This window comes from Paenibacillus sp. GbtcB18 (assembly GCF_019091125.1).
Taxonomy (GTDB): domain Bacteria; phylum Bacillota; class Bacilli; order Paenibacillales; family NBRC-103111; genus Paenibacillus_F; species Paenibacillus_F chitinolyticus.
The window spans coordinates 1-57671 of record NZ_JAGXJX010000011.1 but is presented as its reverse complement, the minus strand read 5'-3'; the positions used below and the strand labels follow the sequence as shown (position 1 = coordinate 57671).

The following is a 57671-nucleotide window of genomic DNA, read 5'->3' as shown; positions in this document are numbered from 1 at the left end:
GCGACGGCGCCATCCGTGTAGGCTCTGATCAGCCCTCCGGCTCCCAGCATAATACCGCCGAAATACCGGGTGACGACTACGGCCACGTTCTTGAGATCCATATTGCGGATCACTTCGAGAATCGGCTTGCCGGCTGTGCCGCTCGGCTCCCCGTCGTCCGACTGTTTCTGAATCTCGTTGCGTTCCCCGATCATGTAAGCGGAGCAGTTGTGAGTCGCCATCGAGTGTTCTTTCTTCACGCCGGCGATAAAAGCAAGCGCTTCCTCTTCGGACGAAACCGGCAACGCCTGACCGATAAACCGGGAACGTTTGATAATAATTTCATCGGCTCCATGCTTTTGTACCGTTCTGTAGGATGCTATCATGCCGCTTCTTCATTCCATTTCCTGACGAATGCGCCTTCTGTTTCATATCATTTTACACAAATCAGAATATTAGTACAATAGTTAATTTAGTTCTACTATTATTTCCAACAAAAAACAGACCTATTCCCGCAGGAAAAGGCCTGTTTTCGTTCAAAACCCGCTCACAGAGCCCGATACGGGTTCTGTCTAGACGAAACTAGTCGTTAAGGCGGGCTTCCAATTTCGCTTTGTCTTCTTCGTAACCGGGCTTGCCCAGCAGGGCAAACATGTTTTTCTTATAGGCTTCCACGCCCGGCTGGTCGAACGGATTCACTCCCAGGAGGTAGCCGCTGATGCCGCAGGCTTTTTCGAAGAAGTAAACCATGTAACCGAACGTGTGAGCCGAAGTATCCGGCAGTGTCACGATCAGGTTAGGCACGCCTCCGTCCGAGTGAGCCAGCATCGTACCCTGGAACGCTTTTTTGTTCACGAAATCCATCGTTTTGCCGCTCAGGAAGTTAAGCCCGTCCAGGTTCTCTTCATCGGTTCCGATGACGATCTCCTCTGCGGACTGGTCTACGAACAGAACCGTTTCAAACAGGTTGCGTGTGCCTTCCTGGATGAATTGGCCCATGGAGTGAAGGTCTGTCGTGAAATCGACGGCAGCCGGGAAGATCCCTTTGTTGTCTTTACCTTCGCTCTCGCCGTAAAGCTGCTTCCACCACTCCGATACATAATGCAGGGAAGGCTCGTAGTTCACGAGAATCTCCGTCGTTTTGCCTTTGCGGTAGAGCGCGTTGCGGACAGCCGCGTACTGGTAGCTCGCGTTCTCGCTCAGCTCGGGATTGGAGAAAGCTTCGCGCGCATCGGCCGCGCCCTGCATCATTTCTTCGATGTCGATGCCGGCAACGGCGATCGGAAGCAGGCCTACGGCCGTCAGCACGGAGTAGCGTCCGCCCACGTCGTCCGGGATAACGAAGGACTCGTAGCCTTCGCCGTTGGCAAGCTGCTTAAGAGCGCCCTTCTCGCGGTCGGTCGTCGCGTAGATGCGCTTGCGCGCGGCTTCTTTGCCGTATTTTTTCTCCAGCAGCTCGCGGAAAATACGGAAAGCAATCGCCGGCTCCGTCGTCGTTCCGGATTTGGAAATGACGTTTACGGAGAAGTCCTTGCCTTCCAGCAGCTGCAGAAGGTGCGTTACGTATGTAGAACTGATATTCTGGCCGACGAAGTACACGGCCGGAGTTTTACGCTTGTCTTTATCAAGCAGGTTATAGAAAGAATGGGACAGCATTTCAATCGCCGCGCGGGCCCCCAGGTAGGAACCGCCGATGCCGATCACGACAAGCGCCTCGGAATCGGATTGAATTTGTTTCGCCGCCTTCTGGATTCTGCCGAACTCTTCTTTGTCGTAAGCGACCGGAAGATCGATCCACCCTAAATAATCACTACCTGCTCCGGTTCCGTTATGCAGTTGGTCATGTGCGGTACGGATCGGCCCGGCCAGGTAATCAATTTCGTGCTGGGCTACGAAGTCAAGCGCCTTGCTGTAATCAAATTGCAGCTTCTGGGTCAACTTTCTCTCCTCCTCGGTTCTTATACTTGGTTCTTTCCTCTAGCATACCGCTTCTGTGCCGCTGTCCGCAAGTCGCGCGCCCAAGGCATGCTGCCTCTTTGCAAAACGTGCTACAATAGGAAAAACGCCTAGTGCCGTACCTTCATCCGAGCGCTTGCGGGGAAGGCTTCATGGAACGGATACGTGCGGGCGGGGCCTGCCGGACAACCCTCCGGTAGTATTGCCAGGATGGCGGATTTATTCTCCGGAAACACCCGGCGCATCGGCTTCGCATGCATTGATTCCTTACTATAAAAGCTTTCCGGACAAACTGCAAGTGAAATTATCGTGTCTGGCGTGACTCTAAACGAGGTGATTAGTGATGAAACAAATCGGATTTATCGGATTAGGCACCATGGGCGCTCCGATGGCCCTGAATCTGCTCCGCAAAGGGTACGCGGTCGCCGTATATAACCGCAGTGCCGATAAAGCGGCGGAGCTTGTCCAGGCGGGCGCTTCGCTTGCCGCAACCCCTGCGGAAGCCGTCTCCGGCGCCGAGGTTCTGTTCACGATGCTGAGCAGAGATTCCGCCATCGAGAGCGTTTTTTACGGCGAGAATGGGGTTCTGGAGAAGGCCGGTGAAGGCCTTACCGTGATTGATTCGAGCACCGTTTCCCCGGCCCTCAGCCAGCGTCTTCACGCCGATCTGGGCAAACGCGGGGCGTACTTCCTGGACGCGCCCGTAACGGGAAGCAAGCCCGCTGCCGAAGCGGCGACGCTCGTGTTCATGGTCGGCGGAGACCGCCCCGTGTTCGACGCCCAGCACGCGCTGCTGAGCGATCTCGGCAGCAAGGTGCTTTACATGGGGCCGTCCGGTTCCGGCTCCTATACGAAACTGGCCCACAACACGATTGTGGGCATCAACGCGATCGGCCTGATGGAGGGCCTCTCGATCGCGACGAAAGCAGGCCTTGCCCCCGAGCAGTTCCTGCAGATTGTGCAGGCGGGTTCCGGCAACAGCAAGCAGGCCGAACTCAAAGGTCCGAAGATCCTCGAACGCGATTTCAGCAACCAGTTCTCGCTGAAGCTGATGCTGAAGGATCTGCTGCTGGCGTCGGACCTGACAGGCAAATTCCAACTGCCCGCTCCCATGCTGCATGCAGCCACCACCGTCTTCCAGATGGGCCTGAGCAAAGGCCTCGGCGAGGAAGACCTGGCCGCCGCCATCCAGTGCTACGAGGAATGGATGAACGAGCGTGTGGAGAAGAAAGGCGGGCAGTAAAGCTCGCCTTATAGGCGGTGCCGGTGGGTATCAAGGTAACGGCGGGCGGGCTTGTATTTCTGCTTGCCTCGTGAATTATGCGCTGTTTAGGGACTCACTACGTACCACCGTCCGTTAACAGTATCGGTAACCGCGCTTCAGTTTTATCGGCGTGTTTCGTGGTGATGCCGCGTACCGAGTAAAACAATCCAGCATAGGCGGCGTAAGCTCGCCTCGCCGCTCCGCCTGTAAGCGGTCGCGAGATCCCAGGGGGCACACACCGGCGAAACCGCGGCTCCGGTGAACCACCGTCATGCGGAGCCAACCACCGCGTGCCGAGAGCTCCGCACGGCAAGAAAGGCCCTACCGAACGCTGCGTTCGGTAGGGCCTTTTCTGTCTTTGGCTTCGTGCTGCCGCGGTGCATGCATCTGCCGTCGCGTGTACCCGCAGACGTACTGGCCCGCAGACGCAACTAAAACGGAAGCCTATTCCGCGATGTAGGAGCAGCAGTAATCCGTGACGGTCCGGACTTTCAGCTTGAATTTCGCATTTGCCGGGACGGTAAACTCCCCTTCACCCTGAATGTCCGTCCAATCGGATTCGCCCGGAAGGAGGACGCTCAGGTCGCCGGCCAGGATTTCCATGATCTCTTTGGAGTCCGTACCGAATTCATACTCCCCCGGAAGCATGATGCCCAGCGTCTTCTTCGTGCCGTCCGCGAACAGAACGGCGCGGCTGGTCACTTTCCCCTCAAAATAAACGTTCGCTTTCTTGACTACGGTAACTCCTTCGAAATTCGACAACCTGTTCTCCCCCTCGTGATTGGCGGCTGCACATAAGGACGACCCTGTGAAAGCGGTCGTCCGGATGGCAATCCTGTATTTATTTAAGCAGTTCTTTGACGCGCTTGGCGACATTCTCTGCCGTAAATCCGAATTCCTTGATAAGCAGATCGCCGGGAGCCGAAGCGCCGAACGTGCTGATTCCGAGGATAGAGCCCTCGTCGCCTACATAACGTTCCCATCCGAGCGGATAAGCCATCTCTACGCCGAGACGCTTTTTGACGTCCGGAAGCAGGACGGAATCCTTGTACTCTTGGGACTGCTTCTCGAACAGTTCCCAGCTCGGCATGCTGACGACGCGTACTTGGATGCCTTCTTCGGCGAGCAGTTTCTGCGCGGCCACACCGTGCTGGACTTCCGAGCCCGTCGCAAGGATAAGCGCGTCCGGCTTTCCGTTAGGCGCGTCGGATACGACGTAAGCGCCTTTGGAGAAGTTCTCGCGCGCATATTTGGCGGAGCCTTCGAGCTGCGGCAGGTTTTGGCGGGTCAGGATGAGCGCATACGGCCCGTCGTTGTGCTCCATCACGTAACGCCAAGCTTCGCTCGTCTCATTGCCGTCCGCAGGACGGAGAACGGTCATGCCCGGAATGACGCGGAGGGCCGCAAGCTGTTCGACCGGCTCGTGAGTCGGGCCGTCTTCGCCTACGCCGATGCTGTCATGCGTGAAGACGTAGATCACCGGCTGCTTCATCAGGGCAGCCAGACGGATCGACGGACGCAGGTAGTCGGAGAACACGAAGAACGTGCCGCCGTATACGCGGAGACCGCCGTGCAGGGAAATTCCGTTCAGGGCGGCGCCCATTCCGAATTCGCGCACGCCGAACCAGATGTTGCGGCCCGCGTAATTTTCCGCGTTGAAAATCGGAGCGTTCTTGATCTCCGTGTTGTTGGAGCTTGCCAGGTCGGCGGAACCTCCGAAGAAGAACGGAACGTTCTTCGCTACGGCATTCAGCGCGTTACCGGAAGCGGCGCGCGTAGCCAGAGCTTTGTCTTCCGGCGTGTACACCGGAAGGTCGCGGTCCCAGCCTTCCGGAAGCTTGCCGCTTTCGCCCAGTTCAAACTGCTCGGCGAGTTCAGGGAAAGCTTTGCAGTAGTCGTCGAACAGCTTCTTCCATGCCTGTTCGGCCTGGATGCCTTTTTCTTTAACCGCCGCATAATGCTCGCGGACTTCTTCAGGAACATAGAAATCTTCTTCGTAGTTCCACTTGTAGAATTCCTTCGTCAGCTTGGCTTCTTCCAGACCGAGCGGGGAACCGTGCGGTCCGGCATGTCCGCCTTTGCCGCCTTTGTTCGGGCTGCCGTAGCCGATCGTCGTTTTCACTTCGATCAGAGTCGGGCGGGTCGTGTCGGCTTTCGCCTCTTCAACCGCACGATTGAGGGCTTCCAGGTCGTTCTGCTCTTCTACGCGGAGCACCTGCCAGCCGTATGCTTCGAAACGTTTTTGAACATTTTCGGTAAAGGAAACGTGCAGATCGCCGTCAAGCGAAATGTCGTTGGAGTCGTACATCATGATCAGCTTGCCCAGTTTAAGGGTTGCGGCCAGTGAGACGGCCTCGGAAGATACACCTTCCATCATATCGCCGTCTCCGCAGATGGCGTATGTATAGTGATCGATAACCGGGTAACCTTCACGGTTGTACAGGCCGGCCAGATGAGCTTCGGCCATCGCCATACCCACGGCCATGCCGATACCTTGTCCGAGCGGACCGGTTGTCGCGTCTACGCCCGCCGTGTGACCGAACTCGGGATGTCCCGGAGTCAAGCTTCCCCACTGGCGGAAATTTTTGATTTCTTCCATCGGAAGGTCGTAACCCGTCAGGTGCAGAATCGCGTAAAGCAGCATGGAACCGTGGCCTGCAGACAGAACAAAGCGGTCGCGGTTGATCCATGTCGGGTTGGCCGGGTTATGTTTCATTTGATTCGCGAACAGCGTATAAGCCATAGGCGCGGCTCCCATAACGATGCCGGGGTGGCCGGACTTGGCTTTCTCGATAGCGTCGATTCCGAGTGTACGGATCGTGTGAACGGCAAGTTCCTGAATAGGCGTATTGCTTGCAGACATGGTGTATCCTCCTAGGAATAGTCTCGTGTTATACTGTTGTTGATATTATCACCAATATTGAAGCTTTAGTTCCATTATAAAGCTAAAATTCGAAACCGCAATGTCAGGCCCGCCGTGTAAGCGCCCGCATTCGGGCAAGGGGAGGGAAACGCGGATGAGCCGCTCTTTTTTTGAAAACGGAAACACGCTTGTCCCGCGGGGCTTTGCTTTCGGGCTGGTGCCCGGGGCCATACTCGCTCTGTTTTTTAAAGCGGTGGAATACTTTGCAGGTTCCCGCGTCTATACGCTGCTGCTAAATGTCGACTTTATCCCGGGTCTTGGAGGCGATCAGCCTGAATGGTTCGAACTGACCCTGCATCTGGCGGTTTCGGTCTTTATCGGGTTCTTGTACGCGATACTGCTCGGACGCACGGAAAAACCGTGGCTGCCGGGAATTCTGCTCGGTATCTCGCCTATCCCCTTGTTCGTACCTCTTACCCAACTGGCCGTATCGGCGAAAACACCCGTCCTTTCGGATGTAACCGCCATGATCTGGTGGATCGCGGGACACCTTCTTTACGGCGTGATACTCGCCGTCTTAGGCGCCAGAGCTCTTCAAGCTTCCAAAAAGGAATGACCCGCTTTAAAGCGGCACAGTCCAGGGCCATGCTCCTTTAATAAAATCCGAAGCGGCATAGACAGCCTTCTTCGGATTTTTTTCTGAAAAGCCTTGATGTGATATAACTCCGCGGCCGCGGCGTTAGCTGAATACGACCGTTTTGTTCTGATGAACGAGAATGCGGTCTTCCGTATGCCAGGAAACGGCCCTTGCCAAGACGATCCGCTCGATATGACGGCCGATGCGCTTCAAATCGTCGACATTGTCGCGGTGGCTGACGCGCTGCACGTCCTGCTCGATGATCGGACCTCCATCCAGTTCCTCGGTCACGTAATGCGCGGTCGCCCCGATCAGCTTAACTCCCCGCCCGTGAGCCTGCGCGTAAGGTTTGCCTCCGACGAAAGCCGGAAGGAAGGAATGATGAATATTAATGATCCGGTTCTGGTAATGCTTGATAAAAGAAGGTGGAATAATCTGCATGTACCGGGCGAGGATGATCAGATCCACCTGGCCTTCGAGCAGTTCCAGGTGGCGCTTCTCCACCTCGGCCTTCGTATCCGGAGTTACCGGAATATGGTGGTACGGAATACCGAACGGCTCGACGAGCGGAGCCATATCCGGGTGGTTGCTGACGATCATGGCGATATCCGCGTCGAGATCCCCGGCACGCCAGTGCCACAGAAGCTCCAGCAGACAGTGATCTTCTTTGGACACGAAGATCGCCAGACGTTTTCTCTGACTGGCCAGCGATAGGCTCCAGTCCATAGAGAATTCCGCCGCTACTCCGGCAAAATCGGCCTCAAGCCGCGTCTTGCGCTGCTCGAGGTCGGTTAAGTCGAATTCGATCCGGATAAAGAACATGCCGCCTTCCGGGTCCATGGTGTACTGGTCCGACTGAACGATGTTCGCCCCGTATTCGGACAAAAATTTGGATACCGCGGCCACGATTCCAGGCCGGTCCGGGCAGGAAATGAGCATTCTGCCGCGGTTTTGTTTGCCGGCTGCGCCGGACGTATTTGCTGCTGCCATCTCTACTGGATTCTCCTTTTGTACCTGTAAAATAGTAACCTATCCGGGTCTAGCCGGTGGTGAAACGGAGTTACCCGTAACTTACAAAGATTTCAGCAGATCTTTGCCGGCAAACCATGCCGTCAGGCGCTGATTGATCTGCTCTTCGGACAGCTCGGGGAACAGACGCTCTTCCGCGATCATGTCGTACAAGCGCTCCATCGGTTCGCGCCCGTCCGCTTTCTTGGCTTTCGCGTCGGTTTTGAGCAGCTCCCAGGTCTGTAGAACGAAGCCGCGCGAGTCGATCTCTTTCTTCTCGAAAAAGGAAGCTAGGCGCTCCACGTCTTCCACGAAGCCTTCCCCGAACCGTTCCAGGACGGTTCCGCTCAGCAGCGCGATTTCCGCTTCGTACATCGGACGCTGGGTTTTCGGGTCCTTCCCGATCCACGGAGTCTCCAGGATCATCGGCAGCCCCCGCAGCTTCTCGTGGTGAACGACGCGGTTCATCGCTTCGAAGCCGATCCAGCCCGCTCCGACCGGAGCATGGCGGTCTTTGGACGCGCCGCGCGGGTTCTTGCTGTCGTTCAAGTGAACGACCCCGATGCGGTCCAGACCGACCACGCGGTCGAATTGATCCAGCACGCCGTCCAGGTCGCCTACGACATCATACCCCGCATCGTGGATATGGCAGGTATCCAGACATACCGTCAGGCGGCCGTTGTCTTCGACCTTGTCGATAATCTGCGCCAGCTCCTCGAAGCTGCGGCCCATCTCTGTGCCTTTGCCCGCCATGGTTTCCAGGGCGATATGCACACCCGTGTCTTTGACGCCGGCGAGGACTTCGTTAAGCCCTTCCGAAATGCGGGCGAGACCGTACTCCGCATCCTTGTCCGTAAACGCGCCGGGGTGAAGCACGATATTTTTCACGCCCAGATAGTCCGTGCGGCGGATTTCATCCTGCAGGAATTGGACCGCCAGCTCGTACGTGTTGTCTTTGTAAGAACCCAGGTTGATGATGTAAGGGGCATGAACGACGATTTCGCCGATCCCGTGCTCCTGCATAACTTCCCGGCCCTCTTCGATATATTGCGTTTCAATAGGCTTGCGCCGTGTATTCTGAGGTGCACCCGTGTAGATCATGAATGTGCCGGAGCCGTACGAGACAGCTTCCCGGGCCGCATTCAGCAAACCTTTGTCGGAAAATGAAACGTGTGAACCGATTTTAATCATAGGAAATTGGCTCCTTGCTTTGTAAAATCTTTTCCCCCTATTTTACAGGCAATGTCGCAAGAAAGCCAGAAATAAGGTATAATTTCAATAGAGATCCAGTGCTTAAACCTGGCCCCGCGCGGGAATACATAGATTCCGAGGTGACGAGTTTTGAACAACTCCCTGTTTATGTGGTTTATTACTTTCTGGCCCCTTGTCCTCATTGGTCTGATGGCGATCGGCGGGTATTTTATGTTCCGTAAATTCCTGAAGGTGCTGCCGAAGGCCGACGGAAAATCCAAGCTCGACTGGCAGAACTACTACGTGGAGAAGTCCCGCCATATGTGGACGGACGATTCCAAAGCCTTTCTTAACAAACTTGTCGCCCCTGTGCCCGGCCCGTTCCGCGACATCGCCAAGCACTCCATCGCGGCCAAAATCGGGCAGATCGCCTTGGAAGAAGAGGCAGCGGAAGTTACACGCGAGCACTGCATCAAAGGTTATATCATCGCCACTCCCAAGCGGGATTACCGGAGCCTGATGAATTTCCTTGAACGCGAGAAAATTGATTACACGCCTTACAAACATCTGATCAATTCCTGATTCTTCTATCTATACTCGCAGGGAGATTTCGGTCAGACTGATCGGGATACACGCCAAAAAAACCGCTCGGCCCTCTCGGGACAGGAGCGGTCATTTTTTTACGCAAAGTCAAAGCGGCACACAACACGGCGGGATCGGCTAGAACAACCAGAGGCCCAGTGCCAATGAAACGATCCCCAGAAGCAAATAAAGCGAGCTGATCAGCCAGCGGAGCCAAGGCTTCCATGCTTTATCCCCCTCAACAACCATTCTTCTCATCCTACTTTCCCTGACCTGAACGTTACCGACTTGGGGAGCATGTAACCCGGTTCTGCGTTACGCCATCAACGGAAGGCGAGTCTCGTACTCGTTCAACCGTCCATGATGCGGCAGATCGCGACAGCTCGTGGTGTTCGAATTCGGGGCTGCACAGCCTTTGCAGCTCGCCAGCGGTATCGACACCCGGTAAAATCCGGTTTTGAAAATATGATCCGCCTGTATCCGGGATACAATCGAACCGCAGTGAATGCAGTAGACCAAATCCAAAGCTTTCATTCACACACACCTCTTCATTTTGCTTCTTGTTGTCGCAACTTGTTACATTCTGTATTTATAAATTATTATAAGATACGTTTTGTAACAAATCAAGAAGTTTTTGGGTAATTCGGTGCGTTTTTACGAGATTTTTGTAGAATTTTTAGAAAAAAATAATACATCGCTGTACCTAGAAGGGCACCGCAGGTGTCCAAGATAACGTCTTCGATTGCGGCGGTTCTTTGTGAAACAAAGGATTGATGGAATTCATCCAAACCTGCAAACAAAGCCGAGGCCAAAATAACCGTAACATAGACGGCTAATTTTCTTTGTCCCAGTCCTCTATGCAGCAAACGGGCAATCAGAATAGCAAGTACCCCATAAACAAATAAATGAGCGGCTTTGCGGATGAAAAATTCCACGAATCCCCACGTTCCGCTCTTTCGGATACTTACCTCCTTCCCGTTATATTGAATCTTGGATTCCGAAAAGAGCTGGTTAATACGTTTATCGGAAAATTCCTGCTTTAACCAGGGCCTAAGATTCTGCTTGCTGTATGGCTCCGAAGAAAAATGGTAAATAACCGCCATCCAGACGAGAAGGGGAAGCCCGAACAGAACAAAAAATCGCAACCGGCTGCGGTGCGGCATTAGTATCACTTCCGTTTCCCTGCTAAATAAAAAAATTCCCCCCATCCGACCGTAAAGATCGTTGGGGGAATCGCTAATTGGACGAACCTGATTTTTCGGAAAGATGAGGCAGTAAAATATCCTTTAAATCCTCAACAAATGGTTTTACTTGAAGATGGGAGAATGGGGCCGGCTGACTCTCGACTTTTTCAATAAATTGCTGTAAATGTACAAGCAACTGATTTGAATGATTATCCATATTAGCCCCCCGCTTTTGGTTTACACGGAAAGAACCGCGTTTGGAGCAAGAACTTCGGGCCGCCCGATAGAGTAATATTCAAACCCTTCCTGCCTCATTCTCTCGAGTGCAAAGCAGTTCCTTCCGTCGATAATTACAGGTTTTCGCAATAGCTCGCGGAGTTGATCGAGTTCCATCGTGACGACTTCTTTCCATTCGGTCAGAATCACGCAAGCATCACAGTCCCTAACGGCGTCGTACAAATCTTGGGTGTATACCACACTATCGGGCAAATAGCGGCGGGCCTCTTCCACCGCAATAGGATCGTACGCCTGGACTCGAGCCCCTTTCTCCAGTAGCTTGGGAATAAGCGTAAGAGAAGGTGCTTCCCTTACATCGTTTGTATTAGGTTTGAAGGCAAGGCCCAGCACAGCGATTTTCTTGTCGGTCAGGTCGCCGATCGCCTTTTCCAATTTCTCAATAACGAGCATTCTTTGCTTGTCATTCGTCTCGATAACAGCCTCAAGAAGCTTAAAATCGTAGCCGACTATATCGGCTATATGCTTTAAAGCATGGGTGTCTTTAGGGAAACAGCTTCCCCCGTAACCAATGCCCGCTTGAAGAAATTTGTTGCCGATTCGGCTGTCCAGACCCATCCCTTTGGCTACTTCTGTCACATCCGCTCCAACTCTTTCACAAATATTGGAAATCGCGTTGATAAATGAAATTTTAGCAGCCAGAAACGTATTCGCTGCATATTTAATCATCTCCGCGCTCTCCAGACTCGTTTTAAAAATCGTTGTACGAAAAGGCTCATGCAGCCTGGCTATGATCTCGGCCGCTCTATCGCTTGTCGCCCCGATAACGGCTCTCTCCATGTTCATGCAATCATGGACAGCCGAACCCTCGCGTAGAAATTCCGGATTGGACGCGACATCGAACGGGATAGAAGGATCTGACTGATTGCTTCGAATGATCTCCTGAACAAGTCTTCCCGTTCCGACAGGAACCGTACTTTTGGTAACAACCACCTTATAGTCACGAATACTTTGCCCTATAGCAGCAGCGGCTGCTCTTACGTAGCTTAGATCAGCCTCTCCGCTTGGTGACATCGGCGTTCCCACTGCAATAAAGATGACATCGCTGCTGTGGATAACGGAGGCTATATCGGAAGAAAAGGAAAGTCTATTTAAATTTGAATTCCGCTTTACCAGTTCTTCAAGACCCGGTTCGTATATCGGGATCTCCGCCCTTTGCAGTTTAGCGATCTTCGCTTCATCTATATCACAACAAATGACCTGGTGACCAACTTCCGCAAAGCAAGTTCCGGATACCAGCCCGACATATCCTGTTCCAATGACTCCAATAGTGCCCATCCTGTCAGCCTCCTTGTAGAATAAGATCCTTCTCGTATATCTCCCTTATGTAACGATATAAATCACTGCTTAAATCCGGCCTTTGAAGCGCAAAATCAATTGTCGCTTTGATAAAACCTAATTTATCCCCGACGTCATAACGGATTCCTTCAAATTCGTAAGCAAATGTGGGTTGGTTCTCATTTAGTCTTCTTATAGCGTCCGTTAACTGTATTTCCCCTCCGGCCCCAGGCTGCTGCGTCTCCAGAATGTTAAAGATTTCGGGAGTCAGAATATAGCGGCCCATTATCGCATAATTGGACGGCGCTTCCGATGGCTGCGGTTTCTCGACGAGAGATCGGACAGGAATTACATGACGATCAACAATTTCTTTGCCCGCATCTACGATGCCGTATTTGTTGACATCTTTATCCGCAACCCACTGAACGCCGACTACCGTTGACTTGTATTTTTCATAGACTTCAATTAGCTGGGCGGTGCAAGGAGTTTCCGCCTGAACAATATCGTCTCCAAGCAGTACGGCAAAAGGTTCTTGACCGATAAAAGACTTGGCGCACAGGATCGCGTGTCCAAGCCCTTTCGGTTCCTTCTGCCTCACATAATGAATGTTCGCCAAATTCGAGATTGCTTGAATTTGCTTCAGATCTTCTATTTTCCCTTTTTGCTCCAATGTTTCTTCCAGCTCAAAGGATTTATCGAAATGGTCTTCGATCGCACGTTTACCCCGGCCGCTTATGATCAGGATATCTTCAATTCCCGAGGCAATGGCCTCTTCGACGATGTATTGAATAGTCGGTTTATCCACTATGGGAAGCATTTCTTTGGGCTGCGCTTTCGTTGCCGGCAGAAACCTGGTCCCAAGACCGGCTGCGGGAATGATCGCCTTTTTGATTGTCATGGTTCCCTCCTAAACCCAATGAAATAAAAAAGACCAGGGCTGGTTAGCTACCTGGTCTGCGTCACACTTTTTTCTGATGTCTTATAGTATTCCGTATACCATTCCACAAAACGTTTCAATCCGACCTCAATGGATGTGGACGGAGCAAATCCCACCTCTTTTGCCAACGCATCGATATCAGCAAATGTTTCTTTTACATCCCCGGGCTGCATGGGCTGAAAGTCTATGACCGCCTTTTGGCCCAGGCAATCCTCCAGTACTTGAATGAACTTCATTAAAGGGACCGGTTTATTATTTCCGATGTTATAAATGCTGTAAGGAGCGGCCTTCTCTCCGTCTGCTCCTGTCTTGCTTTGCGGCGGGTGATCCACAAGCCGGACTATTCCTTCGACAATGTCATCAATATAAGTGAAGTCACGACGCATATCTCCATGATTGAACACCGCAATAGGCTTACCCTGCAGAATCTTTTGGGTGAAAGAAAAATAAGCCATATCCGGTCTTCCCCATGGTCCGTAAACTGTAAAAAAGCGCAGGCCCGTACTCGGTATCCCGAATAAATGACTGTAGGTATGGGCCATCAATTCGTTAGCCTTTTTAGTCGCTGCGTAGAGACTGGCCGGATGATCTACAGAGTCTTCCACCGAAAATGGAATTTTCTTATTGAGCCCGTATACAGAAGAAGACGAAGCGTAGATTAGATGTTTCACCTTATACGTACGGCAAGCTTCAAGTATATTGGTGAACCCGACAATATTCGAAGAAATATATGCCGAAGGATTCTCCAGACTGTAACGGACACCCGCTTGTGCAGCCAAATTAATTACAACGGCAGGTTTATGTGCTTCAAAAAGGGAATTTACCGTCTCTGCGTTTTCTAAATCCCCTTCTACAAAATGAAAGGATGGCCGCTTACCTAATTGTGCAAGCCGGTCTTTTTTCAATTGAACGTCGTAGTAGTCGTTCAGATTGTCTAAACCTACAACAATCTGTCCTTCGTCTAAAAGTTTGTGGACCAGATGAAAACCGATAAAACCAGCAGCACCGGTAACTAAGATCAACTTCTATCCCCTCCAACGGAATACGAACCTGTTTGCTAAGCAGTTCTTTTAAATTTATAAAATCTCTGAAAGTTTTCATAAAACTTTTTGGGGATAAGTCCAACGATTAAAGGTTTTAAAATATAAATCCCCTGAATTAACGGTATTTTATTCAATCGTAATCCATTCCATAATATTTGCGCTTCGTAAATCCGATATTTGTATCGCTTTTTGGCATAAGATTTATCGGTAATACGATATAATAACAATTCTTTTTCCAGATTAGCAAAGGTAACGTTATGTTTCATAAATCTAAACCAAAGATCATAGTCCTGACAACGACGTAATTTTTCATTATAAGCCCCGTATTTTTCAAAAACTGATTTTCTGATTAATACAGAGGGGTGTATAACGGGATTGACCTTCATGATATTACGCGGGGAAGGGATAGCGGGGGTTGTTAACCTCCCCGTTACGTTACCTTTCTCATCTATAATGGATGCGTGCGATCCCAAGACATCAATAGAAGGGTTAACCATTAAGTGAGCATATTGCTCCTCCAGCCGATTCGGCAGCATAATATCGTCCCCATCGTGTCTGGCGATGAATTCCCCTTGAGCCTTTGAAATTCCTACATTCAAGGCTCCTGCTAACCCTTTATTTTCCGGTAAACGGATCACTTTAAATCTCTTATCCATCTCTGCATATTCTTGCAAGATCGTGGAGGAACCATCCGTCGAACCGTCATCGATTAGTAGGCATTCCCAATCCGTGAAGGTTTGTCTCCGTATGGATTCCAGACAATCTTTTAAGTACACTTTATCATTAAAAATACTCATTATTATACTAATCTTCACTTAAAGCACCCTCGTTCTTAACTTATTGGACTGTTCTTATATACACAGTTTATCAATCAATGAGGAATACTCTTCAGCAGCCTGCTCACTTGAAAATTTTTGATAATAAGCAGGGGAAACTTCTGATCGTTGCTGCCGTAACATTAATTTAACAGCATCCACCATACCGTTTACGTCTTCCCGTTCTACAATAATTCCAGAGCCTCCATTTAATATTTCTTCTGTTCCTGTATGAGTCTTAGTAGCCACTATCGGAATTCCGCATGCCGTCGCTTCGATTAATGCCGTTGGCAATCCCTCGATATCCGAACTTTGCAGAAAAACATTTCCTTTTTTCAAGAATGGTAAAGGATTATCCATGTAACCCGCCAATTCAACCTTTGTTTGGAGTTTATACCCATTAATCTTTTCTTGTAATTCACTCCGCAAATGCCCTTCTCCTAATATGATTGCTCTGACATTCATCCCTTCGTTTAATTCTTTGATAACTTCAATAAATAGATCGAATCTTTTCTCGCGAACTAACCTTCCAATACCAATGATTACAGGATAATCCATATCGACGAGCCAAGGATGTGTACACGGCCTCTCGCTTCTTTGTATAAAGTCAGAGTCAAAAACAGGATTATAAATTACGTGTACTTTATTTTCAGGAACTTTCAAAACGCTGTGAATTTCTTGGCCCATAGCAGCAGATACACCTATTACGCCATCACTTCGTGAATAAGTCCAAGTCCGAAGCATGTTAGCACCTTTAAATCTTTTACGCTGAATAGTACTATGTTCACAAAGCAATGTTTTAAATGAAAATTTGCCTGTCAATTTAGCCAGCATAATTAAAAGATTGTTTTCCATCATATGAGAAATGACCACATCAGGATTAATCTTTTTAAGTTCTTGCTTTAATATAGGCAAGGCTGACCGAAGACGAGCTGCCCCGAGTTCAGTAACATGAATATGTTCGGGCAAGGATTTAACATAAGGCCCTTCCAGCTTGTTTACAATTAAGTGCAGCTCGTAAGTCACACCACATAAGGAATCCAGCAGCATGGATACTGCTTTCTCGGCTCCTCCGCCCGCCAATGAAGTAATAAAAAAAGCGACCTTCAACTTACCGTTAGTTTTCATATCCGCACCTTTAATAAGAAAGAGGAATAAGTTCCTCTTTCTTTTGATAATAGTTAATTGTTTTTAACAAACCTTCCTCAAGTGAAACTTTCGGAACCCAGTTTAAAAGAGATAGTGCTTTCTCGTTACTCAAGCAGCTATGCAAAATATCCCCTGTTCTAAAGGGCTTATAAATAGGTGAAATGGGCTCACCTTTAATTTTCGAAAGAATACCGATTAACTCATTAATGTTTATTTTTTCATTTCTACTTACATTAAAAACATGATTGTCTCCGTAGTGAAGAGCCTGGACGTTTGCTTCAGCAATATCACTCACGTTTATAAAATCTCTTGTTTGAGAACCGTCACCGTATACAACAAGGGGTTCATTTTTGAGTAATTTATCAACGAATATTGCGATTACTCCTCCCTCACCTTTTACGACTTGTCTAATGCCATAAACGTTAGAATACCGTAGAATCGTATAGTTCAAATCAAACGCATGGTTATAAGTTTTTATGTAAAACTCAGGGACATACTTGGATATTCCATACGGAGAAAGAGGGGCAATAGGGTGTAGTTCGTCAACTACATCATAGTTTGGATTCCCATAAACCGCTGCTGAGGAGGCGTAAACAAGCTTTTTAACACCAAAATTCTTGCAGTTTTCCAGAAGGTTAATGGTACCGATTATATTGATATAAGCGTCGTGATTAGGATCGGTTATGGAGCGTTGGACATCGATTTGAGCGGCCTGATGAATCACATAATCAGGTTTTTCAACGTCAAAAATATCCCTTAATTGCGTTGAAGTTATATCTTCTTCATATAAAACAGCTTTGGGATTAACATTCTCCTTCTTACCGGAAGACAGATTATCCACACAGATAACCTCAAATTCCTGTTCAATTAACTTATCGACAATATGTGATGCAATAAACCCTGCTCCTCCAGTAACAAGTACTTTCATATAGATCCTCCTTATAATGATTGTTTGGAAGGTTGCTGCTTGTTTTTTAACTCTCGAATTGCTTTTAAATTTACAACTCCGCTGCCCAACAAATTCACAACAGATGAAATAATCAGCGACCATGCTGCGCCAATAAGCCCTTGGCGGGGCACTAGCCAAAAGCAACTAAGGACACTTGATAGCAGAACCAGTAGAAAAATATAAGGCTGGATAGAATACTTCCTTGCCGAAGTCATGGCGTATCCTAGGAAGGAAGCTACATAGCCTATTCCCGATCCAATCATGATTAAGAGAAAGACGTTAGTATATTGACCATATTCAGGGCGATACATAATCGTAAGTATGTTTTCACCCATAAATAACACAATCAGAACTCCCCCCAACCCAAGCAAAAAACCGATGATCAACAATTTTTTCATTAAACCAACAAAATCATTTTTATTATTGCCGGCATAATATTTTGAAAGTCTGGGAACCGCCGACTGACCTAACGCACCTACAACCGTAGTTCCTGCCACCATCACGTAAGAAATTGCGGAAAAAAATCCCAATTGTTCTAAACTCATAAAAGATTCAATGAAATATCGTGGAATATTTGTATTTAAAGAAATAAGCAGCATGACAACCCCCATCGGTGCGCTGATCCGAATTAAGGGCCACAAACTGCTTATAGAGAAAGTAGGTTGAATTTTTTCGTATCTTCTGGAACTATATAAATCATAAATAGCCAAAATGCCAACGAACGCTAGGGCATAACCCGCCACTCCAAAAATAATATTTTGGGTAACCCACACTAACACGCCCAGAAGCAATAAGGATGCCATTCCTTTATACATAAGAGAAATAGCTACTCGGTCCATCCTTTCGTTTTTTTGGAGCAACCCGAAAATAATGTCGCTAACGGACTCCGCCCCTTTTGCTATGCCAATTAAAAGAATGACAATTGCAGTTTGTACCGGATAACCGGCTATACAAACGGTAAGAACAATCAGTAGAAAAGCGATGAACGACGCTAGAATTCGTAGTCCGACATATTCATTGAACGAATTCTGATTTTGACTATCCGATGCCAGTATCCCTCTTAATTGCAAATTAGAAAACATATAAAACGGAGCCGTTATAGCCAAACCTAAGGCAAACTGTCCGACCATTTGAGCATTACCCAGCTTAGCCATTACAGACAACATCCCCCACTGGCAAAGGGCATAAACAACATTCCCTGCAAAGGTCCAGGAGAAATTTAATTTTAATGAAAACGATCCAGGAGGTTTCGCTGAAAGGTTAGGTTCTTGCGGATTATTCAACTGTCAACCACACCTTTATTCAACTCATTCTTAATCAGCAGCCCTTTATGCATAAAGGCCTCCTGAAGAGCATTTTCATAAATTTGTTCCATTTCGTTTAATATAACTTGCAGATCATATTGGCCTACTTTTCTCAAACTGCTTTCTCCCATCTTTTCTAGCAAGGAAGGGTTTTGATATAAGTCCTCTACCGCTCTTACAGTTGCCGCAACATCATGAAGTTCGACAATATAGCCGTTTTCCCCATCCTCCACCAAGTCTTGATTTCCCCGAATATTGGTTGCAACTATTGGTTTGGATGCTGACATTGCTTCTAATAATGCTTTAGGGAGCCCTTCCCGGGTTGATAGCAAAAAAACAATATCCGAGCATGCAAGCAGTTCAGGAATGTCTCTGCGAAAACCTAAAAACTTAATATGCCGCTCGACATGTAAAGCGGCTGCAAGCATTTCGTATTCTTGCTGTTGATCACCCTGCCCGGCTAGAACACATTGGATATCGGGACAAAATTGTTTGATTTTAGGAATACTTTCAATCATTTGTCGCTGATTTTTTAATGTGCGCAATTCAGCAGCACAAAAAAGGACAAAGTCTGTTTCTTTTAAACCGAGTTCCTTTCTTTTGATAGTTCTTAACGCTTTGTTATCCTGATTTTTAATCAGGGTGCTTTCAACGCCAATGCCCGGAATATACAAACATTTTTTTCTAACCTTAAATTTCTGGGCTCTTTTAAAATCTTCTTGATTGATTGTAATTAAATAGTCCGTCCATCTGGCCATAAAACGTTCGACCGGATAATATAAGAGCCAGTCTTTAACTGGTGCTCCGTTACAAAAATGAAAACCATGCGCGGTATACAAGACAACCGGAATTTTAGCAATCCGTGCGGCAATTCTGCCGATGACACTAGCTACGGGCATATGAAAATGAACCATATCATACTTTTCTCGTTTAAAATGCTCGATCAGTAGTTTTAGGGCTTTAAAATTATTGGGATGAATCGGATTTTTTTTGAACGGGATTTTGAAGCATTCAACATGTGTGTTAATTGCATTAAAACCATAGTCTTCACTGGCATAAGCATGAACCTCATATCCTCGCTCTTTAAGCATGTTCATATAAGGAATATGAAACGCCTCCAGATGCCCGAATAATGTTGCCACATATGCAATTTTGAATTTTTTTTGCTGCATGTTACGGTTTCCCCTAATCCACTATTTTTATAGTCTAGCTTCATGCAGTGATTTTTTAAGAGGCCTCTGTATCAAAATAGAAGCCATGTAAATCATACCGAAAAAGCATATTATGAAAAGAATGTCTGTCATAACAGAGTGAAAGGAAGAACGTTGAAACCAGATTGTAAAGGGCAAGATTAAATATTTTAGCCATCTGCTTCTGTCCAGATAAAACAAAAGGACTCCAAGGATGAAAAAGACCGTCATCACTCCCAACAATTCACCATTCATCCACGCTTGGGCTACCGGTGAAAAACCCATACCTCCGCCATGCTTATAGGTGTAGGGATGGAAATACCACACATACCAATCTCCCATATTCATAGGTTTAGGGTGTTGAAATATAAATTGATAGATAGACGATGGCAAGAAATAAAGCACACCGGTCAAGTAACTAGGGTCCGCTTCAGGATAAATTGTAGCGCCTTTAATATCATTAGTGATTTGAAATGCCGTTCCAGTCTCACCTTCTGACAATGACCATTGTTGTTCGGAAACAGAGGAATATGATTTGCCTTGAATGAGTGCTTGTCGGGCATTATTAAAGATAGGAGACATCATGGAAATGACGAAAAGAACAATAATTATTTTTTTGGTTTTAGAGAGTTTAATTTGTTTTTTAACAAGTAAACACGAGAATGCAGGTAAAATCGTCATTAATATAAGGGACCTGCTGCCAAGTCCAAAAAAATAAAACAAGCTCAATAAGATTAGGCCGGCAAACAAAACAGACATTTGTTTTTTGGTAGTTACAGACTGTGCCCAACCGAAAAAAGCGGCTGTTATCATCATTTTCCAAGGAAGGGCCAAATTATTGGATTGTCTTTGGGCAATAAAATTGTTCATTCTGTTTTCGATTCCAATGACATTTAGTCCACCCAAGCGATATTGATCATAAAGCATTAGAGAAACACCAATAAACAAAAGTACCAAAGAGGGAATCAGAAAGTTCTCATGGTCCGTAACGATCTTGTTTCTTACCATGGTTAGTTGTTTAACTTTAAAAAATTGCGAGAAAAAAATACCGCCAACCAAGCTAATATTTGAAATTAAATACACATTAACGGTGCTAATTACGTTATCTTCTGAAATCCCGCTTGCGTTATTTAGCAAAGCATCTAAAGGGTAGGTTATTCCATACAAAAAAAAGAAAAAAACAAACATAACGGTAGCACTAGTAAAACCGGTCATAGTTTTATTTTTCTTAAGGTATGCCCAGATACTTATTATATTGATTAGTCCAAAAACCAATATTTGTGTCAACAATACATGTGTAGTTAAATATAAGGAACTCGCACTTATCCCTGCTATTAAAAGAATGGATACAGCCCATAACTTCCATGAGGTTCCTAAAGGTCTGAGCAGCCAGCCGCTCATCGCGCTCCATCCCCTGTAAATACGACGCCAACAGTTTTGAGTAAAATTTTCATATCAAGCCTAAAAGAACTTTTCTTGATGTAATACAAATCCAGCTCCAGTTTTTGCTTAGGGGTGATCTCGTACCCTCCATTTACCTGAGCCCATCCCGTAATTCCGGGCTTTACTTCCAGCCGATTTATAAAACCTGGTATTTCTTCATTAAATTGTTCCGTAAACATAGGTCTTTCCGGCCTGGGGCCGATCAGACTCATATCTCCCTTTAAAACGTTTATGAACTGCGGGATTTCATCTAATCTTGTCTTGCGTATAAACTTGCCGACACGGGTCACCCGACTATCGTTTTTTTGTGCCCACTGGGCTCCATTCTTCTCCGCATCCATAGTCATAGAACGGAATTTAATAATTTTAAAAAGCCTGCCATGCTGCCCTACTCTTTCCTGCAGAAAGAAAACCGAGCCCGGCGACTCCAGACGGATAGCTAGAGCAACAACAAGCATAATGGGCAGAGACAGCACGATACCAATCAAGGCTAACAAAAAGTCAGAAATTCTTTTAGCGTATGTATAAAACGAATAAAAACCAAAGAAATATTTTTTCTCACGAATTGACACTTCCACCGACACTGCCGGCTCCCTCAGAAGCCCATTTTGGTCATTATACATGTTTCATCTACCTCCATATTTTAAAAAGGTCCATGGCCATCTGGTGTTTAAGATCGTTAAGGATGACAGTTGGACGCAGCAAACATTACCGTCTACCTCCCTTAAAAGATTGTTATAAAAACACGAGCTATGCGGTTTTCCTTAAAACCGCATAGCTCGTGTTTTTATTTTGACAAGTCAAAATAAAAACCGGGGCATCGAACCCCTCCTCTCATCATCCCTTCGACGATTAACGTCTAAGGCGCATTTCGCGCCCACAGCATGACCGAGTGCCTACAGTGATAAAGGTACAGTAGACATAACCTGAGCCGAACAACAAACCGCTTTTTAAGCTTTTTCGCCGTAATAGTAGTAATAAGAAGACTCTTTTTTGGAGTAGGCTTTATTGTTAAGCACCACACCGAGAACGCGCGCTTTTACGTATTGAAGTTGCGATAGAGCTTTCTGAGCCCGGTCGCGTTTGACTTTGCCGTGATTGAGCACAAGAACGACTCCGTCCGCTTTGGCGGCCAAGATTTGCGAGTCCGTTACAGCAAGCAGCGGGGGCGAGTCAATAATGACCATGTCATACCAATCGCCGACTTCTTCAAGCAGAGTAAGCATGCGGTTAGAGCCAAGCAATTCAGCGGGATTCGGCGGAACCGGTCCCGATGGCAGTAGGGTCAGGTTAGGAATTCCCGTCTCGGTTAAAGCATCCTCAAATCGATCCTGGTTTACGAGTACATGGGTAAGTCCGGAACGATTAGAGACGTTAAATACCTTGTGCAGGGTCGGTTTTCTTAAATCCGCGTCAATTAAAAGAACTTTCTTGTTCTCCTGGGCGTAAGCTACGGCAAGATTGGCCGCCGTTGTCGACTTCCCTTCTTCGGGTTGTGCGGAGGTAACGAGAACATTCCGAATTTCCTGATCAATGGAGGAGAATTGAATGTTCGTTCGCAAAGTTCGATAAGCTTCGGCAATATTCGACTTAGGATTAACATGTGTAATTAAGCGGTTATTGGTTAACGCCGGCATAGACCGATTCACCTACAACTTTCTGTTCCGGTTTGGAAGGGACATTACTTGGTGCATCCGAAGCCTTAATCCGGCTGATTACCGCTAATGTGGGGAGTCCCAGGTACTGTTCAATCTCTTTTTCCGACTTGAGCGTATCGTCCAGATACTCCAGCAGAAACGCCAGACCGACTCCGATTAGCGCCGATAAAATGAAGGCGATGACGATATTCATTTTGGGGTTCGGTTTAACCGGAAGAGGAGCTTCTTCCTGTTTCGCCTGATTTAGCAGGGTTACGTTGTCTACCTTCATAATTTGGGGAATATCCGTTTTGAAGACATTGGATATCGCATTCACCAGTTTTACCGCCGTAGCGTGACTATAGTCGGTGACCGTAATGGTCAAAACCTGCGTTTCATTAACGGCGCTGACTTTTACCATCGAAATAATCTCATCCGCTGTCAGCTGAAGTTCCGGCAATTGAGCCGCCACTTTATCCAAGATGGCCGGCGTCCGTATAATCTCTTTGTAGGTGTTCACCAGCATGATGCTCGCGCTGACTTCGCTATAATCAATTCTGGAAATTCCCTCCGCCTGATACGAGGAATTTACAATCAATTTTGTACTGGCCGCATACTGCGGTTTTATATAGAAATAACTGATTAACCCCGTCACAAGACAAGAAAGGATAACGATAGTTGCAATCAGCCAAATCCGTTTACGAATAATGTGCAAGTACTCTTTCAAGTCGAGTTCCATAATGGTTCTAACCTCCAGTGGAGTGAAATGCCTTACTCTTACCAATTTTTATCAATTTAATCTAGTTATTGATACGTATTGTATCACAACGGACATAAAAATACAGTTTTTACCATTAACAACCTGTTTCTAGTTTACGTAACCGCCGAACGATACGGTAGCGGGGCAGGTTCCTTTTCTTCGACTTCCATAATCTCAACCAAGTCGTATTCTTCAAGCTGCTGTAAAAACAAATGAATGTCATTTTCGGCCGTCTGGTAAGTCGTCTCATAGTGATCCTGCAAACATAACACAAGTTCATGCACGGTTCTGGCCTCGGAGAGCAGGGACCAAATCATACCGCCTACTTCGTTGACTCTAGTGATGCTCTGCCTGTTCATCTGCATAATCACGTATTCCCCGTCCAGAAGCATGACTTCCGTATCTTGATGGCGCCTGAATTTTTTTTCCATCCAGCGAATCTCCTAAACATATTTTTTCATTTTGACGTGACGAGTCAAGCGTTTCCACCTTTCAGCATAAACGGATTTAAAATGCTTCCAGCGTGAGGCGCTCCTCACTCCTTCCAATCCCAGCAAAGCGGGATGAACATAGGGGAAAAGAAAATTGCAGAACCAGGCACCCGTATGTGCGGACCTGTCATATACTTGTGTCAGATGATAAAACAGGATGTAAAGGGTATTCCTAGATCCTTTATGACCCTGCTGCACGCTGCGAATAAGTGAGTAGGACCACAATGGCGGGACAGATGGTCTGACCGGCACAATAACCGGAAGACCCGGAAAGAGATAATCAACGGCCGCCAGCACCGTTTTCATTCTTTTCACGGTATATTCTCGAGCAGCCCGTTGGACCACTCCTTTCCTGACGGATTCAACATCCGCATTCTGGAGCAAATGAACAACGTCCAGGAAATAGCGTATGGAATTCATCCTGTGTTGAGAACCGTGTAAACATATACTGTAAAATGTATCCGAATCGCTCATCCTCCGGATATGCACGTAGTTCTGCAAAGGAAGGGACTGACTCCAAAATAAATCGTAATCGATATCGGCTGTACGAAACTCCACCAGTCCCCAGTGAATTTCAACCGTAATGGGAAGCCGGCCGGCAGATCCTTCTCTCGTGTATACGACGTGATGACTCGCATCCGATTCGTCAAACCTTTCAAACCCCAAGGTCTCGACAATAGCAGCCGCTGCGGAAAGGTTCTCCGGTTGGATCAGAAGGTCAATGTCCGTCGTCCCTCTTACTCCGAATCCGCCGTAATACCGCTCGCTAAAATAGATGCCTTTCATAAGCAGGATCTGAAGCCCCGCTTCTTCAAACAATCGGAGCAGCCGGTCTGTCTCTGTCTTGAGAAGCAAGTTCTGGAACAAGGTCGCCTCCGCCTTACGCTTCAGATGGTCCTGGAGAAAGAGGGGGAGCTCACCCAGTCTCCCTTTCTCTTTCAGCATGTGGTACACCTGAGCCGTGATGGAGAATAAGTCCAAGTCTTCGGCGATCTGCCCGTACTCTTCTTCAGTGAAGGAGAATGCACCGTCAACCACATACAGGTCGTTCATAAATCGGATGAGGGGCTGTGTCATTTACATGTCGGACTGCCTGTGTGACCGCCGTTATCGCACGGATGCGGCTTGGACGGCTTGGTCTCGAAAACGATCTGCTGGTGTTTTAAAACAGTCGGTGCAATATACGCCTTCTTCACTAGCTTCACTCCTTGCGGATAATTATTTATGAAAGGGACTCTGCTACAGCGAGTATCCGTTTCACACCAAACCGATACAATTCGTATCTACAATACTAACTTTATGATACGATATGTATCTTGTCAAGCGAAAAATGACCAATCCCTACCCTTTAACTCGAATATTGAAGGGCCAGGGCCACAGGGCCCGAGAAAGCGACATGTTACGGGCCGGAACAGCCGGCACAATGACTTCGTCACGCGCGACATATTCCGCGTTAGCCCGGTAGGCCGCGACCTGTTCCGGCCCCACCTTCCGGGCTGCGAGCGCGTAGGCGTCCGCGAGGTGCCATTTCCTGACGACGACGTCATGGGCGTCGGAGGCCAGGAAATGGACCGCATTAGCGCGGCAGAGGCTCAGCGCGAATGCCTGCATCCGGCGGCCGTACTCCCCCGTGAGGGCTCCCGCCGTCACCTGGAGCAGCAGGCCGCCGTCCATCCACTCGCGCAGCAGCTCCGGCCGGCGCCGGATCTCGCCGCTCCGCTCGGGGTGCGCGAGAATCGGGACGATTCCGCGCACCCCGAGCTCATGGAGCAGCTCGGCGAAGCCGCCCGGCACGCGGCCGCCGGGGAGCTCCAGCAGCAGATAGCGGGAACCGCCCAGGGTGCAGAGCCTGCCGTCCAGCAGGTCATCGAGAAGCCGGTCGTAGACGCGGATCTCGTGTCCGGGCAGGACGGTCAGGGCGATGCCCCGGCGGTCCAGCGCCTGCTGCAGGAGCTCCACGGCCTCGCGCACGGCCGGGGCTTCGTTGTCGTAGGCCCCGCCGTGATGAGGCGTTGCCACGACGCGGCTGATGCCCGACGACACGGCGTGCTCCGCCATCGTCAGCGCGGCTTCCAGATCCGGAGCGCCGTCGTCCAGCCCCGGAAGGATGTGGCAGTGCAGATCCGTATACATAGGGCCGCCTCCTTCATCCGGATTCCGGTCTGGGCCGGGTTAAGTTTTGCGTGACTTTCATGAAATTTTCATGAAAGTCCGCCTTCATTTTTTCATGAGTGGGCAGAAGGAACCCGGGCTTGGGACGATCGAATGATAGTTAGCGTATGCTTTCCATCTCAAATTATGATACAATCCCAAACATTACATAAGCCGTAAAGCGCGGAATATAATGTATAAAGTTCTTTAAATTAAAGTAAAAACGGGATAAAAAAAGGGGTTATTACGGGCTGTGGAGAAACATTTTATCGACAAATAGTTGCATTTTGTATCAAAAAATTTATAATTTCAGTATATCGACCTTTCAATATAATCTCTGACGGGTAACCGATTGAGCCCTATTCATGCGAGCGGTTGTTAGGTGATACCGGTTTAAACGATTGGCCGACGTGGTTATACTGGTTATTACTTTCTAGTGGAATGAGAGGAATTCTAAGATGAATAAACATGGGGATCGCATTGCTCAATTGCGAGAAAAGCATGCTTTGACTCAAGAAGAGCTGGCCAACAAACTCGGCATATCACGCGCGGCATTATCGCACTACGAGACGAGTCGGCGCGAGCCGGATTTCGAAACGATGAACAAAATCGCGACCTTCTTCAAAGTGTCCGCCGACTATCTGCTCGGAAGAACGACCAACCCGCATGCGGTGCTAGACGAAGACGTGAGAGATTTCGTGAACAGCCTGGAACTTTCCGACGATAAGATTCTGGAAAAATTCGCACTGTCCATTGACGGCCGCAAGCTGACTGCCGATGAAGCCAAGCGTTTTATCGCTTTCGTGAGGGCGGAACGTTCGATGTCGGAGTAGGCGGCTCGGTTCCGTCTCCCGGACCTCTTGTCTGAAACGAGCTTAGTATAGCCGGATTCAAATTCAGCTGGTCCACTAGTTTATACAGATCAATAACAATTTCATCCGTCATTTTTATGGCACCCTCACCGGTTTTGAAATGGTAATCATACCCAAGCATTCTGCTCATGAATTTAATTTATGATACATCTTGTATCTATGTCAAGCACATTTTGTATCCTTTTCAAACCTTTCGACTCCTCCATCCCGGGTGTCGATTCTTTGTTTAGCCGGGATCTTTTATGAAACCGCATACATTACTGGATTATCTGCTGTCGCAAGTCTTTCCTGTTCTTTTCGGAACCTCCGGAGTAATGAAAAGTAAACGCTCAACCGCTGTTTCTTTTATCAATGCCGATGTATTTAAGGGTTACGGAAGGAGCCGAATGGTTAAACAAGTCTCGAAGGACGGAAATATTCTTCGTGCGCTGGTAGTAATGGTAACCGAATGTCTTCCGCAGCGTATGCGTGCCGATGTCCTGCAATCCCACCCGCTTGGCGGCTTCGTTTAATATCCGGTAGACGCGGATGCGCTTGATCGGTTTGCCGGTTTTTTGCGAAGGAAACATATAGTCCTCGTCGCCCATATACTGCACATACTCGCCGATGTAAGACTTCAGGGCGTCATCGATCCGGAACGATTTGCTCTTGCCGGTTTTCTCCTCGGTGATGCTGATTTCATTGCGGTCTTTCACGTCTTTCACCCGGAGTCTCAAGATATCGTTGAGATGCAGACCCGAATTAATGCCGATCGTAAAAAGAAGCCAGTCCCGCATGGAATGATTCTTCAGGACGTCCTGAAGTTCTATAATTTTTTCGGGGTCACGAATAGGTTGGGCCACTTGCATGTAAGAAATCCCTCCATTAAATTAGTTAACCCATGTTATGATACATTTTGTATCAAGGGCATTATAGCACACCACATTTCGTATGCCTAGTCCCTTTGGCGATCTTTTATCATTACTTAATCCTCATGTCCGCCTGTGGGAATGAATCTTTGTATCTAGGTCTAAAGACTTCATTTTGGTACGAATTGTATCATAATATCTAAAATAAATCTTCTTTTATTTTTTTGACGGACTCGGAATCGGGAATCCAGTAGTACAAATTGGAGCCGACAAGCGGGTCTTCTTCACGTCCGCTGCGCCCCGGAAGCTGGGTGTAACGGAAGTTGTCATTACTGACCCCTTTGAAAAGCCAGGCGAGGCTGATCAGATCGGAATCCGAAAAATTCGTATCGAGAATATCTTTGCGCAAGGAGGGCAGAAGTGTCGCCAGCTGCGGAATTTTATCCGGTTTTAAAAGCTCGATGGCAATAGAGCGAAGAACTTTGGACTGCTCTTCCTGCCGGCCGAATTCTCCCCCTTCCGCTCCGTAACGTTCCTGCACGACCTTCAGGGCCGTGTCTCCGTCAAAATGCTGCCGACCTTTCGGAATCGTCGTTTTCTGCCATTTCAGATGCAGGTCTTTCTCCAGTGTCAGGTCCACACCTCCGACTTTGTCGACAATCCGCTTGAACCCTTCGAAATTCGTTTTCGCATAATAGTTGATCGGAACGCCGAGAAAATCGCTGACTGTCTGCGTCGCCACAAGCGTTCCCTGCTGATTGCCTCCCTTCGACTCTCCCACGATGTGCGCATGATTCAGCTTCGTCAAACCGACTCCCTTAACGGGCACGCGCGTATCCCGGGGCAGGGACAGGATATTGACTTTGCGCTCCGCCGGTACGACATGAACCGCCATCATGACGTCACTGCGGGAAGGCTCCCCGCTGCGTGAATCGACACCGAGTATCAGAATGTTAAACGACTTCATGTCCGGTTTGGGCGGTTCCTGAACCGGTGCTGCCGTTTCGGCAGTTTGCGGCTGTGCCAGTACGGGGATATCCTGATTCTCGAAATGCCTGGACGGGTCCAGGCTCCAGTAAGCCCAGCCGCTGGCCGAAACCCCGATTACGAGAACACTGAGCGCCGCGATTTTCCATTTGGTTTTTTTCTTCAAGAAAGGTCCTCCCTCACTCTTGTCGTACGATACAAATTGTATCATCAAACCTTTTGGAAAACAACCGCCTGGGGTTCCGATATTTTCTAAATTTTAGGACTTAAGGTGCAAGGAAAAGCTTTCCCATGCCCCGGCTTCCTCTCTGCGTGTTCGTCTGCCTGTTCACCTGACCTCTCGCCTGTCCCGCGTTCGGTCCGGCCTCCCCCTTCCTCGCCGGATGCACAAAAAGTCCGCATCCTTCTCCGGGAGGGATGCAGACTTTTGCTGCCGCCAAGGGGTCTCGCGCTCAGCCTTTAATAGAACCGGCAAGCAGGCCGCGGACAAAATATTTGCCGAGGAAAATATACACGAGCAAAGTCGGAAGGGCCGCCAGAATGGCCCCGGCCATCTGTACGTTCCACTGCACGATCTGGCTGCCCGACAAATTTTGCAGAGCGACCATAACGGGCTGCTGCTTCTGGGAAGTCAGTGTCACCGCGAACAGGAACTCGTTCCAGATGTTCGTGAACTGCCAGATGCCGACGACTACGAAGCCGATAATGGACAGCGGCATAATGATATAGCGGTACACCCCGAAGAAGCCGGTTCCGTCGATCTTCGCCGCTTCCATGATTTCGTCCGGCACGCCCGCATAGAAATTGCGGAAGATCAGGGTGCAGATAGGCAGGCCGTACACGACATGGACAAGGATCAGTCCGGGAATGGAATTGTACAGGTGAATCTTCTGCAGGAATTGAATGAGCGGAATGAGGATGCTCTGGTACGGGATAAACATGCCGAACAGCATCAGGGCAAACAGGGCGTTCGATCCGCGGAACTGCCACTTAGACAGCACGTAGCCGTTAAGCGATCCGAACAGAGCGGACAGCAGCGTCGCCGGTACGGCAAGATACAGACTGTTCAAGAAATTCGGCGCGAGCTTGTCGAAAGCGGTCTTATATCCCGAGAAATCCAGATGAGACGGCAGCCTCCACATCTGATCGAGCGTAATCTCGTTCAAGCCCTTGAAGCTGGTCGCCCCGAGCACGTAGATCGGCACCAGGTAAAGGCAGGCCATGACGGCGAGCAGCACATAGAGCAGCGAACGGTTGATCTGCGCGAGACGCATCAGCCTTCCTCCTTTTTCAGACTCGAGAAAAGATACGGAACGATCAGCAGCGATACGAACAGGAGCATGATAACGGCGATGGCCGCCCCTTGAGCGTAATGATTGCCGCGGAAAGTCGTCTCAAACATGTAGACACCCGGTACGTCGGTCAGGAACATGGCCCCGGGGCCGGTCATCGCGAAGATGAGATCGAAGATTTTGAGCGAGATGTGCCCGAGAATGATCACGACGCTCACGGTCACGGGCCGAAGCTGCGGCAAAATGATTCTCGTGAACACCTGCCGCTCCGCAGCTCCGTCCATACGCGCCGCTTCCCTCAGCTCGTCGGGTATCGCACGGAGCCCGGCGAGATACATCGCCATCGTAAAACCGGACATCTGCCATACGGCGGCAATGACAACGGCAATGAGGGCCAGCGGCAGGCCGAAATCGATCAGTCCCCAGGCGATGCCCGGAACGATTTCCGTGCTTGTGTACCACTTCGGAGGGTCCGTCATTCCGAAAGACTTCAGGATGAGGTTCACCCCCGTCGACGGATTGAGAATCCACTGCCAGACGACTCCGGTCACCACAAACGAGAGCGCCATCGGGAAAATAAATAGGTTGCGGAACAGCGCCTCCGCTTTAATTTTCGCGTCCACCATCATCGCCAGGAAAATCCCGATCGCCATCGTGGCCGCGATAAACAGGACGGTAAACATCAGCGTGTTGCGAAGATCCGACTGAAAACGGAAATCGCCGAACAGAAACTTGAAGTTGCTTAAACCCGCGAAGGATAAATCCTTCACCAGTGTATTCCAATTGGACAAAGACACGTACCCCGTCCAGGCGATAAAGCCGTATACGAACACCAGGATAGCGGCAAAAGACGGCAGCACCATCAGAAACGGCACCCATCTGCCGCCTTTTCTCTTGCGCCGGGGCTTCTTCACACCCCGCTCTGTCCCTGCGGGCATATAAACCGCTGATTCCGTTCGCACAGCCTCCAGCCTCCTTTCCGAAAAAGAAGGTCAGATGGCCGCCCACCTGACCGCTTTCATTTATTTTTTCATGCCGCTCGCGGCTGCCGCCTGCTGAAGCATCTTCGCGGTCTGCTCCACATCGCCCTTCGTCACGAAGATCGTCATCGCCTGGTTGGCCTGCGTCACAAAGCCTTCCGGAGCCGCGGAGCCGTGCGCCATACTCGGCGTGAGCTTGCTCTTCTTGAACTCCTCGATCGTCTGCTTGCCGTAGGCGTCATACTTGCCCGTATCGGCATCGGTGCGTGCCGGGATCGAGCCTTTCAGCGGGTTGAAGACGTCCTGTCCTTCGACGGAGCCCAACACCTTCAGAAATTCCTTCACGGCTTCCGGATCTTTCACGCCCTTCGGCAATCCGAAGGTGTCCGTGATGACCATGAAGCTGTTCTCGGTGTTCGGCGTCGCCGCCCAGCCGAAGTCTTCATTGGCTTTCAGCTTCAAATCGGTAGTAAAGTAGCCCTTCGCCCAGTCGCCCATTATATTCATAGCGGCATCGCCTTTCGCCACGAGCTGTGCCGCATCCTGCCAGTTGCGGGCGGCATGGTCTTTGTTCGTGTACGTAAGCATCTTCTTGAACGTTTCCAGCGACTGCTTCACTTTGGCGTCCTCGAAAGAAATCTCGCCCGTCCACAGCTTCATGTAATCTTCCGGACCCAGCGTGCCGAGCAGCACGTTTTCGAAAATCATCGTGGCGGTCCAAGGCTCTTTATCGCCCAGCGCCAGCGGAGTGATGCCTTTCGCTTTCAGCGCGTCGGCCGCCTGGAAAAACTCGTCGAACGTCTTCGGCGCCTTCAGGCCGTTCGCGTCGAATACTTTTTTATTGTAAAAGAGAACGTTGCCGCGATGGATGTTCACCGGAACCGAATAAATACTGCCGTCCTTGCTCACAAGGTCGATCAGATCTTTCGGGAATTTATCCTTCCAGCCTTCCTTGTCGTACAGATCGTTCAGCGCTTCCATCTTGCCGGCCGCCACCCAGCCCGTATTCAGCTCGGCACCTCCGTGCACCTGGAACGTACCGGGAGGATCACCGCCCTGCATCCGGCTGGCGAGCACCGCTTTGGCATTCGTGCCTGCGCCGCCCGCTACGGCTGCGTTGACCAGCTCAATGTCCTTGTTCTTCGTTTTAAAAAGATCAATGAGCCCTTTAAGGCCCGCTTCTTCACCGGCACCTGTCCACCAGCTGAAAATTTCCACTTTCTTGGCGCCGCCTGCCGCTGCCGACGAGGCCGGTGAAGACGCTCCGGGGGTTGTCTGCGCTCCGTTCCCGCCGCTTTCTCCGGACCCGCAGCCTGCGATTAGTGTCGTACCTATCGTCATGACGGAGAGTACCGTGGCCATCTTGCGTTTCATGCGATCGATCCCCTTTTCGTTATATTTATGGGCCGCAATCATGATGTATCCGTTTACATAACTATCGTAGCATAGGCTGACAGCCACCGGATGGGGAATCATCTGCACAAGTTTGCACGTATTCTGGAAAATTTTGTGTTGCGTGAAAATGCACTCTGTCCCTTTTCAAAAATCAGCATTATTTTGCGCTGCCAAGTCTTCATTTCCACAAAAAAATCCATCCCGTTATATAAACGGAATGGATTTCGCCGGGCGGCTGCCGCCTCCCCGGTCTGTAAACCAACGTGTATGTTTGGCAATGCGTGACGCGGCCCGGATGCTTTTCCTCATCGAAGCATGCATTTCGAGCGGCATACGCGTCAATGGCCGTCCTGCGCGGCCTAACTTTACGCCCTTTATGCCCTGTGCGCCCGCACCGCATCGTGGAAAGGAACCGCAGGGAGCGGATCGGCCCGCTTCCTTCCTTTTCCCGGTCTAGTCGTCCACTCTGGCCCCATATGCGCGCAGGAAAGCCGCTCCCTGATGGGCGTCCATCCGGGCCCCTTTTATATCGAGCGACATAAAATCGACCCCGTCCATGACAGCTCCGCGCAGGTCCGTCCCCTGCATCCGGGATTTGCCCATTCTCGCCCGGGTCAGATCGGCGTCCCTCAAGTCGGCCTTTTCCAGGTTGGAGGAATATAAATCGGCTTCGATCAGCCGGATTCCCCTCATGACCTGCTTCGATAAATTCGCAAAGCGCAAATTCGTGTAAGACCAGTCTCCCCCGGCAATCGTAATTCCGTCCAGAGAAGCCTCGTTAAAATCGGAGCCGATCATCTTACACTCCTCAAATTTGGCGACAAAAAAATTGGCTCCCCGGAACCGGCAGTTGGTAAAAGCGCTCCGCTTATGCGAAGAGGCGTTGAACTGCGCTCCAGAGAAGTCACAGTCGATAAATTGACAGCTCTCGGTCCAGGCTTCTTCCAGACGGGTGCCGATAAAGCGGCATCGTTCGAACGTGCAGCTCCTCAGCTCCCCCTCTCCCAAATCGCGCCCGCTGAAATCCGTGCCTGTGTAAGTTTCTTCTATATAAGAATACATGAGTCCTCTTCCATTCTATGAGTGTGTACTTGTCGCAAAATCCCGCTATACCACGTTAGTTTGTGCAGCTTGCACGGTTTGCTGCCGGGCTGCCGGTGGTCCCTTCGCATGCCACGGGCTCCGAGCCCCGCTGGGCGCCGCATGCCGGTCGTCGGCCCCGGAAAACGTCATGGAGCTAACGCCCCCGGTATTCGGTCGGGGAAACCCCGGTTACTTTGCGGAATACCCGGCTGAAGTAGTTGGGGTCCTTGTAGCCGGCCTCGAAGCAGACTTCCTTCAAGCTTAGCTCCTCGTTCTTCATGAGCTCTTTGGCCCTTTCGATGCGCAGGCGGGTAACATAATCGATGAACGTCGCCCCCATATGCCGCTTGAACATTTTACTGAAATAATGGGGGCTCAAATGCACCCGCTCCGCCGCCTGCTCCAGCGTAATCTCCTCGACGAAGTGCCCGTCGATCCAATCCTTGGCCTCTTTCAGCACGGAGGTCGTACGCTCTTCGCGCTCGCTCAGCAGCCTCTGCGCGGCAAGCTCCAGCTCGCCGGGAACGCCGTGACCCGCCGCGGCGTTCCCGGCAAGGAAAGGCGGGCCTTCCCCTGCAGGCTCGCCGTCATAAACGCGGACAAACGCGGATTCGTCCGCGTTTATAGCGGCGGCGCAGGCTTCGGCGTAGGACCGGCGCAGCCCGGTCAGGCCGTGATGCGCCCTGCCGGCGCCGACGGTCACCCGCCGGCCAAGCCGACCGCTCACGTAGCTGTGCAGTTTGCCCGCGGCTGCGGCAGGCTCGGCGGCCTCCGCTGATGCGGCAGGCGGAATGGGCCGGATCACAAAAACAGCCAGGTGACGGCCCACGAGCGGGCTGACCACGCACGTGTAACGCGTGCGGCACCAGCTTTTGACCGCGTCGTACATATGCTTCCGGGAAGCCGTGTCCCCGTTCTCTCCGCCGCTTCCCCAGAGTCCCGGTCCGCCGCTTACGCGGTTCGCCTCCTCTTCCTCGAATGAAAGAACCAGCGCGTAACCCGAAGGGTCGGCAGGCAGGTCCAACAGCTCCAGCAGATCGCTCTCCCCGGTTTCCGAAGTCCGCTCACGCATCAGATGCATAGCCAGCTCGCTCTCCGCCAAAGGTTCCAGACGGGCCAGTTTTTCCGTAGTCTTCAGTTCTTCTTCCCGGCGGACATGCTCTTCCTTTAATTCTTGCACAAGTGAAGTCAGGAGTCCAATCATCTGTTCCCGCTTCGCGGGTTTCAACATATAGTCCCGGACTCCGATCTCCAAGGCCTGCTTGGCATACGAGAAATAATCATAGGCCGTGACGAGCACAAGCTTCATCCGGGGATGGATTTCTTTGATGCGGCGCAGCGCTTCCAGCCCCTCGATTCCCGGCATTTTAATATCCATCAGCACGATATCCGGCCGGTGCCGCTCGGCGCGCTGAATGGCCGTCCGCCCGTTTTCGGCATGGATCACCTCGAATACGCCGGGCATGGAGCGTGATATCATCCATTCCAGCCCTTCTCGTTCGAGCGCCTCGTCATCCGCGATCAGCAAGCGGTACACAGGCTTCCCCCCTTAACCCGGCACGCTGTCCGGTCATTTCCGGAAGTGTAAGCACCACGGTCGTGCCTTTTCCGGGAGCACTCTCAATTTCAATTAATCCGTCCGTTCCGTAAAAAAGCTGCAGGCGCCGGAATACATTTTGCGTCCCGAGCCCCGTGGACGGTTTCCTTCCCGTGCGGCTGAAGTCATCCCCGGAGGGCGCTTCGGACCGCCGCACTCCTTCCTCTTCTCCGGCTGAAATCTCTTCACGCGCAGCAAGCCCCGCATCGTCACCGGCCCCCGATCCGTAACGGAGCAAATGAAGCCGGGTCTCCTCGTTCATCCCCGCTCCGTTATCCGCCACGGTGACGCGGACGTTCTCCCCGGTCTTCATGATGCCGAGCCGGATGAAAGCTCCCTCCTCCATGCTTTCGATCCCGTGCATGAAGGCATTTTCCAACAGCGGCTGAAGCGTCAGACACGGAATCTGCTGTTCCAGGGCCCGCTCGTCGATGTCCGTCTCGAACGAGATCCGGTCCCGGAAGCGGGACTGCTGGATCGCGAAGTATTCCCGCGCGTGATCGACTTCCTCGCGAAGGCTGACCGGCTGATCCAGCTTGCGGAGATTATAGCGGAGCAGATTGGACACCGACACCGTCAGGTCGCTTGTTTTCTCGGCTCCTTCCAGGAGGGCCAGCTTGGACAGGACATTCAGCGTATTGAACAAGAAGTGGGGATTGATCTGGCTTTGCAGCGCTTTAATCTCCAGCTCTTTTACAAGTCTGTCCTTCTCCATATTGGCCTGGTTCTTCGCAATGAGTTCTTTCAAATTGACCTGCATATGCCCGAAAGCGAGCGTCAATATGCCAATCTCGTCTTCGTTCTGCACGGGCGGCGGGGCCGTGTCAAGATGGCCCTTGGACATTTGCCTGGCGGCATGCACCAGACGCCCGATCGGCTTTGTGATGCTCTGGGACAGCCAGATGGCGAAAACCAGACTAAGCAGCATGTTCACCGCGACAAGCGTTTGGCCGAGCATATTCATTTCGCCGGTTTTAAGCAGCATCTGCTTGTAGAGAGGCTGGTAGAAGCTCAGCTCCATATCCACCAGATTCTGATGTTCCGCCTTGATGTACCCGGCGGTTTTGTCCGCCTCTTCGTACCGCTGGAGGTATCTTTGCATGTCTTTGCTCTCCACCGCCGCAAGAACGGAATCAGCCGCCGCCAGATAGGTGCCGAGCATGTTTGCGTAATTCCTCCGCGCGAAGCTGTCCTCCTCGCTTCTTGCGTCCGACTCCAGCTTGCCCTGAAGGCTGCTCAGCTCCTCCTGGAGCGCGACGAATGCTCCGCGGCCTTCTCCGTTCAGGTTGATCAGGTAGCTGCTGAGGGACCGCAAGCTTTCCTCCGTTTTATGGGCAATTTCCTTGTAGAGCAAAATGCGGTCCATCGTCAAATGATAACTCCCCTGTATCGTTCGTCCGCTCTGATAAATAAAAAACGTAACCGAATTCATCAAAATGACAAGTGCCGGAATAAACAGGAACAGCTTCATGCGGATACTCACGGCGCCACCGCCGTTCCTACATTTTGCGGATTCAAGATATCAATCCGGGTAAACGAAACGCTTGGCAGCGTTTCCCCCTGAAAATAGCGGTTCAGCATTTCGACCGACCGGAAGCCCATCGTATACGGCTTTTGGATCACCGTGGCTTCAATTTCCTTGCGGGCCAGCGCCTCGCGTGTCTCCGTCAGGTCATCGAATCCGAAAATGCGGACCTGCTCCTGTTTATTCAAGCTTTTGGACGCCTGCAAAATACCGAGCGCGTCCAGCGCACTCGTGCCGACCATCACATTGATGCCTTCCCTGCTGCGCAGTATGTGCTCCGCGGCCTGGGTTGCCTGGATCCGGGAGATGTTGGAGACGCCGACCTCCACGATTTTAAGATTCGGTTCAGCGTCCACAACCGACCGGAAGCCTTCCAGCCGCTGCTGCTGGTTGCCGGCCTCATAGCTGCCGATCACCATGCCGATGGACGCGCTGCGGCCTTCGTAAGCTTTTGCCACAAGCTCGCCAAGCTGCCGCCCGGATTCCACATTATCGGTGCCGACATAGCTCAGCCTGCGGCTGTCCGGGCTGTCCGTATCGACAGTCAGAACGGCGATTCCTTGTTCGACTGCCTTGTCGATCTGTTTGTTGTAAGCTTCGCTGCGGATTCCCTGGATGAGAATCCCGTCCGGCTTACCGGCGATCGCCTTGCCGAAAAGCTCCGCCTGCTCTTCGATATTGTTGCGGTAAGGCCCGCTGTACTCCAGCTTGATGTTATACTGCTCCGCGGCGTCCCTCGCCCCTTTTTCAATCGTCCGCCAGAAAGGATTGTCCAGCTCCTGGGAGATCATGACCACATGCTTCATCTTTCCGCCTGGAGCCGGGGTACGGCCGCGGTCCTCTATGTCCCGGACAATCCCGTTGATTTCGGCGTTTGTATAAGCAAACCTGCCGAGCAGCAGCACAAACAGCGCAAACAGCACGGCGAGGCCGACAGTCCACTTGGACGGGGCCCATTTCTTCACGTTGTTCCTCCTCCGTACAGCCTGTTTTTTAGCTGTCACCCGTTTCGTCACTCTCTTTGTATGCGGTTACATTTTTTCGGGTATGCCTATTATAACAAATAAATTCTCCATTGGATCGGTCGGGGTCGGGGACCTTTTTGTACCAAGGTCGGGCAGCAAACCTAGACCTGAGTCGGTGTAACCGGACACGAACGGTCTATATAATGAGAAACCGAGAGCACTGCACGAGCGATAACGGATTACGGATTTTGTGGAGGTAGAGAAAAAAATGAACAATCAACCCGTATTGGAAATACGCGGCGTCAACAAGACAATTCGCGGCAAAAAGATTATCCAGGACCTGTCTTTCGAAGTGTATCCCGGCGAAGTCTTCGGATTTCTGGGACCGAACGGGGCCGGTAAAACGACACTGATCCGCATGATCGTCGGTCTGATGAAAATGAACAAAGGTGACATCGTGATCCACGGACAGTCGATCCAGAAAAACTTCGAAGGCGCCATCAAGCACGTGGGCGCTATTGTGGAAAACCCCGAGATGTACAAATTCCTCTCGGGCCAGAACAATCTCGTGCATTACGCCCGCATGTTTCCGGGCGGCATCCCGCAGTCCAGAATCGACGAGGTCGTCGAGCTGGTCGGACTGAAAAACCGCATCAAAGAGAAGGTCAAGACCTACTCGCTCGGCATGCGCCAGCGGCTTGGCGTCGCTCAGGCTCTGCTGCACCGGCCGTCCCTGCTCATTCTCGACGAGCCGACGAACGGTCTCGATCCGGCGGGCATCCGGGAGCTGCGCGACTACCTTCGCCGGCTGGCCCGCGAAGAAGGCATCGCCATCGTCGTCTCCAGTCACCTGCTGTCGGAGATGGAGCTGATGTGCGACCGCGTCGCCATCATCCAGCAGGGCAAACTCGTCGACGTGCAGGACCTGCGCGGAGAAGGGGCTGCTCCGAAGGAGACGTCCTACTTCTTCGAGGTGAACGATCCGGCGACGGCGCAGGCGGTGGTGCAGGAAATCGACCCGCACCTGCACGTGACTCCGCATCCGAACGGCATCGAGCTTACGATCGGACGCGAAAGAGCCGCCGACATCGGCGCTCTGCTTATCCAGGCGGGTCTTCGCCTGTACGCGATGAAGCCGCTGACGCAATCGCTCGAAGACAAATTCTTGCAGATAACGGGAAGTGATCAAATTGCTTAATCTCATTCGTAATGAAAATATGAAGATTTACCGCCGGCTGACGACCTGGATTATGGTCATCCTGCTTGTCGGGCTGGTCGGGCTGATTTCGTTCCTGATCCACTACGATTCCAGAGGAATGAACAGTGCGGACTGGCGCCAGGCACAGACTCAGCGTATCGAGCAATTGGAGAAGACCAAGGCGGACTTCCCGGACAACGCGGCCGATTTGGATCAGCAGATCAAGCTGGCCCAGGAATATCTGAACCGGGATATATCCCCGAACCAGGCTGCCGTATGGCAGGCCGTCGGCTCCATGTCCAGCCTCATTGCGGTCATTACCGTCTTCACCGTAGTCGTTGCCGCCGACGCCATGTCCGGCGAGTTCTCGAGCGGAACGATCAAGCTGCTGCTGATCCGGCCCGTCTCCAGATCGAAAATCGTGTTCGCCAAATATGCGGCGGGCTTCCAGTTCTCGATCTTTATGCTGCTCCTGCTGTTCACCTCGGCTCTGGTCATCAATCTGGTGCTGTACGGCGGTGCGGGAACAAGCCCGACCGTGCTGGAGCTGAACAACATGGGAGCCATCGTCGAGAAGAACGTCATCATCGACATGCTGAGCACCTACGGCTTCAAATGCGTGGAGCTGATCATGATCGTCACGCTTGCCTTCATGATCTCCACCCTGTTCCGCAGCAACTCGCTGGCGATCGGGATCTCGCTCTGCATCATGTTCCTGGGCAACACGGTCAGCATGATTCTGAGCCGATACGACTGGAGCAAATACCTGTTGTTCTCCAACATGGATTTGACCCGCTACATCCACGGTCAGCCTCTTGTCCCGGGCATGACGATGACTTTCTCGATCCTCGTGCTGGCCGCTTACTTTATCGTCTTTAACGTACTCACCTGGACGGTATTCCGCCGCCGGGACGTCATGTAAGCTTCTATTCTTGCATCGAAAAAGCCCGCGCGCAGCCTAAAGCAGCCTTCGCTGCCGGCCGCTGACGCGGAACCGGGCCTCCGTCACGGAGCCCAAAAAAGCCGCACCCGTTTGCTAAGGGTGCGGCTTTTTCGTATGCGGACGTCCGGCTGTATACCGCCTGGTCCGGCGGAGCATAAAGCCGCGCTGGCTCATCCCACTTCCTCCTAAGAGGAGTTGCGGCGGAGCCAGCGGTAGCTTTTGCGTACGCCGTTCAGAAGCGTGTCCGGCATCGGAATGGGGCGCTTGGACAGAAGCGGCAGATACAGGCGATAGTAGGCCTTCTTCATATCCTCCCACATCGTGTCCGGCGTGTCGCCCAGAAAATCGGAAACATCCAGCACTTTCCCGCGGCCGTCTTCCATCATGACATTCTTGGCATGCAGATCCTGCGGCACCAGTCCCAGTCTTCGCGCATAATCGCACGCCTCTTCGATATCGAGAATGACCCGTTCCGGAATCCGTATCCCCGAACGGATACAGTCGTACAGCGTCCTCCCGTTCATCCGTTTCAGGATGAGGTAGGGCTTTTTCGCATAATGGCAGCGGGAGTACGCGGGGTGCTCGCCCAGCTTGCGGTAGACTTCGACCTCGTCTTCCCAGCCCTCTCTTCCGGGGGCGTATACTTTAACGACCAGCCCGGGCATGTCCGGATGCGAAACGACAACCGCGTAATTGCCCGCACCGACTAACTGCCAAGGGGCGGGAAGTTTATGTACCACGACGGGGTCATAGGGCTTTTCGCTTTCAAAGTCCAGACCGGGAAGAAGCTCCCGCTCGATCTTTCGTATCCATGCTTCCATTTTAGTCTCCCAATGAGTTCTTATGCTCTTATTGTAGAGGGTTCCGGGTGCCGATACAATGGACCCAAAAATTATTGGGAAAAATTGAATACTATTGTTTATTATGATATTATAAAACGAATACATAAAAGGAGGAATATACGTGAAAAAGAATTTTTTTACATTCGTTTTACTGTCAGCATTTGTTTTCTCAGTCTTTGGTAGCGCAGCTTATGCAAAACATGAAATGATGGATCCAGGCGGCGGAACAGGAAGCATGAGACCAACACCACCAACACCGCCTAGATAGTAAATACTTTTTACTTATAATAATGTTATTTATCTTTCAGCAAATTACTTAAATTATACAGGCTGGCATTGGTGCATCACCGGTGTCAGCTTGTATAATTTTTCCCCCGGTAACAAATACCATAATAGTCTAAAGCACCTTCCGCCCCAGGGTCAGCGCCAGGACGAGCATAATCGTGCCCGTTCCCGCGGCAATTCCGTACTGCTGAACCCAGAGCGGCAGCCCTTCCGCCTTTTCGTACAGCACGCCTCCGAGCAGAGGGCCCAGGAAAGCCGCCAGTCCCGTCAAGGTGTTGTACATGGCGATAAACATCGGCCGCTCGCCCCTCGGCGTATCCCCGATAATGAAATTGAAAGCCAGCTGGTTGAATCCCCCGGTCCCCGCTCCAAGCAGGATATGAACCGCAATCAGCACCGGAAGCGCCGGAAGCCAGGCGAGCATCCCCCACAGCAGACACGACAGCGACAGAAGCGGGAGCGTCCAGAACAGAAGCCGACGGTTGCTCCACCGCGCGTTAAGATTTCCCCAGACGTAGAAAGAAATCATCATCACAGCCGTCTGCAGCACCGTCAGCACGGAAATCGTCTCATAGCTTACCTGCAGCAGCTTCAGCATGACATACGAGAAGAGCGGCACCGCAATCCCCTGCAAAAACAGCCAGAACGACAGGAACGCCGTTGCCCTGATATACGAAGTATCTTTCATAGGGCGCGTAAGCATGGGCAGAAGCCCGCTTTCCGCGGAAGGCTCGAAGGGCGGGTTCGGATAGAACAGGTAAGCGATTACATTGAGCGCCGCAGCCGTACCGATCACCAGGTAAAGAACCTCAAACCCCGCCTCGTTACCGAGCTTGTCGAGTATTTGTCCGCCCGTAAACAGGCACAGAGCTCCGAGTGCGTTCAGAATCATGTTCCGGATGCCGAAATAGCGGGCTCTCACCGAAGACGGCACCATATCCGCCATCAGCGTGGACCAGACCACACCCCCGAAGGCGTTCGAAAGAAAAGCCGACGTATACAAGGCGATGTAAGCCGGAATCCACAAATCACGGTCCAACAATAGCGGGATTAATCCCGTTGCCGCCCACAGAATCCGGTGAAGCCCTCCGAAGATGAGAATCTGCAGCTTCCGGTTTTTCCATCTCTGCATGAAAAAAGCCATCAGAATCTGACCCACGTTCACAATCGTTGTCATGGCGAGCACAAGTCCGATCTGTGCGGACGTTGCGCCGAGATAGAGCAAATAACCCGTCAGGAACGGACCGTTGAGAAGGGTTTGAACCACCGTGGCCGGAGCCCCTTCGAGAGTCGCGATCCAAAGATGTTTACGGGTCGGGGTAAAACGGTTCCAGGAGCGGGTCTTGGCCTGCACGTCGGTAGCTCTCCTTTGAGCCGGTGCTGTTTTCCGGCTTCGTCAGCAAAATGTTTGCGCTTACGCGTTGGGTAAAAGAAGACGGACAAAAGAAGAAATCTTTTATCCGTTACAGAAGTTCAGGTCCATTATACTGCAAAAATCCTCCGCCGTCTGGTCTAAAATCCGGCGAATTTTCTGTCCGAATTAAGGCTCCAATGATTCGCCTTCCTTACGCTTTTCGCCCGGTGCGAAAACCCACCATTTACTGGCTGCGTAATTCACCAACAGCAGAAGAACCGTCACCGTCAGCTTGCTAAACAGCATGTTCCAGCCCAGCACATCGCTGCACACATAGAGCAGCAGGTAAGACAGCCCCAGGCACAGTCCGTTGACCAGAAGGAACTTCAATGCTTCCGCTACCCGCACCGGTTCTTTGCTGGCGAATGTCCACTTCCGGTTCCAAAGGTAGCTGTTCAAGGTTCCGCACAAGTACGAGACCGTCTGAGCCGCTCCGTAATGCAGATTCAGGCCCGAGAACAGCAGCCAGAACACGGCCCAGTCCACCGCCGTATTGCCGACTCCCACTGCCCCGAAGCGGAGCAGACGGAGCATTTCCGGGTTCACCCGCTTTTTTTGCCCGTTGTTATCGTTTGTCATGTGTCAGTTCTTCCCCTTCTCCCGGATTCCGGTCATCCAATCTGTAATCGCTTCGGCCGTCCGGCGCGTCTGCTCCTCCGGTGAAATCAAGGCCGCATGGTCGCCCTTCTGAGGGCCGTAACTGCCGAATTGGCCGTGGTTGCCTCCCGGCAGGGTCAAAAACTTGGCGTCCTCCGGCAAGTTCTTCTTGTTCTTCTCGAAGCTGTCGCGATTCAGCACGCCGTCCTCCGAACCGGTCACGGAGAGAACCGGAAGCCCTTTGTCCCGGAGGCTTCCTTTGTCATCGGCGTACGACGCCAGGAAAAACACGCCCCGCAGCCCTTCCGGATGCTCCGCCGCATAGCGGGCCGCCATCACGCCGCCGAGCGAATGCCCACCGATGACGAAGGACTCCCCGGGACGAGCCTCCAGCACCGCCGAAGCACGGCCGCCTCCCAATACCGCCAAATTCAGCGGCATTTTGACGACCACCGTGCGGTGCCCGCGCCGAGCCAGCTCCCGGGCCAGAGGCGCGTAGCTCTCCGGCTTCACCAGACCGCCCGGGTAGAAGATCACGCCGGGCTCCTTCGGCTCTGCGCCTTCGTAGACCGTTACATCCTTGCTGTCCGTAACGGTAACACCGCCGCCGCTTCGCATGGCCTCGACCGCCGCGCGGTCCGGTCCGTACGGCCGCAAATAGAATGCCGCCGCAATTTCGGCGGCGAGTATAAAGATCACCAGCGCCAGAAGCCATTTTCTGCCGCGCGATCGTCTTTTTTCAGTCATTCTCCGCCTCCTTGGATCATTCGTTCAGGGACGTTCGTTTACTCTCCGGTCCGGGGTCTCTCTGCTTTGCCGATCCGAACCGCCGGATGTCCGCTTTCCTTCTCCGGCCGTTTCCGTCTTCTTCAACGCCTATCGTATCACAGCTCCGCTTCCCGGCCCAGCTTATTCCTCTCGGAAGTTTCGAGCAGCTTCGGCGGCAGTTTTTTTAAGGGCATTCAGGCTCTCGCCGCTCACTTCATATACCCCTCCGTCCAGCTCCATCCGGTGCGAATCCTCGCCGTCTTGAAACGGCACGTAGAGCCTGCGGACGTCATTGACCCGCGAGGCTACCGGAAGCTCCTTCCGGATGCGGACCGATTGGCCGGGCGGCAGCAGAAGAAGCAGCCCGGGCTTGTCCGGCACATCCCCGGTCAGCTCGGCCGTACACTTGCAGGGCCCCTTCGCTGTAGATTCTATCACTGCTTCGGCATCGTCCACCAGACGTTGATACCGGGAATCCGCTTGCGGCACCTCGATGATGCGTCCGTCCCAGTTGAGTAGCACTTTCTCCGGCTTAAGCTCGGCTGAAGGAAGCCAAAGCGAGGCGGCCCCGGCCACAGCCATCACTAAGATGACAAGTCCGCCGGACAGCCCTATCCATTTGTTCCGCCGCATAAGACACCCCCCAGTAACTTACTTACCCAGTTAAACGGCACAGGGCGGTAAATGTTGCATATACGGCAGAGGGCTAGAAGGCAGTAAACAAAAAAGATGGGTAATCTGGCCATAACTATTTTTTAAACAAAAAGAACCCTCTCCTAAGAGAGGATTCTTTTTGTTGTTATATACTTAAAACTGTGTTAGCCCAAAGAGCCCCTAAAATTCCTACTGCAACAGCTCCACCGCCTATTACCCTGACCAATATGTTTGTTTTATTTTTCATAAATATATATAGTCCTCCTGCCGTAAGAAACAAACATACGATTGTAGCTAGAGCAGCAAACATTGCTTTCCCTCCTACACTTGGTAGTATTGGAGGTAACCGTATTAGACATAAGAGTTATCGACCACAAGCAAATCACTAAACTATAACTGTTAGTTCTGTGCTGCCAATTAGTCAGAAGATCTTCGTTGTTATATTAGTTTACCAGTAAAAAAATCCCCTTGCTAGGCAAGGGGATTTTTTTATGATCTTTGTAAGCGGGTGATGGGAATCGAACCCACGCTACCAGCTTGGAAGGCTGGAGTTCTACCATTGAACTACACCCGCAAAGGTGGTTGGAGCGGAAGACGGGAATCGAACCCGCGACCCTCGCCTTGGCAAGGCGATGCTCTACCGCTGAGCCACTTCCGCAAACTTTCGTTCGAAACATTTCCGAATCGACAAGAGATATCATAACAAATAATTAATGAAAACTCAATCCCTTTTCCGCTTAAATTTCAATCCAATTTTTTACACCCCCTGCAAACAAGAAAAAAGCGCCATTTCCGCACCTAAAAAAGAAAGAACCGGAGTCTTCTCCGGTCCCTTCCCTCTTTACCCGAATGGCTCGCGCCTACCCAACTGCCCTCTTCTCTTTTCACATCGCCCACTCCAGTAAGCGGTGTAGATCGCAGAAGACGCGGAGGTCAATCACACATCGAACGCCCGCTCCGTCCGTTACTCTCAGGAAAGAGCCGCTTTAGCCTCTTTGAAAGCCTGCGTATATTGAGCCGCTTTCTTCGCGATCAGGCTGAAATCGCCGGTTTTGGACGCTTCCGTCGTCAGGTCCGAACCGATCCCGACGGCAACGGCGCCCGCTTTGATCCAATCGGCGAGATTGTCCAGGGATACGCCCCCGGTCGGCATGATGTTAGCCTGCGGCAGAGGCCCCTTGATGGCCTTGATCACGGACGGCTCGTACAAGTTGCCCGGGAACAGCTTCACGATATCCACGCCGAGCTCCAGCGCTTCCTGGATCTCTTTGACGGTCATCGTGCCCGGCATCACCGGCACGCGGTACCGGTTGCAGAGCGCCACGGTCGCCGGATTCAGCGAAGGCCCCACCACGAACTCCGAGCCGCTCAAAATGGCCGCTCTCGCCGTTTCCGGGTCCAGGACGGTACCTACGCCGATGATGGCGAATTTGGACGCGTCCTGCGCCGTGCTGCTGTAGGTTTTGGCCAGCTTTTCAATGGCCTGGAGCGCAAACGGCACCGTCATCGTCACTTCGATGACTTTGATGCCCCCTTCGATGGCCTGTTCGGCGGCTTCGACGACTTCGTCCGGCGTCTTGCCTCTCAGAACGGCGACTACGCCCTGTTCCGTAATTTTTTGGATCAGCTGTATTTTTTTCATGGGGTCAGTTCATCCTCTCTCTGTCGGTAAAATCAGTTTCCGCAAGTATGAGGCGGCGGATACGCCTTCTATCTGAAATGCCGTATGAACCTCAATCAGACTCAGCGGCAAAACAACGCAGCATTCAGCGTTCGATATGACGGCTTCCCTGAAGCACGGCATCGACTTCCTCGCGCGTCGGAAGGCCTTCCCAGTCTCCCGGAGCCTGAACGAGCAGGGAACCGAGCAGACTGCCCAGCTCGACCGCTTCCAGATGGCTCTTCCCCTGGAGAATGCCGGACAGGAAGCCGGCACAGAAGCCGTCCCCGGCCCCGACCGTATCGACGACCCGCTCCGCTTTGACAAAAGGAATGGAAGACACGCGGCCCCCTTCGATCAGGAAGGTTTCATTGTCGCCGCCTTTAAGCACTGTCACGGCCCGAAGCTTGCTCAGTTTTCCGACGATCTCGTCGAAATCTTCCGTCTCGTAAAGAAGCTGAAGCTCATCCAGACCCGGGAGAAAATAATCGACCTCCTCCGCCAGGGCCAGCAAAGTTTCTCTGGCTTCTCCGATCCCCCATAGCTTAAGCCGCAGGTTCGGGTCGAAGCAGACTTTCACTCCGTGCCGTTTGGCCGTGCGGACGGCAGCAATCACCGCTTCTTTACAGCTTTCGCTCAGCGCGCACGTAATGCCGGTTACATGCAGAATCTTGGCCCCGGCTATATAATCTTCTGCCAGATCGCCCGGCTTCATCAGGCTCATAGCCGAATTTTTGCGGTAGTAGTAGACGGAGGCTTTGCCCGATACCGCTTCCCGCAGCATCAAACCCGTCGGCGCCTCAGGCGCTAACACGGCCCTGGAGACGTCTACGCCTTCGCCGCGTATTTTTTTGAGCACCATCCGGCCGAAAGGATCTTTCCCCAAGCGTCCGAACCACCCGACACGATGCCCGAGCCGCGCAAGACCGATCGCCACATTGCTTTCGGCCCCGCCGAACGAAGTGGTCAGCTGCGGTGAATACTCAATTCCTTTTCCCGAATCCGGCATCAGTAGGGCCATCGACTCTCCGAAAGTCACCACATCCGGATAAATTGGGGGTTGCTCTTTGCCTTGCTCCATCGTTCATCCACCTCGACCGTTAGATTCTCGCAGGCTCAGGCATCGTCCGCAGGCGGCACCCGGCCCATGCTAGCTTCTTTTGTTCCCTTGAAAAAAGATCCCTTGTCCGCATTATCATACGCAGAAAAAGCTTTTTCCTTATGGAATCACTCCGTACAGGTTTGTATCTCATCCTTGAATCCGTCATCGGAGAAAACTCCGGTCCGGATTTATTAATTTAGAAGAATCCGTTCCTTCTTCATTATAGCAGAAAGGACTTCCCTTTAGGTATGAAAATGTTCATTCAAACGAAAACGAACAAAACAAACCTCTTCACTACATTCCTGCCGTTTAAAAAATAAAACAGAAAAAGCCTTGATTGCTCAAGGCTTTCTTCGTTGTTGAATGCATGACGCGGGCGAGAGGACTCGAACCTCCACGGCTGTTACACCACTAGAACCTGCTAACCTTGAGCCAGCGGGTTCTAGTGGTGTATGGGAATGTTCACTGCTCCATTATTTCAGATACTTAATAAGCTTGGACCAAAAGGCCGAATAGTTCTCCCAATTCATAAACTCCAACGATCCCCAGTGGGGCGAACAATCGCTTGCAAACGCCGCCGTCTTTCCCTGGCCGTAAGTTCCAACCGTCAGAATAGCATCGCCTTCATGGCTTAGCAGTTCCTCTGCCCCCGGTTTAGCGGACAACTTATTATAACCTAGCAGCCTAGGCCATTCTCCCAAATCGTTTACCAATGGATGCGGCTGCGATACGACAGGCGAGAAGCCGCTCGGCATCTCTACCCGATCATCTTTATCCATCATGACAACCGGCAGCACATCGGCCAATATCGTATTTCTATAATTGGCTTTTCCTTCTATCCCCATGAAGGTCAGGTAACCGCCGACCATCAGCAGGCCGCCTCCCTCAGCGACATACTGCTTCACAAGATCAAGGGCGTTCGGAATGATTTGCATTTGATAGAAGGTTGGATTTTGGAGCAGGAATGTGTTTGCACCTACGTCACTCAGCACAATCGCATCATAGATTTTGAGCTCTTCCAGCGATTGAGGAAAACGTACCTGCACTTCATGCGCAGGCATATAGGTAACGTCAATTCCCTCCTGACGCAGACAGGACAGCAAATAGGTTGCACCCTCCTCGTACTTGGTCGAGGTAAAACTGTCATAACCTTTCGTATGAATCATATGCACAACCCAGGATTCGCCAACAAATAAGATTTTCATCAGTTCAAGTACCTCCGTGTTTTTTTATATCACCAGACCCTACACCTGCAGGCCGTCTTGATCCCGTTTTTACGCTTCCTCGATTTCACACCAGTCCACAATCGTTTTGGCAATCATTTTGACCGCTTGAATCACTTCATCGACAGGTGTAAATTCGTCGCTATGATGGGCAAGGCTTGGGTCGCCAGGTCCAAAGTTAACGGTCGGAATGCCGACATTCACCGGCCAGCCCATATCGGTATGGAAGCCCAGTCCTTCGATTTTGCCTTCCTCTCCAATGGCCTTCAAGGATTGTACACAGGTCTGAACAAAGGGATGTGCCACATCCGTTTCCGCACAATCGGCATCCACCAGCCATTCGATTTCCGGCATATGTTTGCACAACCAAGGATCCGATTCCGATACCTCGCGTAGAAAATCAGTCAATTCCTTCTTTACTTTGCCGCCTACAAGCTTCTCGTCACGTTCCGAAGGCAAGTATTGCGCATTGAATACGATTTCGGCCTCATTCGCGAAGGAGGTCGGGTATTCCCCGGCGTTTAATTGCGCGACATGCACCTGACACGGGATAGACAAGTATGGATGGGTCTTGCTGACAGCCCATTTCTCATTCAAGTGGTCCAGATGCTCCAAAATATATCTCGCTTTCTTAATCGCATCAACCGCGCCGCCGTCCTGCCAATCCGCTTGCGGCATCTCAATATGGCCGCTGCGACCTTGGATCTTGATTTTTCCCCATAAAATCCCGCGGCAAAGGGGGGCAATCGTCAGCGAGGTCGGTTCCGTTAAAATGCAAGCATCCGCTCGATAGCCGTGGTGAATAAAATCAAGTGCCCCCATGCCTCCCGCTTCCTCATCGACAACCGTACCGACGATAACCGGCCCTTTAAGCTTAAACCCGCTGCGAAGTATAGCTTCGACAGCCATAATCATGGCTGCGACTCCGCCCTTCATATCAACGGTGCCGCGGCCGTACATCTTCCCATCGATAACTTGGCCCTCGAACGGATCGACCGTCCATTTTGAGCCTGCCATGACGACGTCAATATGACCAAACAAGAGCAGGGACTTGCCTTCCGTTCCTTTGCCAAACGTAGCCGCCAAATTGGGTCTGCCCGTAAAATCTCTTCCCGGATAATAGCCCGCCATGCCTTCATATTGCTTCAGCTCATCGGCGACAGGCTCCCAGATTTCGATGTCCGCGCCGAGCTTCTCCAGCTTGCCGGCAATAAATTGTTGAAGGTCCTTCTCTTTGGATGGCGCCGGTTCCTCGAAAAACCAGGGGTTGACGCTCGGAATTTGAATGAGTTGCTGTAAAAAATGAATAATTTCATCTTGATGATTCTCGATCCATTCCATTACTCTCTGTTCTCGGTCCATCTCTCTCTCTCCTTTTGGCAGCACTCTCCCGATACAGCATGAATCCGCAAGTGTGTAAGCAAGCGCATCAGGAGCCGTGCCTGCTCGCTTATTCGAATCGAACGGTGCTCCCGTCAATAAAATCAACCCACGGATTAATCATTTCATCGCCGAATTTATCCTTCTTCTTTTCAATGCCGAACATATAACGGGCATCGTCCGCAGCCGGGTAAGCCGGACTATGCCAGACCCCCCGATGGATGACGATAGCTTGCCCGGGCTTAATTCGAAAGCACTTGACGGTGGACGGGTCGGGACTTTCATCAGGATCGTCGATGTCCTTGCACAATGCTACCGGCTGTACAATCTCACGATCAAAGGTAAGCAGCAGCTCTTCCCGACTGACATGCCTCTCCATTGCCGTTACGGCAAATTCGCGACGCTTGGTGACCACAAGGCCAAATCCGATCGGCTCCCATACGTCCAGCATTTGCACATAACTCCAGCAATCCCACCCATCCCCGGATTTGGAGGGATCAATCGCCGGTAGATCCACTACTTTGCCATAGGGAGCAAAAGCCTCCTCCGTCAACTCTTCTATCTGCACCTTATACTCCATTAAGGCCGCCTCCTAACAGGGGTATTATTAGAAATCAAAGCTGTCCACATTATCGTTCGTGACTTCAAGCGTGCCAATAAATACACTTTGTCCGTCTACTTTCACAGTCCCTATCGTCGGAATCTCCATGCCGTCCTTGATTTCCTTGCCTTGAGCCAGCTGATCCATAATGTAGACCGTTACATAAGCCAGCTTGCCCGGATCCCAAATAATATCCGTTTTGATCGTGCCGCTCTTGATATAATTTTTCACGACGCTCGGCACGGCAATGCCTGTAATGGCAACTTGGTTTTTCTTTAAAGTGCCTGCCTTTACAGCTTGCTCTACTACCTCCGCAGCAGCCGTAGGTTCGCCGCCTGCAAATCCGATAATGCCTTTCAGATCAGGGTAAGTTTGTAGCAGATTTTGCGCATTGGCATACGCCTTCTGTTGATCGTCGTCGCTCGCAACAGTCGTCACGACCTTAATATCCGGATATTTGGCTGTAAAATAGGCTTTAGCCGCATTGGATTTCGCAATCTGGTTTTGTGAGCCGAGGCCGGCTACCATGAACGCTACCTGTCCTTTACCGCCGATTTCTTCTCCGATCGTTTTGGCCAGAAGCTCCCCCACTTCTTGGTCAGTGGCCGGAGCTACATAATATTGGCGATCTGTGCCCGGCGCATCGCTGTCCCAAGTCACAATGTTGACGCCTTGACCTGCCGCTTTTTTGAACACGGGGCCTACCGCTTTCGCATCATTAGGCGATACGCCGATGCCGCTTACTTTGCGGGTCAGCATATCCTGGATCATATTAATTTGCTTGGAGGAATCCGCCTCTGTCGGCGCATTGAACAGAACTTCTACCTTCAAATCGGCTGCCGCTTTCTTGGCACCCTTTTCAGCCGCCGCCCAATAAGCAGGGCCGATGGACTTTGGATTCATAAAGTACGTTTTTGAGCCGGAAGCTCCCTGGTTCGGTTTGCCTCCGTTACCCGTTTGGTTCCCGCTTGTACTTCCGCATGCTGCCAAATTCAGAGCCAATACACCCGTTAGTAACGTCAATGCCAGCTTTTTCATAGGTTTCACTCTCCATTGAATTTTTTATTTCCTACAGCAAGCAGAAGCAGCGCTCCTAAAATGACTGCCTGGTAAAGCACGGATACACCTAATAGATTCAATCCATTACGCAAAAACACAATGATCAGCAGCCCGACAAATGTCCCTGAAAGACTTCCCCTTCCTCCAAAAATATGTGTGCCTCCAATCAAAGTCGCTGTAATCACGTCGAGCTCTATATTGGTACCCGATGTCGCCTCGGCGCTTGCCAGACGCGACACCAGAAATATACCCGCTAAGGCAGAGAACAATCCGCTAAGCATAAACAGGATGAATCGGATGCGTACGACCGAGATGCCGGAGTAGCGGACAACCTCTTCATTGTTGCCAATCCCGTACACATAGGTGCTGAATCTGGTTTTTTTCATTACAAAGTTGGCCAACAGGAACATCACCACAAGGAAAATCGCATTAACCGGAACAACGCCGATATATTGCTGGCCCATAAAGTAGAAAGCATCCGGAAAACCGCTTATGGGTCTCCCCTGATTGATCACGTAAACCAGCCCCCGCAGCATCACGAGCATGCCAATGGTGACGACAATAGCCTGCATGCGGTGCCTCGCGATCAGATAACCATTAACGGCTCCGCACAGCAAGCCGGCCAGCAGTCCAATGATCACACTGATCCATATATCGATGCCCCGCTCATACGCGACTCCCATACATACAGCGGAGAAAGCCAGAATGGAGCCAACCGATAGATCCATCGCACCGGATATGATGATCATGGTCATCGGAATGGCGATCAGCCCTACTTCAACCATCTGGTTCAGCACATTCATAAAGTTGGTGACGGTCAGGAAATAGGGAGACAAGAAGCTGAACAGCACGATAATGACGAGCAACAGCACCATTTGAACGATTAGCTTATTTCCCCGAAGCGGGAACCGGCTTGTCCATGCACTCATACCAAATCCCCCTCTTTTCCTTTGTTTTGCCGTATACGCTGCAGCGTGTTAATAACAATTGCCAGAATAATCAGAAAACCAGTTGCGGCATCGACCCAGAATGGAGAAACCTTGGATATAATGAGTCCGTTTTTAACGATGCCCATGAAGAGTACACCCAGCATCGTTCCGGCTATAGTACCGACGCCCCCGAATATACTTCCCCCGCCGATAAGAACGGCTGCCATGACTTCAAACGCCAAACCGCTGCCTGCTGTCGAGGCTTGCACACTTCCTACCTTTGCTGCGAAGATAACGGAAGCGATTCCGACCAGCAAGCCGGTTAATACATAAACCTTAAACTTGGTTCGGGCTATACTGATTCCCGCAAGCTTGGCTGCCGGACCGTTGCCTCCGATCGAGTAGATTCTTCGGCCCACGCGGGTGAATTTCATTAAATAGATGAAGATCGCTATGAGAATGACGGCTGTCAGCAACGGAAAGGGAATGCCGAGCAAATATCCTTGTTCGAAAAATCGAAATCCTTCCGGAAAGTTCGTCATCCAGGTTCCCCCGCTGATGCCTACCGCAATCCCCCTGAAGATGTACATGGTGGCCAGGGTGACGATGATGTCCGGTATTTTCCTCACAGCGATGAAATAGCCATTGACCATGCCGCATAGCACCCCGATGCATATCCCCATAGCGGCTGCAAGCCATGGATGAAGGCCATGGCTGAGGAACAACCCGACAGATGTCGCTGTCACAGCCAGCACGGAGCCGACCGATAAATCCATGCCCCCCAGAAGAATGACCATCGTCATCCCTATCGCCACAATAAACATGGAGATGTTCTGATCCACAATCAGCCTTATATTTTCGAATTGCAAAAAGTCAGGTGAAATGATTGAAAACAACAGCGTGACGAGAATGGTAAATAAGATGATAGGCGCTTCATGCACATTTAGCAGGCGTTTCATAAGAGGCCTCCTTCCGGGAGCGGATGTGAAGCACGCTGCAGCAGTTGTTCCTGGTCTGCCTCACCATGTGCAAATTCATGGACGATTGTGCCTTTGTGCAGCACCAGGATCCGATCGCTGAGTCCGATCACCTCCGGCATTTCGGACGAAATCAGCAGGATGCTCAAGCCTTCCTGAGCCAATTGATGAATAATATTGTAGATCTCCGCCTTCGCACCGACGTCAACTCCCCGAGTAGGCTCTTCCAGAATAAGAATATCCGGGTTCGCTGCAAGCCATTTGCCAATCACGACCTTCTGCTGATTGCCGCCACTCAGAAAATCTACGCTTTGTCCGTCATGGGGTGCTTTAATCCGAAGCTTCTCCATATACTCCCCGCTCATTTCTTTAATTCGCGCCTCGTCCAACACCGTATACTTTGAAAGCTGGGGCAGTATCGGGAGCGATAAATTTTGCCGGATTGACATCGGTTTTATGATGCCTTGACGGTGACGATCCGGCGGAACGTAAGCAATCTTCTTCGCTTTGGCCTGGCTCGGGCTATTGATTTTCACCGCTGTGCCACGAACAATGATGTCACCCGTTCCCCGCCTTAGACCGAATAAACGCTCGGCAATCGTATGCGTGCCCGAACCCGGAACGCCGAACAGCCCTACTATCTCTCCCTTTCTCAGCTCAAAAGATACACGGTGCGCGGAATCGAGCGACAACTGCTCCACCTTCAGCACAACCTCTTGACCGTGCTTCTGCTCTCTTACCGGATACAACTGGCCGACCTCTTTGCCCACCATCATTTGAATCAAGTTCTGTTCGGTAACCTCTTCAATCCCTCGGGTATCAATCTTGGCTCCATCCCTCAGCACCGTTACCTTGTCCGCGATTTCAAATATTTCCTTCATGCGGTGGGAGACATACACGATGGCAACGCCTTGCGCCCGAAGCCGGTTAACCACGTCGAACATTTTTTTCACTTCGTTTTCCGGGAGCGCCGCCGACGGTTCATCCATAATGAGCACATCCGCCTTAAAAGAAAGCGCTTTCGCAATCTCGATTACTTGCTGGCTGTGGACTCCGAGATGCCGGACCTCCTTGCGGACATCAATTTCGCCTCCCCCGATCGAATCAACCAAACGCTGCGCCTCGTCATACATTTTGGACCATTGTATCCGTCCGAATCTGCCGACCATTTCCGGACGGTCGATAAATATATTTTCCGCGGCTGTCAGATTGGAAAACAAATTGAATTCCTGATGGATAATGGACACGCCTTGCCGCTGGGCATCAAGCGGGCTGCCGAATGTTACTTCCTTGCCCTTCAGTCTGATCGTTCCTTGCGTCGGTGAATATACGCCGGACAAAATTTTCATCAGTGTAGACTTTCCTGCTCCGTTTTCCCCCATAAGCGCATGAACTTCACCCGGATACAGCTCAAAGTTAACACCGGATAACGCTTTGACCCCTGGGAACTCTTTGCTGATGCCTTCCATTTTCAAAACCGGATGCCTCATCTTTAGACCTCCTATTCACCTTACCCAACTGCTTTTTGGATAACTTTAACAAGACTAAGCGTTAAATCATCAAAGTCCAAGACTACAGGTGTCCCTTTCCAGGAAAGAAACCCCGTATATTGCCTTTTTATAGCGGCCTTATTGAGCTATTGTTCTATGCCGTAAGAAACGACTGTACCTGATCATCTGTCGGAATCGAGCTCTGAGCGCCTGGTTGAGCTACAGCCAGCGCCGATGCCGCTGTCGCGTAGCGCAGACAATCATGCAGCTCCGCTCCCGTTACATATTTAGCTGCGAATGCTCCAATGAAGGTGTCTCCTGCCGCTGTCGTATCCACTGCGTCAACTGAAAATGCGGGAAATGTGATTTGACTTCCCGATTGGTCCATATAGATAGATCCTTTGCTTCCCAAAGTAATAATAAGATGAGGAATGCCGTCATTCAGCAGTTTCTTCCCGGCCTCCAGCGCTTGGCTGCTTCCTTCGATACGGATGCCGCTTAGCACCTCCGCCTCGACCTCATTCAGAATGAGGAAAGCAACCTTGCGCAGTTGGCTCCGGTCAAACCCGTCAATTGGAGCCGGATTCATAAATACCGGAATATGCATCTCTGCCGCTTTATCCAGCACCCTTTGATTGGCTGCCGATGATATTTCATTTTGCAGCAAGATGACGTCGAAACCTGAAAGATCCAATTGATCAATCTCTTCCGCGCTATATCTTCCATTAGCGCCGGAGGATAATATAATATTGTTCTCGCCGGCCCCATCTACTGTAATCAAAGCAAGCCCCGTCATACAGGGCTGATCGGCAACATAATCAAGAATAATGTTATCCTCCGCCAATCCCCTGCGTATGTCGGCGCCAAATGAATCCACGCCCAGTCCACCGGCCATAGCGACCGTAACTCCAGAGCGGGAAGCGGCAACCGCCTGATTAGCTCCTTTGCCTCCAATGAAGAAACGGGTCTCGTTGCCCTGTATCGTTTCGCCGGGAATCGGGTGACGTTCAACCTGTGTGACAATGTCCATATTCATGCTGCCCACTACCAAGATCTTCGCCATGGCTCTTCCCCCAGTATTACGTCTTCAGTCTTTTGACTGAGCCGAATTTCTTCAATTCAACATCCAATATCATTTTCTTCAGCTTCGTCTGTTCTTTAGGCTTTCCCTTGATTTTTTGAATGAGCATCTCCGCCGCTTGAATTCCCATCTCTCTTGTCGGTCTGCTAACCACGGTCACTCTTGGCTGCACGAATTGAGCAAGCTCGTTCTCGTCGAACCCAATTAAAGATATATCCTCTCCGATTCGGAGATTCAAATCGCGTATCGCTTTAATCGCACCCGTGCAGATGACGTTATTAGCCGCAAATATGGCTGTCGGTGGCTGCTCAGATTGCAGAAGCTCCATTGTAAATCGGTAGCCATCCTCTTCCACCCAATTCCCCTGCTTATGATAGGAAGGATCGGGTGTCAGGCCGCTCTCATACATGGCTTGATGATACCCCCAATAACGGTCCTTGCCGTCGTTAAAATCATGCGCCCCGTCTATAATGGCAATGCGTTCATGACCATAGTCCACGAAGTGCTTGGTCGCTTCGTAAGCGCCACGGAAGTTATCGATTAAGACACCGTCGTGGCCGCAATCGTTGATATAACGGTCTACAAGGATAGTTGGCTTGCGAATATTCCGGTAAAAATCTGCATCCTTATGCGTACCGATTAAGATAATCCCATCCACATTTTTCCCAAGGAAGCTTTCAAAAAATTCTTCCTCCTCCGCCTCGTCACTATTCGTAGCGACGACTAGAGTGAAGAAGCCTTCCTTCTTGGCTACCTCTACCATACCGCCAATGACTGCAGTGTAGAAGGGATTCTGAATCTCCGGCACCACGACGGAGAGCATGTTGGTTTTTTTATTGACCATCGATGCCGCCATCGTATTCGGCACAAAGTTCATCTCTTCGACTATTTTGAGTATTTTCTTGCGAGTGGCTTCACTTACGCGATCCCGTCCATTCATCACTCGGGATACCGTAGCGACAGATACACCCGCTTGCTTGGCCACGTCCTTGATGGTAATTTCCTTGTTCGTCTTAGCCACCCCCCTTCCTTTAATTTAATGTCATAACGTTTTCTCAATATTTTCCCTTAGACAATAAAAGCTATGAATCTAATTCATCATTTTATTTAATGAAAACGGTTACGCAATTTCTAGTTTTATTCTAGTACGTTCCCAATAAGATTACAATAGTTTTTTTATAAAAACAAAAATAATAAAGCGTTTACATTTTTCATACATAACCTTTTATTTTAGGTATTTCTTCGATATTTAGCTAAATTGTTATTAAAATCTAGTAAAAACGTCCTATATTCCCTCATAAAACCAAGTTTTTCATTGATATCGAGTAGACCTCAGGAAAAAACATACAGCTTTCATTAGAATCCAACTTTCAGCCACTCCTCAAAAAAACAAGAAAGGTTAACCCGTTGTTTCCCTCATTAAAAACTTCCTTTTCCCAACCAAACGTTTGTTAAAACGTTTACGCAATTTGCTTGAAATTCACATTGTTAATATAAAACAAAAAAGCCTGGAGGAATCAGGAATAAAAACCTTTAATTCCACCCGGCTTGCCGACTCTGACTACAGTAAAAAAGAATGATCAATAAAAAGGTTCCTGCTCTGCCAGAAAAAGCAGATCAGAAACCTTTTTATTGATGCGTGATGCGGACGAGAGGACTCGAACCTCCACGGCTGTTACACCACTAGAACCTGAATCTAGCGCGTCTGCCAATTCCGCCACGTCCGCATGAGGATTTGATGGTGCGGTCGGAGGGATTTGAACCCTCACGCCCATTGGGCACTACCCCCTCAAGATAGCGTGTCTGCCGTTCCACCACG

The 57671-nt window shown here is 50.7% G+C and carries 58 protein-coding genes and 3 tRNA genes (1 of these 61 running past the window's edge); 7 read left to right on the top strand and 54 right to left on the bottom strand.

The annotated features are described in order from the left end of the window. Both KVT34_RS25310 and KVT34_RS25305 read right to left on the bottom strand, forming a co-directional pair. Nucleotides 1–365: the 5' portion of a YigZ family protein gene (locus tag KVT34_RS25310; RefSeq protein ID WP_217562308.1), read on the bottom strand. The gene continues 274 nt to the left of window position 1, outside the view; 365 of the gene's 639 nt are visible here — the first part of the coding sequence; it begins with the start codon at nucleotides 363–365; the stop codon falls past the left edge of the window. Nucleotides 366–561: 196 nt separating this feature from the next. Then, nucleotides 562–1917, bottom strand: coding sequence for a glucose-6-phosphate isomerase (locus KVT34_RS25305; protein WP_217562306.1), 1356 nt, complete (start codon nucleotides 1915–1917; stop codon nucleotides 562–564). A gap of 361 nt (nucleotides 1918–2278) precedes the next feature. Here KVT34_RS25305 and KVT34_RS25300 point away from each other — a divergent pair, with 361 nt between their 5' ends. Continuing rightward, nucleotides 2279–3178, top strand: a complete 900-nt coding sequence (locus KVT34_RS25300) for an NAD(P)-dependent oxidoreductase (protein WP_217562304.1) — start codon at nucleotides 2279–2281, stop codon at nucleotides 3176–3178. Nucleotides 3179–3643: 465 nt separating this feature from the next. Here KVT34_RS25300 and ppnP read toward each other — a convergent pair whose 3' ends face one another. Beyond that, nucleotides 3644–3961: a pyrimidine/purine nucleoside phosphorylase gene (gene ppnP / locus KVT34_RS25295; protein ID WP_009672106.1), complete on the bottom strand. Its 318-nt coding sequence runs from the start codon at nucleotides 3959–3961 to the stop codon at nucleotides 3644–3646. 79 nt (nucleotides 3962–4040) lie between these two features. Next, nucleotides 4041–6062 (bottom strand): transketolase, encoded by a 2022-nt coding sequence (gene tkt, locus KVT34_RS25290; RefSeq protein WP_217562302.1) that lies wholly within the window; start codon nucleotides 6060–6062, stop codon nucleotides 4041–4043. Between the two features lie 154 nt (nucleotides 6063–6216). On the opposite strand from tkt, the gene KVT34_RS25285 reads away from it, so the two are divergent. Continuing rightward, nucleotides 6217–6678, top strand: coding sequence for a hypothetical protein (locus KVT34_RS25285; protein ID WP_217562300.1), 462 nt, complete (start codon nucleotides 6217–6219; stop codon nucleotides 6676–6678). Between the two features lie 123 nt (nucleotides 6679–6801). Here the strand turns inward: KVT34_RS25285 and purU are convergent, their stop codons facing one another. Continuing rightward, nucleotides 6802–7689, bottom strand: coding sequence for a formyltetrahydrofolate deformylase (purU, locus tag KVT34_RS25280; RefSeq protein WP_217562299.1), 888 nt, complete (start codon nucleotides 7687–7689; stop codon nucleotides 6802–6804). A gap of 81 nt (nucleotides 7690–7770) precedes the next feature. Next, a complete protein-coding gene (locus KVT34_RS25275) occupies nucleotides 7771–8898 on the bottom strand; it encodes a deoxyribonuclease IV (RefSeq protein WP_217562297.1) in 1128 nt (375 codons plus the stop codon). Between the two features lie 168 nt (nucleotides 8899–9066). On the opposite strand from KVT34_RS25275, the gene KVT34_RS25270 reads away from it, so the two are divergent. Beyond that, nucleotides 9067–9480: a DUF2621 domain-containing protein gene (locus KVT34_RS25270; protein WP_042229966.1), complete on the top strand. Its 414-nt coding sequence runs from the start codon at nucleotides 9067–9069 to the stop codon at nucleotides 9478–9480. A 315-nt stretch (nucleotides 9481–9795) separates the two neighbouring features. Here the strand turns inward: KVT34_RS25270 and KVT34_RS25265 are convergent, their stop codons facing one another. The 19 genes from KVT34_RS25265 to KVT34_RS25180 all read right to left on the bottom strand — a co-directional run bounded on the left by KVT34_RS25265 (nucleotide 9796) and on the right by KVT34_RS25180 (nucleotide 26087). Continuing rightward, nucleotides 9796–10014, bottom strand: coding sequence for a hypothetical protein (locus tag KVT34_RS25265; protein WP_217562295.1), 219 nt, complete (start codon nucleotides 10012–10014; stop codon nucleotides 9796–9798). Between the two features lie 89 nt (nucleotides 10015–10103). After that, nucleotides 10104–10643, bottom strand: coding sequence for a VanZ family protein (locus tag KVT34_RS25260; protein WP_217562293.1), 540 nt, complete (start codon nucleotides 10641–10643; stop codon nucleotides 10104–10106). A gap of 73 nt (nucleotides 10644–10716) precedes the next feature. Next, nucleotides 10717–10881: a hypothetical protein gene (locus KVT34_RS25255; RefSeq protein ID WP_217562291.1), complete on the bottom strand. Its 165-nt coding sequence runs from the start codon at nucleotides 10879–10881 to the stop codon at nucleotides 10717–10719. Between the two features lie 20 nt (nucleotides 10882–10901). Continuing rightward, nucleotides 10902–12236 carry a UDP-glucose 6-dehydrogenase TuaD gene (gene tuaD, locus KVT34_RS25250; protein ID WP_217562289.1) on the bottom strand — a complete coding sequence of 445 codons (1335 nt, stop codon included), beginning with the start codon at nucleotides 12234–12236 and terminating at the stop codon, nucleotides 10902–10904. 4 nt (nucleotides 12237–12240) lie between these two features. Next, on the bottom strand, nucleotides 12241–13134 hold the full coding sequence (galU, locus tag KVT34_RS25245; protein WP_217562287.1) for a UTP--glucose-1-phosphate uridylyltransferase GalU: 894 nt from the start codon (nucleotides 13132–13134) through the stop codon (nucleotides 12241–12243). 47 nt (nucleotides 13135–13181) lie between these two features. Next, entirely contained in the window at nucleotides 13182–14195 is a 1014-nt protein-coding gene (locus KVT34_RS25240) for an NAD-dependent epimerase (RefSeq protein WP_217562285.1), read from the bottom strand. A 35-nt stretch (nucleotides 14196–14230) separates the two neighbouring features. After that, a complete protein-coding gene (locus KVT34_RS25235) occupies nucleotides 14231–15031 on the bottom strand; it encodes a glycosyltransferase family 2 protein (protein WP_217562283.1) in 801 nt (266 codons plus the stop codon). 36 nt (nucleotides 15032–15067) lie between these two features. After that, on the bottom strand, nucleotides 15068–16159 hold the full coding sequence (locus tag KVT34_RS25230) for a glycosyltransferase (RefSeq protein WP_217562281.1): 1092 nt from the start codon (nucleotides 16157–16159) through the stop codon (nucleotides 15068–15070). Between the two features lie 10 nt (nucleotides 16160–16169). Then, nucleotides 16170–17108, bottom strand: coding sequence for an NAD-dependent epimerase/dehydratase family protein (locus KVT34_RS25225; protein WP_217562279.1), 939 nt, complete (start codon nucleotides 17106–17108; stop codon nucleotides 16170–16172). 11 nt (nucleotides 17109–17119) lie between these two features. Then, on the bottom strand, nucleotides 17120–18412 hold the full coding sequence (locus tag KVT34_RS25220; protein WP_217562277.1) for a lipopolysaccharide biosynthesis protein: 1293 nt from the start codon (nucleotides 18410–18412) through the stop codon (nucleotides 17120–17122). Beyond that, complete coding sequence (locus KVT34_RS25215; protein ID WP_217562275.1) at nucleotides 18409–19605, bottom strand: glycosyltransferase family 4 protein; 1197 nt, start codon at nucleotides 19603–19605, stop codon at nucleotides 18409–18411. Before KVT34_RS25215 ends, KVT34_RS25220 begins: the two co-directional genes overlap by 4 nt. 27 nt (nucleotides 19606–19632) lie before the next feature. Then, the gene (gene wzy / locus KVT34_RS25210; RefSeq protein ID WP_217562273.1) at nucleotides 19633–21024 is read right to left on the bottom strand and encodes an O-antigen polysaccharide polymerase Wzy; all 1392 of its coding nucleotides are present in this window, start codon (nucleotides 21022–21024) and stop codon (nucleotides 19633–19635) included. After that, on the bottom strand, nucleotides 21021–21689 hold the full coding sequence (locus KVT34_RS25205) for a sugar transferase (RefSeq protein WP_217562270.1): 669 nt from the start codon (nucleotides 21687–21689) through the stop codon (nucleotides 21021–21023). The genes wzy and KVT34_RS25205 overlap by 4 nt, the downstream gene beginning before the upstream one ends. A 327-nt stretch (nucleotides 21690–22016) precedes the next feature. Continuing rightward, nucleotides 22017–22703 (bottom strand): CpsD/CapB family tyrosine-protein kinase, encoded by a 687-nt coding sequence (locus KVT34_RS25200; protein WP_217562268.1) that lies wholly within the window; start codon nucleotides 22701–22703, stop codon nucleotides 22017–22019. Then, nucleotides 22684–23442 (bottom strand): YveK family protein, encoded by a 759-nt coding sequence (locus KVT34_RS25195; protein WP_217562266.1) that lies wholly within the window; start codon nucleotides 23440–23442, stop codon nucleotides 22684–22686. The genes KVT34_RS25200 and KVT34_RS25195 overlap by 20 nt, the downstream gene beginning before the upstream one ends. A 134-nt stretch (nucleotides 23443–23576) precedes the next feature. After that, a complete protein-coding gene (locus KVT34_RS25190; protein ID WP_217562264.1) occupies nucleotides 23577–23894 on the bottom strand; it encodes a PqqD family protein in 318 nt (105 codons plus the stop codon). A 12-nt stretch (nucleotides 23895–23906) separates the two neighbouring features. Beyond that, the gene (locus tag KVT34_RS25185; RefSeq protein WP_217562261.1) at nucleotides 23907–25031 is read right to left on the bottom strand and encodes a nucleotidyltransferase family protein; all 1125 of its coding nucleotides are present in this window, start codon (nucleotides 25029–25031) and stop codon (nucleotides 23907–23909) included. After that, nucleotides 25028–25150 (bottom strand): hypothetical protein, encoded by a 123-nt coding sequence (locus KVT34_RS32500; RefSeq protein ID WP_009672186.1) that lies wholly within the window; start codon nucleotides 25148–25150, stop codon nucleotides 25028–25030. Before KVT34_RS32500 ends, KVT34_RS25185 begins: the two co-directional genes overlap by 4 nt. A gap of 145 nt (nucleotides 25151–25295) precedes the next feature. Further along, the gene (locus KVT34_RS25180; RefSeq protein WP_217562259.1) at nucleotides 25296–26087 is read right to left on the bottom strand and encodes a tyrosine-protein phosphatase; all 792 of its coding nucleotides are present in this window, start codon (nucleotides 26085–26087) and stop codon (nucleotides 25296–25298) included. Between the two features lie 476 nt (nucleotides 26088–26563). On the opposite strand from KVT34_RS25180, the gene KVT34_RS25175 reads away from it, so the two are divergent. Continuing rightward, a complete protein-coding gene (locus KVT34_RS25175; RefSeq protein WP_217562257.1) occupies nucleotides 26564–26938 on the top strand; it encodes a helix-turn-helix domain-containing protein in 375 nt (124 codons plus the stop codon). A gap of 368 nt (nucleotides 26939–27306) precedes the next feature. On the opposite strand, the gene KVT34_RS25170 is transcribed toward KVT34_RS25175, so the two are convergent. The 9 genes from KVT34_RS25170 to KVT34_RS25130 form a co-directional block, all read right to left on the bottom strand. Then, the gene (locus tag KVT34_RS25170) at nucleotides 27307–27825 is read right to left on the bottom strand and encodes a tyrosine-type recombinase/integrase (RefSeq protein WP_217562255.1); all 519 of its coding nucleotides are present in this window, start codon (nucleotides 27823–27825) and stop codon (nucleotides 27307–27309) included. Between the two features lie 199 nt (nucleotides 27826–28024). Continuing rightward, nucleotides 28025–28978: an LCP family protein gene (locus KVT34_RS25165; RefSeq protein WP_217562253.1), complete on the bottom strand. Its 954-nt coding sequence runs from the start codon at nucleotides 28976–28978 to the stop codon at nucleotides 28025–28027. A gap of 286 nt (nucleotides 28979–29264) precedes the next feature. Then, nucleotides 29265–30086: a carbohydrate ABC transporter permease gene (locus KVT34_RS25160; protein ID WP_217562251.1), complete on the bottom strand. Its 822-nt coding sequence runs from the start codon at nucleotides 30084–30086 to the stop codon at nucleotides 29265–29267. Continuing rightward, nucleotides 30086–31042: a carbohydrate ABC transporter permease gene (locus KVT34_RS25155; RefSeq protein ID WP_217562498.1), complete on the bottom strand. Its 957-nt coding sequence runs from the start codon at nucleotides 31040–31042 to the stop codon at nucleotides 30086–30088. Before KVT34_RS25155 ends, KVT34_RS25160 begins: the two co-directional genes overlap by 1 nt. An 84-nt stretch (nucleotides 31043–31126) precedes the next feature. Then, a complete protein-coding gene (locus KVT34_RS25150) occupies nucleotides 31127–32458 on the bottom strand; it encodes an ABC transporter substrate-binding protein (protein ID WP_217562249.1) in 1332 nt (443 codons plus the stop codon). 474 nt (nucleotides 32459–32932) lie between these two features. Beyond that, nucleotides 32933–33541 (bottom strand): pentapeptide repeat-containing protein, encoded by a 609-nt coding sequence (locus tag KVT34_RS25145; protein ID WP_217562247.1) that lies wholly within the window; start codon nucleotides 33539–33541, stop codon nucleotides 32933–32935. 175 nt (nucleotides 33542–33716) lie between these two features. After that, nucleotides 33717–35099: a response regulator gene (locus KVT34_RS25140; RefSeq protein ID WP_217562245.1), complete on the bottom strand. Its 1383-nt coding sequence runs from the start codon at nucleotides 35097–35099 to the stop codon at nucleotides 33717–33719. Continuing rightward, nucleotides 35074–36642: a sensor histidine kinase gene (locus KVT34_RS25135; RefSeq protein WP_217562243.1), complete on the bottom strand. Its 1569-nt coding sequence runs from the start codon at nucleotides 36640–36642 to the stop codon at nucleotides 35074–35076. The genes KVT34_RS25140 and KVT34_RS25135 overlap by 26 nt, the downstream gene beginning before the upstream one ends. Further along, the gene (locus KVT34_RS25130) at nucleotides 36639–37649 is read right to left on the bottom strand and encodes a substrate-binding domain-containing protein (protein ID WP_217562241.1); all 1011 of its coding nucleotides are present in this window, start codon (nucleotides 37647–37649) and stop codon (nucleotides 36639–36641) included. The genes KVT34_RS25135 and KVT34_RS25130 overlap by 4 nt, the downstream gene beginning before the upstream one ends. Before the next feature lie 268 nt (nucleotides 37650–37917). Between KVT34_RS25130 and KVT34_RS25125 the strand changes: the two genes are divergently transcribed. Together KVT34_RS25125 and KVT34_RS25120 are read left to right on the top strand one after the other, a co-directional pair. Next, a complete protein-coding gene (locus KVT34_RS25125; protein ID WP_217562239.1) occupies nucleotides 37918–38847 on the top strand; it encodes an ABC transporter ATP-binding protein in 930 nt (309 codons plus the stop codon). After that, nucleotides 38840–39769 carry an ABC transporter permease gene (locus tag KVT34_RS25120; RefSeq protein ID WP_217562237.1) on the top strand — a complete coding sequence of 310 codons (930 nt, stop codon included), beginning with the start codon at nucleotides 38840–38842 and terminating at the stop codon, nucleotides 39767–39769. The genes KVT34_RS25125 and KVT34_RS25120 overlap by 8 nt, the downstream gene beginning before the upstream one ends. Before the next feature lie 206 nt (nucleotides 39770–39975). Here the strand turns inward: KVT34_RS25120 and KVT34_RS25115 are convergent, their stop codons facing one another. Then, complete coding sequence (locus KVT34_RS25115; protein WP_217562235.1) at nucleotides 39976–40611, bottom strand: serine/threonine-protein kinase; 636 nt, start codon at nucleotides 40609–40611, stop codon at nucleotides 39976–39978. Between the two features lie 142 nt (nucleotides 40612–40753). Between KVT34_RS25115 and KVT34_RS25110 the strand changes: the two genes are divergently transcribed. Next, nucleotides 40754–40900: a hypothetical protein gene (locus KVT34_RS25110; RefSeq protein ID WP_217562233.1), complete on the top strand. Its 147-nt coding sequence runs from the start codon at nucleotides 40754–40756 to the stop codon at nucleotides 40898–40900. A 129-nt stretch (nucleotides 40901–41029) separates the two neighbouring features. Here KVT34_RS25110 and KVT34_RS25105 read toward each other — a convergent pair whose 3' ends face one another. The 19 genes from KVT34_RS25105 to KVT34_RS25015 form a co-directional block, all read right to left on the bottom strand. Continuing rightward, on the bottom strand, nucleotides 41030–42271 hold the full coding sequence (locus tag KVT34_RS25105; protein WP_217562231.1) for an MFS transporter: 1242 nt from the start codon (nucleotides 42269–42271) through the stop codon (nucleotides 41030–41032). Nucleotides 42272–42457: 186 nt separating this feature from the next. Next, the gene (locus KVT34_RS25100) at nucleotides 42458–42910 is read right to left on the bottom strand and encodes a GtrA family protein (RefSeq protein ID WP_217562229.1); all 453 of its coding nucleotides are present in this window, start codon (nucleotides 42908–42910) and stop codon (nucleotides 42458–42460) included. A 3-nt stretch (nucleotides 42911–42913) separates the two neighbouring features. Continuing rightward, a complete protein-coding gene (locus KVT34_RS25095; protein WP_217562227.1) occupies nucleotides 42914–43675 on the bottom strand; it encodes an alpha/beta hydrolase in 762 nt (253 codons plus the stop codon). Nucleotides 43676–43837: 162 nt separating this feature from the next. Continuing rightward, the gene (locus tag KVT34_RS25090; RefSeq protein WP_217562225.1) at nucleotides 43838–44329 is read right to left on the bottom strand and encodes a hypothetical protein; all 492 of its coding nucleotides are present in this window, start codon (nucleotides 44327–44329) and stop codon (nucleotides 43838–43840) included. Nucleotides 44330–44495: 166 nt separating this feature from the next. Further along, nucleotides 44496–44660: a hypothetical protein gene (locus KVT34_RS25085; RefSeq protein ID WP_217562223.1), complete on the bottom strand. Its 165-nt coding sequence runs from the start codon at nucleotides 44658–44660 to the stop codon at nucleotides 44496–44498. 193 nt (nucleotides 44661–44853) lie between these two features. After that, nucleotides 44854–44924: transfer RNA gene (locus tag KVT34_RS25080), tRNA-Gly, on the bottom strand. Nucleotides 44925–44933: 9 nt separating this feature from the next. Continuing rightward, nucleotides 44934–45008, bottom strand: a tRNA-Gly gene (locus KVT34_RS25075). Between the two features lie 312 nt (nucleotides 45009–45320). Next, the gene (locus tag KVT34_RS25070) at nucleotides 45321–45992 is read right to left on the bottom strand and encodes a bifunctional 2-keto-4-hydroxyglutarate aldolase/2-keto-3-deoxy-6-phosphogluconate aldolase (RefSeq protein ID WP_042229882.1); all 672 of its coding nucleotides are present in this window, start codon (nucleotides 45990–45992) and stop codon (nucleotides 45321–45323) included. Between the two features lie 124 nt (nucleotides 45993–46116). Further along, on the bottom strand, nucleotides 46117–47091 hold the full coding sequence (locus KVT34_RS25065) for a sugar kinase (RefSeq protein WP_217562221.1): 975 nt from the start codon (nucleotides 47089–47091) through the stop codon (nucleotides 46117–46119). Nucleotides 47092–47585: 494 nt separating this feature from the next. Further along, nucleotides 47586–48317, bottom strand: a complete 732-nt coding sequence (locus KVT34_RS25060) for a glutamine amidotransferase (RefSeq protein WP_217562219.1) — start codon at nucleotides 48315–48317, stop codon at nucleotides 47586–47588. A 69-nt stretch (nucleotides 48318–48386) separates the two neighbouring features. Next, nucleotides 48387–49697, bottom strand: coding sequence for an ArgE/DapE family deacylase (locus KVT34_RS25055; protein ID WP_217562217.1), 1311 nt, complete (start codon nucleotides 49695–49697; stop codon nucleotides 48387–48389). 88 nt (nucleotides 49698–49785) lie between these two features. Next, the gene (locus tag KVT34_RS25050) at nucleotides 49786–50295 is read right to left on the bottom strand and encodes an ureidoglycolate lyase (RefSeq protein ID WP_217562215.1); all 510 of its coding nucleotides are present in this window, start codon (nucleotides 50293–50295) and stop codon (nucleotides 49786–49788) included. 27 nt (nucleotides 50296–50322) lie between these two features. Beyond that, nucleotides 50323–51354, bottom strand: coding sequence for an autoinducer 2 ABC transporter substrate-binding protein (locus KVT34_RS25045; RefSeq protein WP_217562213.1), 1032 nt, complete (start codon nucleotides 51352–51354; stop codon nucleotides 50323–50325). A 5-nt stretch (nucleotides 51355–51359) separates the two neighbouring features. Next, the gene (locus KVT34_RS25040) at nucleotides 51360–52304 is read right to left on the bottom strand and encodes an ABC transporter permease (RefSeq protein WP_217562211.1); all 945 of its coding nucleotides are present in this window, start codon (nucleotides 52302–52304) and stop codon (nucleotides 51360–51362) included. Continuing rightward, nucleotides 52301–53263, bottom strand: coding sequence for an ABC transporter permease (locus tag KVT34_RS25035; RefSeq protein ID WP_217562209.1), 963 nt, complete (start codon nucleotides 53261–53263; stop codon nucleotides 52301–52303). Before KVT34_RS25035 ends, KVT34_RS25040 begins: the two co-directional genes overlap by 4 nt. Beyond that, nucleotides 53260–54771 (bottom strand): sugar ABC transporter ATP-binding protein, encoded by a 1512-nt coding sequence (locus tag KVT34_RS25030; protein WP_217562207.1) that lies wholly within the window; start codon nucleotides 54769–54771, stop codon nucleotides 53260–53262. Before KVT34_RS25030 ends, KVT34_RS25035 begins: the two co-directional genes overlap by 4 nt. 154 nt (nucleotides 54772–54925) lie before the next feature. Continuing rightward, nucleotides 54926–55834, bottom strand: coding sequence for a ribokinase (rbsK, locus tag KVT34_RS25025; RefSeq protein WP_217562205.1), 909 nt, complete (start codon nucleotides 55832–55834; stop codon nucleotides 54926–54928). 16 nt (nucleotides 55835–55850) lie between these two features. Next, nucleotides 55851–56873 (bottom strand): LacI family DNA-binding transcriptional regulator, encoded by a 1023-nt coding sequence (locus KVT34_RS25020; RefSeq protein ID WP_217562203.1) that lies wholly within the window; start codon nucleotides 56871–56873, stop codon nucleotides 55851–55853. Nucleotides 56874–57495: 622 nt separating this feature from the next. Next, nucleotides 57496–57579, bottom strand: a tRNA-Leu gene (locus tag KVT34_RS25015). Between the last annotated feature and the right edge of the window lie 92 nt (nucleotides 57580–57671).

Coding starts and splice junctions, on each gene's coding strand:
- KVT34_RS25300 (WP_217562304.1), top strand. CDS start 2,279: ATGAAACAAATCGGATTTATCGGATTAGGCACCATGGGCGCTCCGATG.
- tkt (WP_217562302.1), bottom strand. CDS start 6,062: ATGTCTGCAAGCAATACGCCTATTCAGGAACTTGCCGTTCACACGATC.
- KVT34_RS25285 (WP_217562300.1), top strand. CDS start 6,217: ATGAGCCGCTCTTTTTTTGAAAACGGAAACACGCTTGTCCCGCGGGGC.
- purU (WP_217562299.1), bottom strand. CDS start 7,689: ATGGCAGCAGCAAATACGTCCGGCGCAGCCGGCAAACAAAACCGCGGC.
- KVT34_RS25275 (WP_217562297.1), bottom strand. CDS start 8,898: ATGATTAAAATCGGTTCACACGTTTCATTTTCCGACAAAGGTTTGCTG.
- KVT34_RS25270 (WP_042229966.1), top strand. CDS start 9,067: ATGTGGTTTATTACTTTCTGGCCCCTTGTCCTCATTGGTCTGATGGCG.
- KVT34_RS25265 (WP_217562295.1), bottom strand. CDS start 10,014: ATGAAAGCTTTGGATTTGGTCTACTGCATTCACTGCGGTTCGATTGTA.
- KVT34_RS25260 (WP_217562293.1), bottom strand. CDS start 10,643: ATGCCGCACCGCAGCCGGTTGCGATTTTTTGTTCTGTTCGGGCTTCCC.
- KVT34_RS25255 (WP_217562291.1), bottom strand. CDS start 10,881: ATGGATAATCATTCAAATCAGTTGCTTGTACATTTACAGCAATTTATT.
- tuaD (WP_217562289.1), bottom strand. CDS start 12,236: ATGGGCACTATTGGAGTCATTGGAACAGGATATGTCGGGCTGGTATCC.
- galU (WP_217562287.1), bottom strand. CDS start 13,134: ATGACAATCAAAAAGGCGATCATTCCCGCAGCCGGTCTTGGGACCAGG.
- KVT34_RS25230 (WP_217562281.1), bottom strand. CDS start 16,159: ATGAAAACTAACGGTAAGTTGAAGGTCGCTTTTTTTATTACTTCATTG.
- KVT34_RS25225 (WP_217562279.1), bottom strand. CDS start 17,108: ATGAAAGTACTTGTTACTGGAGGAGCAGGGTTTATTGCATCACATATT.
- KVT34_RS25215 (WP_217562275.1), bottom strand. CDS start 19,605: ATGCAGCAAAAAAAATTCAAAATTGCATATGTGGCAACATTATTCGGG.
- wzy (WP_217562273.1), bottom strand. CDS start 21,024: ATGAGCGGCTGGCTGCTCAGACCTTTAGGAACCTCATGGAAGTTATGG.
- KVT34_RS25205 (WP_217562270.1), bottom strand. CDS start 21,689: ATGTATAATGACCAAAATGGGCTTCTGAGGGAGCCGGCAGTGTCGGTG.
- KVT34_RS25200 (WP_217562268.1), bottom strand. CDS start 22,703: ATGCCGGCGTTAACCAATAACCGCTTAATTACACATGTTAATCCTAAG.
- KVT34_RS25195 (WP_217562266.1), bottom strand. CDS start 23,442: ATGGAACTCGACTTGAAAGAGTACTTGCACATTATTCGTAAACGGATT.
- KVT34_RS25190 (WP_217562264.1), bottom strand. CDS start 23,894: ATGGAAAAAAAATTCAGGCGCCATCAAGATACGGAAGTCATGCTTCTG.
- KVT34_RS25185 (WP_217562261.1), bottom strand. CDS start 25,031: ATGACACAGCCCCTCATCCGATTTATGAACGACCTGTATGTGGTTGAC.
- KVT34_RS25180 (WP_217562259.1), bottom strand. CDS start 26,087: ATGTATACGGATCTGCACTGCCACATCCTTCCGGGGCTGGACGACGGC.
- KVT34_RS25175 (WP_217562257.1), top strand. CDS start 26,564: ATGAATAAACATGGGGATCGCATTGCTCAATTGCGAGAAAAGCATGCT.
- KVT34_RS25170 (WP_217562255.1), bottom strand. CDS start 27,825: ATGCAAGTGGCCCAACCTATTCGTGACCCCGAAAAAATTATAGAACTT.
- KVT34_RS25160 (WP_217562251.1), bottom strand. CDS start 30,086: ATGCGTCTCGCGCAGATCAACCGTTCGCTGCTCTATGTGCTGCTCGCC.
- KVT34_RS25155 (WP_217562498.1), bottom strand. CDS start 31,042: ATGCCCGCAGGGACAGAGCGGGGTGTGAAGAAGCCCCGGCGCAAGAGA.
- KVT34_RS25150 (WP_217562249.1), bottom strand. CDS start 32,458: ATGAAACGCAAGATGGCCACGGTACTCTCCGTCATGACGATAGGTACG.
- KVT34_RS25145 (WP_217562247.1), bottom strand. CDS start 33,541: ATGTATTCTTATATAGAAGAAACTTACACAGGCACGGATTTCAGCGGG.
- KVT34_RS25125 (WP_217562239.1), top strand. CDS start 37,918: ATGAACAATCAACCCGTATTGGAAATACGCGGCGTCAACAAGACAATT.
- KVT34_RS25115 (WP_217562235.1), bottom strand. CDS start 40,611: ATGGAAGCATGGATACGAAAGATCGAGCGGGAGCTTCTTCCCGGTCTG.
- KVT34_RS25100 (WP_217562229.1), bottom strand. CDS start 42,910: ATGACAAACGATAACAACGGGCAAAAAAAGCGGGTGAACCCGGAAATG.
- KVT34_RS25095 (WP_217562227.1), bottom strand. CDS start 43,675: ATGACTGAAAAAAGACGATCGCGCGGCAGAAAATGGCTTCTGGCGCTG.
- KVT34_RS25090 (WP_217562225.1), bottom strand. CDS start 44,329: ATGCGGCGGAACAAATGGATAGGGCTGTCCGGCGGACTTGTCATCTTA.
- KVT34_RS25085 (WP_217562223.1), bottom strand. CDS start 44,660: ATGTTTGCTGCTCTAGCTACAATCGTATGTTTGTTTCTTACGGCAGGA.
- KVT34_RS25070 (WP_042229882.1), bottom strand. CDS start 45,992: ATGAAAAAAATACAGCTGATCCAAAAAATTACGGAACAGGGCGTAGTC.
- KVT34_RS25065 (WP_217562221.1), bottom strand. CDS start 47,091: ATGGAGCAAGGCAAAGAGCAACCCCCAATTTATCCGGATGTGGTGACT.
- KVT34_RS25060 (WP_217562219.1), bottom strand. CDS start 48,317: ATGAAAATCTTATTTGTTGGCGAATCCTGGGTTGTGCATATGATTCAT.
- KVT34_RS25055 (WP_217562217.1), bottom strand. CDS start 49,697: ATGGACCGAGAACAGAGAGTAATGGAATGGATCGAGAATCATCAAGAT.
- KVT34_RS25050 (WP_217562215.1), bottom strand. CDS start 50,295: ATGGAGTATAAGGTGCAGATAGAAGAGTTGACGGAGGAGGCTTTTGCT.
- KVT34_RS25045 (WP_217562213.1), bottom strand. CDS start 51,354: ATGAAAAAGCTGGCATTGACGTTACTAACGGGTGTATTGGCTCTGAAT.
- KVT34_RS25040 (WP_217562211.1), bottom strand. CDS start 52,304: ATGAGTGCATGGACAAGCCGGTTCCCGCTTCGGGGAAATAAGCTAATC.
- KVT34_RS25035 (WP_217562209.1), bottom strand. CDS start 53,263: ATGAAACGCCTGCTAAATGTGCATGAAGCGCCTATCATCTTATTTACC.
- KVT34_RS25030 (WP_217562207.1), bottom strand. CDS start 54,771: ATGAGGCATCCGGTTTTGAAAATGGAAGGCATCAGCAAAGAGTTCCCA.
- rbsK (WP_217562205.1), bottom strand. CDS start 55,834: ATGGCGAAGATCTTGGTAGTGGGCAGCATGAATATGGACATTGTCACA.